At 61.9% G+C, this 57,671-nt stretch carries 38 protein-coding genes and 1 pseudogene (1 of these 39 only partly in view); 17 read left to right on the forward strand and 22 right to left on the reverse strand.

The window, feature by feature from the left end; genetic code table 11:
- On the reverse strand, positions 1-631 hold the 5' portion of the coding sequence (locus NHH73_16345) for a sugar ABC transporter substrate-binding protein (GenBank protein USX24199.1). Its footprint begins 347 nt before the window's first position; the window shows 631 of its 978 coding nt (coding positions 1-631); its start codon is at positions 629-631; its stop codon lies off the left edge, out of view.
- A gap of 209 nt (positions 632-840) precedes the next feature.
- On the opposite strand from NHH73_16345, the gene NHH73_16350 reads away from it, so the two are divergent.
- Together NHH73_16350 and NHH73_16355 are read left to right on the forward strand one after the other, a co-directional pair.
- Entirely contained in the window at positions 841-1,737 is an 897-nt protein-coding gene (locus tag NHH73_16350) for a PfkB family carbohydrate kinase (GenBank protein USX24200.1), read from the forward strand.
- 236 nt (positions 1,738-1,973) lie between these two features.
- The gene (locus NHH73_16355) at positions 1,974-3,317 is read left to right on the forward strand and encodes a carbohydrate porin (protein USX24201.1); all 1,344 of its coding nucleotides are present in this window, start codon (positions 1,974-1,976) and stop codon (positions 3,315-3,317) included.
- A 29-nt stretch (positions 3,318-3,346) separates the two neighbouring features.
- Here NHH73_16355 and NHH73_16360 read toward each other — a convergent pair whose 3' ends face one another.
- Positions 3,347-4,744 (reverse strand): ATP-binding protein, encoded by a 1,398-nt coding sequence (locus NHH73_16360; GenBank protein USX24202.1) that lies wholly within the window; start codon positions 4,742-4,744, stop codon positions 3,347-3,349.
- Positions 4,737-5,429, reverse strand: a complete 693-nt coding sequence (locus NHH73_16365; protein ID USX24203.1) for a response regulator transcription factor — start codon at positions 5,427-5,429, stop codon at positions 4,737-4,739. Before NHH73_16365 ends, NHH73_16360 begins: the two co-directional genes overlap by 8 nt.
- Before the next feature lie 116 nt (positions 5,430-5,545).
- Between NHH73_16365 and NHH73_16370 the strand changes: the two genes are divergently transcribed.
- Genes NHH73_16370 through NHH73_16380 form a run of 3 tightly spaced genes read left to right on the forward strand, consistent with a single transcriptional unit; the run spans position 5,546 to position 11,230 of the window.
- Positions 5,546-6,679 (forward strand): efflux RND transporter periplasmic adaptor subunit, encoded by a 1,134-nt coding sequence (locus NHH73_16370; protein ID USX24204.1) that lies wholly within the window; start codon positions 5,546-5,548, stop codon positions 6,677-6,679.
- The gene (locus tag NHH73_16375) at positions 6,672-9,791 is read left to right on the forward strand and encodes a CusA/CzcA family heavy metal efflux RND transporter (protein USX24205.1); all 3,120 of its coding nucleotides are present in this window, start codon (positions 6,672-6,674) and stop codon (positions 9,789-9,791) included. The genes NHH73_16370 and NHH73_16375 overlap by 8 nt, the downstream gene beginning before the upstream one ends.
- Positions 9,788-11,230 carry an efflux transporter outer membrane subunit gene (locus tag NHH73_16380; GenBank protein ID USX24206.1) on the forward strand — a complete coding sequence of 481 codons (1,443 nt, stop codon included), beginning with the start codon at positions 9,788-9,790 and terminating at the stop codon, positions 11,228-11,230. The genes NHH73_16375 and NHH73_16380 overlap by 4 nt, the downstream gene beginning before the upstream one ends.
- Before the next feature lie 2 nt (positions 11,231-11,232).
- Here the strand turns inward: NHH73_16380 and NHH73_16385 are convergent, their stop codons facing one another.
- Positions 11,233-12,765 (reverse strand): CitMHS family transporter, encoded by a 1,533-nt coding sequence (locus NHH73_16385; GenBank protein USX24207.1) that lies wholly within the window; start codon positions 12,763-12,765, stop codon positions 11,233-11,235.
- A gap of 206 nt (positions 12,766-12,971) precedes the next feature.
- On the opposite strand from NHH73_16385, the gene NHH73_16390 reads away from it, so the two are divergent.
- Positions 12,972-15,254, forward strand: coding sequence for an EAL domain-containing protein (locus NHH73_16390; GenBank protein USX24208.1), 2,283 nt, complete (start codon positions 12,972-12,974; stop codon positions 15,252-15,254).
- A 104-nt stretch (positions 15,255-15,358) separates the two neighbouring features.
- Here the strand turns inward: NHH73_16390 and kefC are convergent, their stop codons facing one another.
- Positions 15,359-17,200 (reverse strand): glutathione-regulated potassium-efflux system protein KefC, encoded by a 1,842-nt coding sequence (gene kefC, locus NHH73_16395; protein ID USX24209.1) that lies wholly within the window; start codon positions 17,198-17,200, stop codon positions 15,359-15,361.
- Positions 17,201-17,420: 220 nt separating this feature from the next.
- Between kefC and NHH73_16400 the strand changes: the two genes are divergently transcribed.
- Entirely contained in the window at positions 17,421-18,050 is a 630-nt protein-coding gene (locus tag NHH73_16400) for an FxDxF family PEP-CTERM protein (protein ID USX24210.1), read from the forward strand.
- 232 nt (positions 18,051-18,282) lie between these two features.
- Positions 18,283-19,191 carry a DNA-binding protein gene (locus tag NHH73_16405; GenBank protein ID USX24211.1) on the forward strand — a complete coding sequence of 303 codons (909 nt, stop codon included), beginning with the start codon at positions 18,283-18,285 and terminating at the stop codon, positions 19,189-19,191.
- A 43-nt stretch (positions 19,192-19,234) separates the two neighbouring features.
- Here NHH73_16405 and NHH73_16410 read toward each other — a convergent pair whose 3' ends face one another.
- The 9 genes from NHH73_16410 to NHH73_16450 form a co-directional block, all read right to left on the reverse strand.
- Entirely contained in the window at positions 19,235-20,893 is a 1,659-nt protein-coding gene (locus NHH73_16410; GenBank protein USX24212.1) for a glycoside hydrolase family 43 protein, read from the reverse strand.
- 32 nt (positions 20,894-20,925) lie between these two features.
- On the reverse strand, positions 20,926-24,012 hold the full coding sequence (locus tag NHH73_16415; GenBank protein ID USX24213.1) for a TonB-dependent receptor: 3,087 nt from the start codon (positions 24,010-24,012) through the stop codon (positions 20,926-20,928).
- A 325-nt stretch (positions 24,013-24,337) separates the two neighbouring features.
- The gene (locus NHH73_16420) at positions 24,338-26,317 is read right to left on the reverse strand and encodes a U32 family peptidase (protein USX24214.1); all 1,980 of its coding nucleotides are present in this window, start codon (positions 26,315-26,317) and stop codon (positions 24,338-24,340) included.
- Between the two features lie 131 nt (positions 26,318-26,448).
- Positions 26,449-28,062, reverse strand: a complete 1,614-nt coding sequence (locus tag NHH73_16425) for a cellulase family glycosylhydrolase (protein USX24215.1) — start codon at positions 28,060-28,062, stop codon at positions 26,449-26,451.
- A gap of 74 nt (positions 28,063-28,136) precedes the next feature.
- Positions 28,137-29,663 carry an alpha-N-arabinofuranosidase gene (locus tag NHH73_16430; GenBank protein ID USX24216.1) on the reverse strand — a complete coding sequence of 509 codons (1,527 nt, stop codon included), beginning with the start codon at positions 29,661-29,663 and terminating at the stop codon, positions 28,137-28,139.
- Positions 29,664-29,721: 58 nt separating this feature from the next.
- Positions 29,722-30,603, reverse strand: a complete 882-nt coding sequence (locus NHH73_16435) for a PA14 domain-containing protein (protein USX24217.1) — start codon at positions 30,601-30,603, stop codon at positions 29,722-29,724.
- Positions 30,600-33,671 carry a family 43 glycosylhydrolase gene (locus tag NHH73_16440; protein USX24218.1) on the reverse strand — a complete coding sequence of 1,024 codons (3,072 nt, stop codon included), beginning with the start codon at positions 33,669-33,671 and terminating at the stop codon, positions 30,600-30,602. The genes NHH73_16435 and NHH73_16440 overlap by 4 nt, the downstream gene beginning before the upstream one ends.
- An 81-nt stretch (positions 33,672-33,752) precedes the next feature.
- A complete protein-coding gene (locus tag NHH73_16445) occupies positions 33,753-36,911 on the reverse strand; it encodes a TonB-dependent receptor (protein USX24219.1) in 3,159 nt (1,052 codons plus the stop codon).
- Between the two features lie 50 nt (positions 36,912-36,961).
- The gene (locus NHH73_16450; protein USX24220.1) at positions 36,962-38,233 is read right to left on the reverse strand and encodes a hypothetical protein; all 1,272 of its coding nucleotides are present in this window, start codon (positions 38,231-38,233) and stop codon (positions 36,962-36,964) included.
- Between the two features lie 259 nt (positions 38,234-38,492).
- Here NHH73_16450 and NHH73_16455 point away from each other — a divergent pair, with 259 nt between their 5' ends.
- The 5 genes from NHH73_16455 (at position 38,493) to NHH73_16475 (ending at position 45,727) form a co-directional block, all read left to right on the forward strand.
- Positions 38,493-40,001 carry a tryptophan 7-halogenase gene (locus NHH73_16455; GenBank protein ID USX24221.1) on the forward strand — a complete coding sequence of 503 codons (1,509 nt, stop codon included), beginning with the start codon at positions 38,493-38,495 and terminating at the stop codon, positions 39,999-40,001.
- Positions 40,002-40,048: 47 nt separating this feature from the next.
- Positions 40,049-41,491 carry a DUF1593 domain-containing protein gene (locus NHH73_16460; GenBank protein USX24222.1) on the forward strand — a complete coding sequence of 481 codons (1,443 nt, stop codon included), beginning with the start codon at positions 40,049-40,051 and terminating at the stop codon, positions 41,489-41,491.
- A gap of 349 nt (positions 41,492-41,840) precedes the next feature.
- Positions 41,841-42,317, forward strand: a complete 477-nt coding sequence (locus NHH73_16465; protein ID USX24223.1) for a helix-turn-helix domain-containing protein — start codon at positions 41,841-41,843, stop codon at positions 42,315-42,317.
- A 508-nt stretch (positions 42,318-42,825) separates the two neighbouring features.
- On the forward strand, positions 42,826-43,158 hold the full coding sequence (locus tag NHH73_16470; GenBank protein ID USX24224.1) for a hypothetical protein: 333 nt from the start codon (positions 42,826-42,828) through the stop codon (positions 43,156-43,158).
- Between the two features lie 307 nt (positions 43,159-43,465).
- A complete protein-coding gene (locus tag NHH73_16475; GenBank protein ID USX24225.1) occupies positions 43,466-45,727 on the forward strand; it encodes a hypothetical protein in 2,262 nt (753 codons plus the stop codon).
- Positions 45,728-46,083: 356 nt separating this feature from the next.
- Here NHH73_16475 and NHH73_16480 read toward each other — a convergent pair.
- Positions 46,084-46,275 (reverse strand): annotated as a pseudogene (locus NHH73_16480) (hypothetical protein).
- Positions 46,276-46,586: 311 nt separating this feature from the next.
- Here NHH73_16480 and NHH73_16485 point away from each other — a divergent pair.
- Both NHH73_16485 and NHH73_16490 read left to right on the forward strand, forming a co-directional pair.
- A complete protein-coding gene (locus tag NHH73_16485; protein USX24226.1) occupies positions 46,587-46,967 on the forward strand; it encodes a hypothetical protein in 381 nt (126 codons plus the stop codon).
- Positions 46,964-47,266 carry a hypothetical protein gene (locus tag NHH73_16490; GenBank protein ID USX24227.1) on the forward strand — a complete coding sequence of 101 codons (303 nt, stop codon included), beginning with the start codon at positions 46,964-46,966 and terminating at the stop codon, positions 47,264-47,266. Before NHH73_16485 ends, NHH73_16490 begins: the two co-directional genes overlap by 4 nt.
- 600 nt (positions 47,267-47,866) lie before the next feature.
- On the opposite strand, the gene NHH73_16495 is transcribed toward NHH73_16490, so the two are convergent.
- From NHH73_16495 to NHH73_16515, 5 genes are all read right to left on the reverse strand, one after another.
- Positions 47,867-50,080 carry an OsmC domain/YcaO domain-containing protein gene (locus tag NHH73_16495; protein ID USX24228.1) on the reverse strand — a complete coding sequence of 738 codons (2,214 nt, stop codon included), beginning with the start codon at positions 50,078-50,080 and terminating at the stop codon, positions 47,867-47,869.
- 154 nt (positions 50,081-50,234) lie between these two features.
- Positions 50,235-50,894 carry an arsenical resistance protein ArsH gene (arsH, locus tag NHH73_16500; GenBank protein ID USX29638.1) on the reverse strand — a complete coding sequence of 220 codons (660 nt, stop codon included), beginning with the start codon at positions 50,892-50,894 and terminating at the stop codon, positions 50,235-50,237.
- Positions 50,895-50,976: 82 nt separating this feature from the next.
- Entirely contained in the window at positions 50,977-52,257 is a 1,281-nt protein-coding gene (locus NHH73_16505; protein USX24229.1) for an arsenic transporter, read from the reverse strand.
- Between the two features lie 25 nt (positions 52,258-52,282).
- Positions 52,283-52,762 (reverse strand): arsenate reductase ArsC, encoded by a 480-nt coding sequence (locus NHH73_16510; GenBank protein ID USX24230.1) that lies wholly within the window; start codon positions 52,760-52,762, stop codon positions 52,283-52,285.
- Positions 52,763-52,827: 65 nt separating this feature from the next.
- Complete coding sequence (locus NHH73_16515; GenBank protein USX24231.1) at positions 52,828-53,145, reverse strand: metalloregulator ArsR/SmtB family transcription factor; 318 nt, start codon at positions 53,143-53,145, stop codon at positions 52,828-52,830.
- Positions 53,146-53,617: 472 nt separating this feature from the next.
- Between NHH73_16515 and NHH73_16520 the strand changes: the two genes are divergently transcribed.
- Entirely contained in the window at positions 53,618-55,060 is a 1,443-nt protein-coding gene (locus tag NHH73_16520; protein ID USX24232.1) for a polysaccharide lyase, read from the forward strand.
- Positions 55,061-55,176: 116 nt separating this feature from the next.
- On the opposite strand, the gene NHH73_16525 is transcribed toward NHH73_16520, so the two are convergent.
- The gene (locus NHH73_16525; GenBank protein USX24233.1) at positions 55,177-55,869 is read right to left on the reverse strand and encodes a cation transporter; all 693 of its coding nucleotides are present in this window, start codon (positions 55,867-55,869) and stop codon (positions 55,177-55,179) included.
- 77 nt (positions 55,870-55,946) lie between these two features.
- Here NHH73_16525 and cadR point away from each other — a divergent pair, with 77 nt between their 5' ends.
- Positions 55,947-56,339 (forward strand): Cd(II)/Pb(II)-responsive transcriptional regulator, encoded by a 393-nt coding sequence (gene cadR, locus NHH73_16530; protein ID USX29639.1) that lies wholly within the window; start codon positions 55,947-55,949, stop codon positions 56,337-56,339.
- A gap of 12 nt (positions 56,340-56,351) precedes the next feature.
- Here the strand turns inward: cadR and NHH73_16535 are convergent, their stop codons facing one another.
- Positions 56,352-57,671 carry an ATP-binding protein gene (locus NHH73_16535; GenBank protein USX24234.1) on the reverse strand — a complete coding sequence of 440 codons (1,320 nt, stop codon included), beginning with the start codon at positions 57,669-57,671 and terminating at the stop codon, positions 56,352-56,354.

Genomic DNA, 57,671 nt, shown 5'->3' on the forward strand with positions numbered 1-57,671 from the left:
TCTTCTGCAGGCAGTTTTCCATCGCGGTCTGGCCCTTGGCCTGGTCACCGTAGCTGTCCTGCATACAGACGATGCTGGCGTCGCCTTTCTTGATGCCGAAGCCTTCCAGGAAGCCGGCCAGGCGCTGGATGCCGACCGGGTGGCCTGGGAACAGGTCGAGCGCGGCGATCTTGACCGGCTTGCCGGCGAACGAGGCCTTGGCGTAGCGTCCGATCAGCACGCCGGCCTTGTGGTTGTCGGTGCTGAAGAGGGCGTCGGCGGCTTCCATCGGCTCGGTCGGGCTGTCCATGGCGATAACCATCACGCCTTTGTCGCGTGCTTTTTTGATCGACGGCACGATGGCCTTGGCGTCGCTCGGGGTGATGAGGATGGTCTTGGCGCCGGCCGCGATCATGTTCTCGATGGCGGTAACCTGGCCGGCGTTGTCGCCGTCGGATTTGCCGGCGCCGGTCAGCAGCTTGGCGCCGCCGGCTTGGGCCGCCTGCTGCGCGCCTTCCTTCATCTTGACGAAGAAGGGGTTGATCTCGGTCTTGGTGATCAAGCCGATCACCGGCTGCTCTGCGGTTGCGGCTGCGGCCATGGCCGTGACGGTGCCGAGCGCACTCAGCGCCAGGAATGATTTCAATGTCATGCGATGTCTCCTCTGATTTTCTGGGTCGCCGCGCCTGTCGGCGGGGCACGGTCCGGTAGAAGTGATAACGCTTTACTACCGAACCGATTAGGAATATATTCGCAACAAATTAATAAATCAAGTTGTTTTATTAATTAAACCGCCGACCCAACACACGCTTCTGGCGTGCCGGCTAGAGTAGTTTTTCTAATGCAACTTACGAGGACATGATGATCGCAACCTTAGGCGAGGCCTTGGTGGACATGATCGAACAGCCCGACGGACGCTTCCAGGCATGCCTGGGCGGTTCGGTTTTTAACTCCGCCATTGGGCTTGCGCGGCAGGGCGTGCCCACCGCTTATCTCAACCCCCTGTCCACGGACAAATTCGGCGGCAGGTTCGCAGCGCTGCTGCGCGCCAGCGACGTGCTGCCGGCCGCGCGCGCACCCAGCCCACGGCCGACTTCGCTCGCCATTGTCAGCATCGACGCCAACGGCGCGCCGACCTACGCCTTCCACCGGGAGCGGGTGGCCGACCGCGACGTCAGCGCCGCGTCGCTGATCGCCAGCTTTCCCCCGCAACTGGCGCTGCTGCACACAGGCGGGCTGGCGCTGGTGCCGGAGGACGGCGAGACGCTGCTGCCGGCGCTGCGTGCCGCCGCCGAACGTGGCGCGCTGATCTCCATCGACGCCAACCTGCGGCCGCTGGTGGCCGACGATTTGCCGCGCTACCTGGACGCCGTCAGGCGAGCGCTGAAGCAAGCGCATATCGTCAAGGTCAGCGACGAGGACCTGGCGCATCTGGGGCTGGATGCCGCCAATGTGCAGGAAGTCGCCGACGCGCTGTTCCATGAATCGCCGGTGCAATTGATTGCCGTCACGCGCGGCGGCCTGGCGGCAGCGCTGATGTCGCGCAACCGCCGGATCGAGCTGCCGACACCGGCCAACCTGGCGCTGGTCGACACTGTCGGCGCAGGCGACTGCTTCCAGGCCGGCCTGATCGCGTATCTGTACCGTGAAAGAGCGTTGTCCAGCGCCGCCGCGCTGCAAGAGCTCAACGAGGAAATGCTGCACGGCGCACTCAAACACGCCATTTGCGCAGCCAGCATCAACGTCACGCGCGCCTGATGCGATCCGGCCACGTGGGAGGAAACCGTGCAATTCGAAACCTGCTGACGGAGACACGTAGGGCGGATTAGGCGGAACGCCGTAATCCGCCAATTCATGAGTCGCCGAGACGCAGGCATGGCGGATTACGCTGCGCTAATCCGCCCTACTAGCAAAGCCGTACCCGGCCTGGACGCGCCAAACACCACCAGAACAAATAACAACAGACAAGACAACAAACACTGGAGACCAGACAAATGAAAAATATCATGCAACGCTTCACACCCAAATTCCCCCTGATGCAAACGGCGCTGGCCGCCAGCGCCATGGCATGCTGCCTGCCGGCGGTCGCGCTTGACTATCAAGGCTACTTCCGCGCGTTGGCCGGTTCCAATTCATCCCACGGCGGCGCCAGCTGCTTCCAACTGGCGGGCGCGCTGGCCAAGTACCGCCTCGGCAACGAATGCGAGGTCTACGGCGAGTTCTGGCTGGGCCAGCAAGTCGGGAAGGTCGCCGACGATGGCGCCGTCTTCAACGCCAACATCATGCTGTCCTATTACAGCCCGAACGCGTCATCGAAGTCCGACGCCGACCTGCCGCAGATCTACGTGCAAGGCGATAAAATTCCCGAACTGAACGGCGGCAGCGTATGGCTGGGCCGCAAATACTACAAGCGCGAAGGCTTGGGCGCCAACGACTTTATCTACTGGAGCGGCCGCGGCTTCGGCGGCGGCGTGGAGGACGTGCCGGTGGTGGGCGACTTGAAGTTCAGCTACGCTTTGCTGCGCAAGGATAATCTGGTCACCACCACCAGCGGCCTGCTGCCGGCGACCGGCGCGCTGGCCGACAACGGCAGCAACTCGGCCACCCGTCATGACTTTCAACTGCGCGGCATTCCCGTCAACAACGGCGGCGCGCTGGAGCTGGGCATGAGCTTCATCGTCAAGGATGCCAAGGGCAACGCCGAAGAATCGGCCGATCGCCTCCACTCCGGCTATGGCGTGACGATCCAGCACCGGCAGTCCGGCATCAACGGCGATGGCGAGAACAAGTTCGCGCTTCAATACGGCAAAGGACCGGGCACCGGCGGCGCCGACCAGGCCATCGGCGCAATCGGCAACCTGCGCGACGACACGAACGTCAGCCGCCTGAGGGTGGTCGAAGGCTTGTACACTCAGTTCACCCCGCGTTGGGGCGCCGAACTGGTGGCAATCTACCAGAAGGACAAGGGCTTCACCGCCGACCGCACCGTGTTGGGCGTGGCCGAGAACAAGGTGTGGACCAGCGTGGGCGGACATCTGGTCTACGGCATCTCGCGGCGCTTCAAGATCGGCATGGATCTGGGTGTCGACACCATCCGGCCGGACGACGGCCCCACGCGCAGGATGACCAAGTTCACCATCGCCCCGACCATCTCGTCGGGTCCCGGCCTGACCGCGCGGCCCGATTTGCGCCTGTTCTACACCTACGCCAAATGGAACGACGCGGCACGGATGGCCGCCGACAGCGCCGCTCCGGGCAGCGCATTGTCCTCGACGGGCGCGTTCGGCGTGGCCAAATCCGGTTCGATGATCGGCGTGCAGGCCGACGTCTGCTTCTAACCGGAGGGCGTCACTGGCCGTAAGTCGGGCTATTTCCTTCGCGGTAGCCAAACGCTGAAGAGCGCTCCGCCTTGCGGCTGGTTCGCCACCTCGATTCTTCCGCCGGTGGCGCGCAGGATGGCCTGGCACAGGGCCAGCCCCAAGCCGACACCGTCGATGCCGTCGGCGCGCGCACCATCGCCACGGAAAAACCGATCGAACAGGAACGGCAGTTCGTCATCGCCGATGCCCGGTCCCTGGTCGGCCACCGTCAGCACCGTTCCGGTCGCGCCACCGTCGATGCGCACGTCGATGCGGCCGCCCGGCGGCGAGAACTTGATGGCGTTGTCGAGGATGTTGCGCAATACCAGTCCGAGTGGCGCGCCGTCGACCTCCACGGCCTCCGGCAACTCGTCGATCAGCACGATGTCGATGCCGCGCTCGCGAGTGTGCGGCGCCAACCGCTCGATGGTGTCGCGCGCCAGCCCGGCCAGCGACACCGGCTCGGCCGATCCGCGTTCCTGGCCGGCGTCGATCCGGGCCAGCATCAGCAACTCCTCCACCAGTGTGGTCAGACGTTCGACTTCCTCCAGGCACGAACGCAGCGCGGTGACATAGTCGCCACTGTCGCGCGGACGCCGCAGCGTGATTTCGATCTCGGCGCGCAGCCGTGACAAAGGCGATCGCAATTCATGCGAGGCGTCGGCCGTGAAGCGGCGTTGGGTATCGAACGCGTGCTCGATCCGTTCCAGCATCGCGTTCAGGGTCTGGACCAAGTGGCCGATCTCGTCGTCGTCGCCGGGATGCGGCAAGCGCCGATGCAGGTTGCCGTCCTCGATCTCGCGGGCCTGGTCGACGATGTTCTCGATGGCGACGAACAGTTTGCTGGAGAGGCGGGCGCCGGCCCAGCCCAGGGCTGCGAGCAAAGCCGCCGCCATCAAGGCGAACAGCATGGCGGCCGAGCGCAGGATCTGGTTCACGTCGTCCAGCGAGCCGGCCACCTGCACGGCGAAACGCTGGCCGCCCACCCGCGTGGGCAGCGACACCATGCGCAGCGGTTCCTCGCTGGTGTCGGGCAGCGTTTCAAACACGGTCCTGCCGGCGGAGAGCTGTTCCAGCAGATGGGGAAGGGCGGGCAGGTTCTCCGAGCCCAGATTGGCGCTGCGGGCCACCACGCGGCCCTGGCCATCGATGATCTGGACCAGGCGGTCGAGCCGCGTCAACGAGGGCGGCGCGCTGCCGACCGGCGCCTCATGAACGTGGATGGCCACACCGTCGCTGTCCGCCAGCATGGCCGCTTCGGCTTCGGCCAGGGCCAGCAGCGCGCCGTCCAGTTGACGGTTGACGGAACGCGACATCATCCACCAGCCCGCGCCCGCCGTGGCGCCAACGGCGACCAGGATCGCCAGCATGTGCAGCAGCACCAGCCGCCGGCGCATGCTAAGCATCGCCGGCCTGCGGCGCGTCGGGCGCGGCGAGGCGGAAGCCACGGCCGCGCATCGTTTCGATCAGCGCCGGCAGTTCGGGCGGGTCGACCTTGCGGCGCAGGTTCTTCATATGCACGTCGATGAGATTGTCGATGGCGATCAAGTCCGCATGCCAGACATGCTCCGCCAGTTGCAGCCGGCTGACGACGGCGCCGGGACGCCGCATCAGCAGTTCGAGGATGGCATACTCCTTGGGCGTGAGGTCGAAACCGGCGGCGGCGCGGCCGGCGGCCCGCGTGCCCGGATCGAGCCACAAATCGGCCACCCGCAGCGTGGCCGGCTGCGCGCGTTCGGTGCGCCGCAGCAGCGCCCGCACGCGCGCCAGCAGCTCGTCGAAGACGAAAGGCTTGGTCAGGTAGTCGTCGGCGCCCGTATTGAGGCCGGTGATGCGGTCGGCCACGGCGTCGCGCGCGGTCAGCATCAATACCGGCAGCAGGTGTCCGGCCTGGCGCCATTCGGCGCACAGCGCGACGCCGTCTTTACCCGGCATCATCCAGTCTAGGATGGCCATGTCGAACCGCGCCAGCGCGTGGGTGGCGGCTTCCTGCGCCGAGTGCGCGACCACGACCTGGAAACCTTCCTCCTCCAGACCGCGCGCCAGCAGCCGCGCCGCTTTGTGATCGTCTTCCACCAACAGAATATGCATAAAACGTCCTCGGCAAGAGCCGGAGTATAGCAGCGTCGGCACGGCCCTTTCCTGAAGAAGAATTCAGGATGCAGTGCAGCAAAATTTCGTAACATCCCGGCCCAAGGGAGAACCACATGAAAAAACCATCACTGCACAAAGCAATCTTGCCCGGCTTCTTGGGTCTGGCCGCATTCGGACTGACCGGCTGGGGGCTGCTTGGCCTGCACGCCAAGGAGGCGCCGCCGGAAGCCGTCGCGCCGGTCCTCGTTCACGACGGGGATGCGCTGCTGATACCGGAAAAATCCCCGCTCAGAAAATCGCTGTTGGTGGCCCCGGTGTCGCAGCAAAGCGTCGCGGTGCCGTTCACCTTGCCCGCCGTGGTGGAAGCCGATCCGGCGCGCCTGGTCAAGGTGGTGCCGCCGCTGGCGGGCCGCATCGTTAAGCTCAACAAACAGCTGGGCGACCAGGTCAAGGCCGGCGACGTCTTGTTTACGATGGATTCCCCGGATTTCGCCCAGGCCACCGCCGACGCGGCCAAGGCGCGCGCCGCGTTGACCCTGGCCGCGCATGGACTGGAGCGCCAGCGAGAACTCGACAAGTCGGACCTCGCCGTCCGCCGCGATCTGGAACAGGCGCAGAGCGACTTCGCGCAAGCCACCAGCGAGGCGGCGCGGGCCGAGGCCCGGCTGCGCCAGACCGGCGCCCGCGCCGCCGCCGATGGCAAGCTGGCGGTACGCTCGCCGATCGCCGGCCGCGTGGTGGACCTGGCGGCCGCTGAAGGCGCCTACTGGAACGACGCCACAGCGCCGCTGATGATGGTGGCCGACCTGTCCCGCGTCTTCGTCAGCGCCAACGCGCAGGAAAAGGACTTGGCGCGGCTGTTCGTTGGCCAGCAGGCCAGCGTCAAGCTGGATGCCTATGCTGCGCCACTGACCGGCCAGGTGCGCTACGTCGGCGACCTGCTGGATGCGGAGACCCGCACGGTCAAGGTCCGTCTGCCGTTCGACAACCGCGATGGCCGCCTCAAACCAGGCATGTTCGCCGAGGCCACGTTGTCGTCGCAGCCGCACCAAGGCATCCTGGTGCCGATGGCGGCGGTGGTCGAGGGCGGATTTTCCAGCCACGCTTTCGTTGAGGTCTCGCCATGGCGCTTCGCCCCGCGCGAGGTCAAACTGGGCGCCCAGATCGGCCAGCAGGTCGAGGTGTTGGACGGGTTAAAGGCGGGCGAGCGCATCGTCGTCAAGGATGGAGTGCTGCTCAATGATTGATCGCATCGTCACCCTGTGTTTCAAGCGGCGCGGCATCGTCGCGCTGATCTTCCTGCTGGTAACGCTGTATGGCGGCTATTGCTGGAGCCAGTTGCCGCTGGAAGCCTACCCGGACATCGCCGACACCACCTCGCAGGTGGTCACCCAGGTCAACGGCCTGGCCGCCGAGGAAGTCGAGCAGCAGATCACCATTCCGCTCGAACGCGAGATCATGGGCACGCCCGGCATGCATGTGATGCGCTCGAAGTCCACCTTCGGCCTGTCGCTGATCACGGTGGTGTTCGAGGACGGCGCTGAAGATTATTGGTCGCGCCAGCGCCTGCAGGAGCGCATCGCCGCCGTCAGCCTGCCTTACGGCGCGCAGCCGGGGCTCGACGCCCTGACGTCGCCGATCGGCGAAATCTACCGCTACACGCTGGAATCGAAGACGCGCAGCCTGCGCGAACTGTCCGAGCTTCAGCGCTGGAAGGTGATACCGCGCCTGAAACAGGCGGCCGGCGTGGTCGATGTCACCAACTTCGGTGGCCTGAGCACGCAATTCCTGCTGGAGTTCGATCCGCTCAAGCTGTCCAAATACCACTTGTCGCTGACGCAGATCACGCAGGCCATCGCCGCCAACAACGCCAACGCCGGCGGCAGCGTGATGACGCGCGGCGAACAAGGCCTGGTGGTGCGCGGCGTGGGCCTGATCCACAGCCTGGACGACCTGGGTAACATCGTCGTCGCGCAGAAGAACGGCGTGCCGGTGCTGGTCAAGGACCTGGGCAACGTCAGCTTGGGTCACCAGGAGCGGCACGGAGTGCTGGGCAAGGACCATGTGTCGGATACCGTGTCCGGCATCGTGCTGCTGCTGAAGAACGAGAATCCTTCGCGCGTGATCGCCGGCGTGCACGAAGCGGTGCGCGAGTTGAACGAGCACCTGCTGCCCAAGGACGTCAGAGTGGTGCCGTACATGGACCGCAGCACCCTGGTGCAAGCCACCGTGCACACAGTCGGCAAGACCCTGATCGAAGGCGTGGTGCTGGTGACGCTGGTGCTGGCGCTGTTCCTGGGCAGCGTGCGCGCGGCGCTGATCGCGGCGGCCGCCATCCCGGTGTCGCTGATGGTTGCTTTCGTCCTGATGCACCACTTTAAGATCCCGGCCAACCTGCTGTCGCTGGGCGCGATCGACTTCGGCATCATCGTCGACGGCGCCATCTTCGTGCTCGAAGCGGTGCTGCGCCGCCGCGAGGAACAGCCCGAGGGCATCATGAGCGCGGAGGACGCGACCGGCGCCGCCTTGCAGGTGATGAAACCGACGTGCTTCGGCATGCTGGTCATCATGGTCGCCTACCTGCCGCTGTTCGCCTTCCAGCGCATCGAGTACAAGCTGTTTTCTCCGATGGCGTTCGCGGTGGGCTTCGCCCTGCTGGGCGCCTTGCTGATGACGATGATGCTGATACCCGGGATGGCCTACCAGGCCTTCCGCAAGCCGCGCAAGATCTTCCACAATCCGGTGCTGGCATGGCTGTTGCCGCGCTACGAAGGGCTGCTGCGCCGGCTGGTCGGCAAGACGCGGCTGGTGTTGGCCATGGCTGCGGCGACGCTGGTGGCGGTGATCGTGCTGGGTGGCGCCATCGGCCGCGACTTCCTGCCGACCCTCGACGAGGGTTCGATCTGGCTGCAGGTGACGCTGCCGCCGGGGATTTCGCTGGCTAAGGCCACGCAAATGGCGGACGCGCTGCGCGAAGCGACGCTCAAGGAGCCGCAGGTCGCGCACGTGGTCACGCAATTGGGCCGTAACGACGAGGGCACCGATCCGTTCACGCCGTCGCACATCGAATGCGCGGTGACCCTGCATCCCTACAGCGAGTGGCCGTCCGGCATGGTCAAGCAGGACCTGGTCGACAAGCTGTCGGCGCGCTTCCGCGAGCTGCCGCGCACCGAGGTGGGATTCTCCCAGCCGATGATCGACGGTGTGCTCGATAAACTGGCCGGCGCCCACAGCGATCTGGTGGTCAAGGTCTACGGCGAGGATTTCCGCGAGACGCGCAAGCTGGCCGGCGCCGTCGAGCATCTGCTGCGCGGCGTGCCGGGCGCCCAGGACGTGATCATCGACCAGGAACCGCCGCTGCCGCAGGTGCGCATCGACGTCGACCGCGCCGCCGCCGCGCGGCTGGGCATCAACGTGGCCGACATCATGGCGCTGATCCAGACCGGCATCGGCGGCAGCCCGGTGACGCAGGTCTATGTGGACGACCGCAGCTACGACGTCGCCGCGCGCTTCAGCGGCGCCACGCGCAACGACCCGCAGGCCATCGGCGATCTGGTGCTGAGCGCCGCCAACGGCGCGCAGGTGGCGCTGTCGCAGGTGGCGCATATCGGCCTGGCCGAAGGCGAAACCACCATCACGCGCGAGATGAACCGCCGCCACCTGACCGTGCGCACCAACTTGCGGGGCCGCGACCTGTCCACTTTCCTGGCCGAGGCCCAGGGCCGGATCGAGCGCGAGATCCCTTACGATCACGCGCACTACCAGATCACCTGGGGCGGCCAGTTCGAAAACCAGCAGCGCGCCCAGGCCCGCCTGGCGGTGATTGTGCCGGCGGTGCTGGCGCTGATGTTCGTAATGCTGTTTTCGGCGTTCGGCAATCTGCGCCAGCCGGGGTTGATCCTTTTGGCGGTGCCGCTGTCGCTGCTGGGCGGGCTGGTGGCGCTGCAATTGCGCGGCATGACCTTGAACGTGTCGTCCGCGGTCGGGTTCATCGCGTTGTTCGGCGTCTCGGTGCTGAACGCGGTGGTGATGCTGTCGAACCTCAACCGCTGGCGCGTGCTGCTGCCGAACGATCTGCGCTCCGCCGTCATCAACGGCGCGCGCGAGCGGGTGCGCCCGGTGCTGACCACCGCCACCGTGGCGGCGCTTGGCCTGGTGCCGGCGGCGCTGGCCCATGGCCTGGGCAGCGACGTCCAGCGCCCGTTGGCGACGGTGGTCGTGGGCGGGCTGCTGACGGCGACGGTGCTGACGCTGGTCCTGCTGCCGGCGCTGTACTACCTGATAGAGGAATACGTCTCGCGGCGCCAGCGCCGGGCAGGCAATGCGACCATGGAAGCGGTCGAAGGAGAAGGCGCATGAGGAAAACTTTACCAGTAAAACTGGTCGCCATGTTGTCGGCGGCCCTAGTGACCGGCTGCGCGGCCGGTCCCGATTTCGTAAAACCGGCCGCCCCGGTGGCGCAGCGCTACACCGCCGAGCCGCTGGCGCCGGAAACCGCCGCCGCAGCGGTAGGCGGCGGTGCGGCCCAGCGCTTCGTCGAGGGGCAGGAGTTGCCGGCGCATTGGTGGACGGCGTTCGGCTCCGACGATTTGAACCGATTGGTCGACGCGGCGCTGGCGGCCAATCCGGACCTGGCGGCAGCGGAAGCGGGCCTGCGCGCGGCGCAGGAAACCGCCGCCGCGCAACGCGGCGCATTCTTCCCCGGGGGCGACCTGCATCTGACGCCGACCCGCCAGCGGATTGCCGATCCGCTCTCCAGCCCGACCGCGTCGGGCGCCAATCTGTACACGCTGCATACCGCGCAACTCAGCGTCGGCTACGCGCCGGACGTCTTCGGCGGCGTGCGGCGCCAGGTCGAGGCGGCCGATGCGCAGACCGACGTAACGCGCTTCCAGCGCGACGCGGCCCGCTCGACGCTGATTTCAAACCTGGTCGCAGCCGTCATCGGCGAGGCGGCGCTGCGCGCCCAACTCGAGGCCACGCGCGAACTGGTGGACATGGCGCGCGCGCAGCTCGACGCCGTGCGCAAGCAGCAGCACGCCGGCCAGTTGGGCGCGGCCGACGTGGCGGCGCAGGAGGCGCTGGTGGCCCAGATGGAAGGCGGTCTGCCGCCGCTGGAAAAGCAGTTGGCCCAGCAAGGCGACCTGCTGGCCGTGCTGGCCGGGCGCCTGCCCAGCGAGGGTGATTCGCCGCGCGTTGCCTTCGACAGCCTTATGTTGACGGAGACCCTGCCACTGAGCCTGCCGGCGCGGCTGGTGGAGCGGCGGCCGGACATTCGCGCCGCCGAAGCCCAGCTGCACGCGGCCAGCGCGCAGATCGGCATCGCACAAGCGGCCCGGCTGCCGAATATTTCGTTGACGGCCACCGTGGGCAGCTCGGCGCTGAGCGCCGGCACGCTGTTCAAGGCCGGCACCGGCTTCTGGAGCATCGGCGCCGATCTGCTGCAGCCGCTATTTAAGGGTGGGACGCTGATGCATCAGCAGCGTGCCGCCGAGGCGACCTACGAACAAGCCGCCGCCCAGTATCGCTCGGTGGTGCTGCTGGCGTTCCAGAACGTCGCCGGCGCGCTGCACGCGATCGAAGCGGACGCCAAAACCTTGCAGGCGGCGTCGGCCACCGAGCGCGCCGCCCGCAGGAGCCTGACGATCGCCCAGCGGCAGTGGCGGTTGGGCGCGATCGGCTATCCGGCCGTCCTCCAGGCCCAGCAGGCATATCAACAGGCGGCGATCGCCTTGATACCGGCCCGCGCCGCGCGCTACGCCGACACCGTCGCCTTGTTCCAGGCGCTGGGCGGTTGAGCTCAACGGCCCATGAACGGAATCACACCACACACCAGCGCGGCGGTGAGCATGACCAGCGAGGCGGAGATGGCCCACATCAAGGTGTAGCGCTGATGGTCGCCGAACTCGATTTTCGCCATCCCCACCAGCAGGTAGGTCGACGCGACCAGAGGGCTGAGCAGGTGGACCGGCTGGCCGATGATGGAAGCGCGGCCGATTTCGGCGCCGGTGATGCCATACACGGCGGCCGCCTTGGCCAGGATCGGCACCACGCCGAAGTAGAACGCGTCGTTCGAGATGAAGAAGGTGAACGGGATGCTCAGGATGCCGGTGACGATGGCCAGGTACGGTCCCATCCAGGTCGGAATGGCGGTGATCACGCTGGCGGCGATGGCGTCGACCATCTTGGTGCCCTGCAAGATGCCGACGAAGATACCGGCGGCAAAGATCAGCGACACGACCGGCAGCACGTTGGCCGCGTGGGCCGTCAGGCGTTCCTTCTGGTCTTCCAGCTTCGGGTAGTTAATCATGATGGCGATCGCGAAGGCGATCATGAACAGCACCGGCAGCGGCAGCACGCCCTTGATCAGCATCCCCATCAGCAGCAAGGTCAGCGCGAGGTTAATCCAGATCAGTTTAGGCCGCGCGGTTTGCGGGTCGGTCAGGTTGATCTCGTCGCCGGAGCCGCCGCTGTCGGCGCCCGTGGTTGGCGCGCCGTGCAGGTGCACCACCTTGCCGAACGCCGGGGCCTGATCGGCGGCGGCGTTGCGCGGACGGCCGGCGATGCCGATTTGGCCCGAGCCGCCCATCGTCCCGTGCATGCCCATGGCAGCGTTCACTTGCTGCAGCTGGGCGACGCCGGTGTAGGCCGGCTGCACGCCGACGGCGTCGACTTCCGCCGCCACGGCCTTGGTCGCCTTCGATGGCAGCATCTCGACCACGCCGAGACGGTTGCGCTCTTTGCGGCCCAGCACATAGGCGACGAACAGCACCCAGCAGACGCCGGCGATCATGGCCGGAATCATCGGCACGAAGATGTCGCTGACCTCGACGCCCAGCGCGCTGGCGGCGCGGGCGGTCGGGCCGCCCCAAGGAAGGATGTTGAACACGCCGCCGGCCAGCATGATCACGCACGCCATGACCAGGCGGCTGATGCCCAGGCGCTGGTACAGCGGCAGCATGGCCGAGACGGTGATCATATAGGTGGTGGCGCCGTCGCCGTCGAGCGAGACGATCATCGTCAGCACGGCGGTGCCGACCACGATCTTCATCGGGTCGCCCTTGACCAGTTTGAGGATGAGCCGCACGACCGGGTCGAACAGGCCGGCGTCGATCATGACGCCGAAGTAAAGGATGGCGAACATCAGCATGACGCCGGTGGGCGCCAGCTGTTTGATGCCCGCGAGCATCATCGGGCCCAGCTCGCCGCCGAAGCCGCCGATCAGGCCGAAACCGATCGGCACCAGGATCAGCGCGACCATCGCCGGCAGGCGCTTGGTCATGATCAAAAACATAAAGACTACGACCATCGAGTAGGCGAGTAGGGTCAACATTTAATTCTCCTCAGTATCATCCACCGGCGTGATGGCTTGCCGGCGTTATAGTTTTTATGCATAAGCTGCATAAGTTATGCGAATACTATAATTGGCCCAAGCTTTCAATTGACTTTCAGTGCGGGCAATCGTGCGAAGAAGACCATGCCGAATTGAAAGTTCAGCGGCATTGCTTAAACCTTCCCACTGAGGCATATTGCTTATTTATGAATGTATCGCCCCACACATATATCCTGTTTTCGCTCGGCGCCGACCTTATTTTGTGCGCGGTGCTGGTGTTCCTGTGGTGGCGTCATAGCGACGAAAAGCATGCGATCGCCTGGGCGGCGGGCCAACTGGCGATGACCGCGGGCAGCCTTTTTTGGTACATGGGGCCGCCGGACTGGCCGCGGCACGCGCTCGCGGCCGTCACGCTCACCGTCGCCGTGGCCGGATACTGGGCCGGCACCGAGTTTTTCCTTGGTAACCTCAAACGCCGCCATGTGCGTGTCGCCGCGTTGTCGTTCGTGCTGTTCGGCTGCGCCGTCTATGCGGCGTGGACCACGCTTGAGCGTTCGGTCGAGACCATCACCGCCTACACCTACGGCCTGACCTTCCTCTGGGTCGGCTGGCGTCTGGCGGGAAAGCGCAACCAATACCGGTTGCTGGGCCTGATCATGGTGGCGCGCGGCGTGTTCAACCTTGCAAACGGCATGGACCTGGTGCCGGCGGTGTTCGAATTCTGGTTCCTCTGGTCCTTCCTGGTCAAGGCAAGCTCGATGTTGTGCCTGATCCACGCGGTGCAGGAAAAGGTGCAGCAGCGCTATACCCACGCGATCGACAGCCTGAGCAAGGGTTTCCTGGTGCTCGACAGCGACGGCCGCATCCGCTCCGCCAACGAAAGCAGCGCCCGCCTGCTCGGCGCCCCAGGCGTCAAGCAACTGCTCGGCACCCGTGTCGCCGATTGGCTGCCGTCCGTTAGCCGCCAGGACGTGGCCGCCCACTTCCAACGTTTCGCCGCCGCCACGCGCTATCCGCACGTCGAAACGGCGCTCATCATCGACGGCGCCGGGCGCGAGCTGCCGCTCGAGATCATCGCCTCGCCGCACTACGAAGCCGGCCAGCTCCATTGCCTGATGCTGGTGATGGACATCACCGAGCGCAAGAAGAACGACGACCTGCTGCAGCGCGCCGCCAACTATGACGGCGTCACCGGCCTGCTGAACCGGCATGGCCTGTCGGTGCGGCTGGCCGCCGCGCTGTCGCAGGCGGGCGCCAGCGGCAACGCCTGCGCGGTGCTGTTCATCGACATCGACAAGTTCAAGCGCGTCAACGATTGCTTCGGCCATGCGGCCGGCGACCAGTTGCTGACCCAGATGGCGCAGTTGCTGCGCGGGCAGGCGCGCGATGGCGACCTGCTGGGCCGCTTCGGCGGCGACGAGTTCGTCGTGGTGCTGCAGGGACTGGCGAAGGCCGACGTCGCCGGCGCCGCGTCGGCGCGCGGGCAAGACATCCTGCGCGCCCTGGGCGCCGGCTTCCAGCTGTCGCCGCAACTGATCACCGTCTCGGCCAGCATCGGCGTGGCGTGCTTCCCCGCCGACGGTGACGACGCCGACACGCTGACCCGCAACGCCGACATCGCCATGCACGACGTCAAGCAGTCCGGCCGGGGCGAGCTGCGCTTCTTCGATGCGGCCATGAGCGCGTACACGCGCGACGCGCTGGTGATCGACGGCGCGCTGCGCGGCGCCATCCTGGCCGGTGAGCTCAGCCTTGCGTACCAGCCGATCACCAACGCCGTCAGCGGCCGCATGGACAAGGTCGAGGCGCTGCTGCGCTGGCACAGCGCCTCGCTGGGCACGGTCGCGCCGGACCGCTTCATCCCGGTGGCCGAGGACAGCGGCCTGATCATCGAACTGGGCGCCTGGGTGCTCGACGAGGCCTGCCGCCAGCTGGCGTGCTGGCGCGACAGCCTGCCGGAACTAGTGGTCAGCATCAACGTGTCCGCGCGGCAGTTGCTGGACCCGGCGTTTTTCGGCATGGTCGAGCGCGCCTTGGCGGCCAACGGCTTGGCGCCCGGGCGGCTGGAGCTCGAGCTGACCGAGCGCGTGCTCATCAGCGATGGCGCGCAGGTGCGGGTTGCGCTGGGCAGGTTGCGCGAGCTGGGTGTCAGCCTGTCGCTCGACGATTTCGGCACCGGTTACTCGTCGCTCAGCTACCTGACGCAATTTCAGATCAACACGCTCAAGATCGACCGCGCCTTCGTCACCGACATGGTCGACAGTCCGCGCAGCAACGCGCTGGTGGCCACCATCATCGCCATGGGCCACAGCCTGGGCCTGCAACTGGTGGCCGAGGGCGTGGAGACGGCGGGCCAGGCGCGCGCGCTCGAAGCCATGGGCTGTCATTACTTGCAGGGATACCATATCTCGCGGCCGGTCGGCGCGGCGGCGCTGCCGCTGTTCGCCGTCCCGTCCGAGGCCGAGCCGCCGCCCACCGTTCTGCTTTGAGTAACCGTGCCGGTCTTTAATCTGGTCGAGCACGCGATAGCCAGCGCAGCCGTCAACTAAAGCAACTCCGGGGTCAGGTCCGCCATTTCTACACGAGCTCGGCCCTAGGGCTTGCCAGCGTCGGGCTCGTGTAGAATTGGTGGACCTGACCCCGGATGGTTTTCGGCGTTTTTGAAGGCGGCGGCGTCGCCGGCGAACATCTCCTCCAGCTCGAGCCGTCCCTTGCGCGTGAGCGAGACCATTTCGTCTTGGTCTTGCTGGTGCGGATACACTTCCATCAGCATCTTGAGGTTGTGCGTGCGGAAGGTGCGGGCGGCGTGCTCGGCGCGCTCGGCGGCGAAGCCGAGCTGCTGCAACACCTTGGCGCCCAGCTGCAGCGACGCTTCGAAGGTTTCGCGCTCGATCAACGTGACGCCACGGTCGAGCAGTTCGTAGTAGTGGCTGACGTTGCGCGCCCGGGCCAGGATCGTCAGCGCGGGGTAGCGCTCGCGCACGGCGTCGACCAGCGCCAGGCTGTCTTCGACGTTGTCGATCGCGATCACCAGGGTGGTGGCCTTGCCGATGCCGGCCGCCTCCAGCAAGTCGATGCGGGTGGCGTCGCCGTAAAATACCTCGTAGCCGAATTTGCGCAGCAACTCGATCTGGTCGGGATCGTGATCGAGCACCGTGACGCCGATGCGATTGGCCGAGAGCAAACGGCCGATGATCTGGCCGAAACGCCCGAAACCGGCGATGATGACCGGATGCTCGACCGTGATCTTGTCGGCCTCGCGTTTCTTTTTCGCCGTGCGCAGGCGCGGCGCCGCCAGCTTGTCGTACAGCAGCAGCAACAGCGGCGTGGCTACCATCGACAAGGTCACCACCATCACCAGCATGGCCGAGGTCTCCGGCGCCAGCACCCTGGCCTCGACGGCCGTGCCGAACACCACGAACGCGAATTCGCCGCCCTGCGACATCAGCAGCGCGAAGAACAGGCGCTGGCCGCGCGGAATGTCGAACCAGAACGACATGCCGTACAGCAGGCCGCCCTTGAGCAATAACAGCCCGCAGGTCAGCCCCACCACAAGCAACGGATGGGCCAGCAGCACGCCGAAGTCGGCCGACATGCCGACCGCCATGAAGAACAGGCCCAGCAGCAGCCCCTTGAACGGTTCCAGATCGCTGACCAGTTGATGGCGGTATTCCGAGTCGGCCAGCAGCACGCCGGCGGTAAAGGTGCCCAGCGCCAGCGACAGCCCGACCGATTCCATCAGCAGGCAGATGCCGATCACCAGCAGCAGCGCAAAGGCCGTAAACAGCTCGCGCAGGCCGGTGCGCGCCAGGAAACGCATCACCGGATTGACCAGGCAGCGGCCGAAGGCGACCAGGGTCAGCAGCACCGCCACCAGCTTGACGGCGCGCATCCAGCCGCCGCTGGCATGTTCGGCGGCCACGCCGGCCAGCAACGGCACCAGCGCGATCATCGGGATCGCCGCGATGTCCTGGAACAGCAAGATGGAAAAGCTGGCCGAGCCGGCCGGGCTGGGCATCAGCTTGCGCTCGCCCAGGGTGGCCAGCACGATGGCGGTCGACGATAGCGACATGCCGAGGCCGGCGACCAGCGCGATTTTCCAGTCGACGCCGAACGCCATGGCCGCCGCCGTGAGCGCGGCGCTGACGATGAGCACCTGCACGCCACCCCAGCCGAAGATGGGCCGGCGCAGCGACCACAGCTTTTTCGGCTCCAGCTCGAGGCCGATCAGGAACAGCATCAGCACCACGCCGAACTCGGAGACGCTCAGCACGTCCTCGACGTTACCGATCAGCGACAGGCCCCACGGGCCGATGAGGGCGCCGGCGGCCAGATAGCCGAGCACCGCGCCCATGCCGGCCCGCTTGGCCAGCGGCACCAGCACGACGGCCGCCACCAGATAAAACACCATGTGTAAGAGAAAGCCGTGTGCCATAGGGGTCCATTGATGCGCGCCGCTGCCGGCGCTGATTGTCGAGCTTGCAACGAGCTTGCCAGTATCTCATCTGGCGGACCGTGGCGTCCACCACCTGAAATGGGGAGGGAAGGGCGGTATCCGTAAAAAAGTGACAAGTTTATTGAACTATTCCCAAGTTCTCGGGAATGTACGGTACGGCAGCCGACCGGCGCCTCACACAACGATAAGGATGACAACAATGAACAAGCTGTTACGCAAGACTTTGGCCGTGGCCGCCGTGGCCGCCCTGGCCCTTTCCGCCAACGCCCACGCGGTGACCGATGTGTCCGGCGATTTCCTGGCAGGCTACACCGGCAGCCGCGATGCCGCCTTCGACGTCCTGTCGGCCGACGTCAGCTTCAACGCCGCCACCAATGAGTTCGTGTTCAGCACCACGGCGGCGGGCGCGATCGCCGGCGTCAACGGTGCCGCTTACGTCTTCGGCCTGGACGCCGGCGGCACCACCGTTGCGCCGTTCACGTCGGTCGGCCTGCCGGGCGCGGTGTTCAACCGCACGGTGACCTTGCGCGCCAACGGCACGGCCGGCGTCGGTGCGACGCCGATCACCGAGCAAATCGTCGGTAACCGGATTTTCGCCACCGTATCGGCATCGTTGTTGCCATCGAACGGCCTGGCGTTCAAGGACTACACCTGGACCGTGTGGTCGATCGACACCAACGTCGCCGGACTCGGCCGACTGGCGGACTTCGCGCCGAACGCCAACATCAACGTCACGGCCGTGCCGGAACCGGCGACCTATGGGATGTTGCTCGCCGGACTGGGCATGCTGGGCATGGTGGCCCGCCGCCGCGCGCGCGCCGAGGGCTAAATTTTTAACGGTGCCTGATTAAAATCGACCAGGCGGTGGCCGGCGGCGACCAACAGCGGCACGGCCCGTTCGAGGTCGCCGCGCTGCACCAGCAAGTGATCGCCGTCGACGGTACCCTACGCCAAGCATGGGTTGTTGACTTCAGCCACCTCTCAAAATAATCCCCTCATCAGCCAGAGATAGTACATAATACGTGGTATGTAACACGTTACACTATCAATTGGGGGAGAGCATGGCGAGAGCGGGACTGGAAAAATCGGACGTGAAAAGGGCGCGGGACGGCTTAATCGCGCAGTCACAGTACCCATCGGTGGACGCGGTTCGAATTGCGCTCGGCAATACAGGCTCCAAGACCACCATCCACAAGTACCTCAAGGAGCTTGACGAGGAAGAGGGCGACCGCAGCGGCCACAAGGCCTCAATCAGCGAAGCGCTGCAGGACCTTGTCGAACGCCTGGCCGCACGGCTTACCGAAGAAGCCGAGGTGCGGATCGAGCAGTTGAACGATGAGTTCCGCGCCAAGGAGCAAGTCCATGCGCAAGCCATCCAGCAGCTGGAGAAGGACCTGCAGGCCGCGCGACAGGCCAATGACAGTCTTGAGACACGCCTGCAGAGCGAAATGACCGGCCACGCCAAGACGCGTGCCGCTTTGCAGGCCGAAACCGTCGCGCGCCATACGGCCGGACAGCAGGTCACCGACTTAAAGGACCGTCTGGAGCAAACCAAGATAGAGGTGCGCCAGCAGCAACTGGCTGTGCGGGGCAAGCAGGACGAAATCAGCAAACTTAATCAGGAGGGCGCGCGCCTGGTGCTGGAGCTCTCCCACACTAAGCAGTCGCTTTACGAGCAGCTGACAAACGGCCGCAAGCTGGAACAGAAAATCGAACAGCTTCAGGCAGCCCATGTGCAAACCGGCGATCTCGAGCGCCAGCTTGTCAGCAAGATGGCGGAAGCCGAGGTGCTGAGCGAGCAATTGAAGGCCGCCGAGGCGCAACTGGAACCTGCCAAGGCGAAGGCACGCGAATTTGAGCTGTTACTCGCGCAGGCGAATGCCAAGGCTGAGGCTCAGGACCAGATCGGCGAGCAGATGCAAGCCTATCTCGACAAAATGACGGCGGGTTCAAAGACTAAAGCTAAGTAACCTTCCGAGTAGCTGCCGGCAAGAAGCGGTTACCCCCAAAAGCTTATTCAGCCGCTTGAACATAGGGGCCGATGATGACGCCGACAAAGCCCTTGGCTTTTTGCGTGGACAGGAATGTCACATCGACGTCCTTCGTGAGCGCCTTGACCTGGCCGCCGCTGCGGTAGCTGTAAGCCGAACGGCCACCGCGCATCTCCATGATCAGCTCGACACGCTTGTCCGTGACCGGTGCGGATTCCAGCAAGGTTTCCTTGCCATCCTCGTATTTGTACAGCGCAACCATGCGGCGGCCGGCCGTCTGCGTCACGCCCATGAACAGATAGTTGGCGTCGTTCTGGATGGCGACCAGGCCGGCGCGGTCGCCGTCGCGCCGTGGCGCATAGTCGACCACGGTGGAAACGGTGGCGTCGTGGTGTTGCTGGCGCCGGCCGATAAAGCCTGGCACGCCGTCCAGCTTGCCCAGCGGCTGGCCGGATTGCAGCACCAGGTCGCCCTTGTCAATCTTGTAGAGCTGGCTGCGCGGCGTGCGCATGCCGATCCAGGCGGCGGAAAGCGGCTTGTCGAATTCATCGACGTAGCTGAAATCACCATTCATCGGCAGCGCGGGCGCCGGCTGGGCCGGCAGCTTCGGCTTGGCCAGCGTGTACGGCACCGACTTGCCTTGTTCGAGTATCATCGGCCAACCGTCTTTCCACGTCACCGGCAGCAGGAAGGTTTCTCGGCCGATATTGTAGAAATTGCCGGGATAGGGGCGGGTGGCCAGGAAAACGGCCCACCAGTCGCCTTGCTGGGTCTGCACCAGCTTGGCGTGGCCGGTGGTAGTGACCGGATTGGCCCGCGCCGGATCCAGGTCGCGCTGGGTCAGGATGGGGTTGGCAGGGCCGGGCACATACGGCCCAATGACGTCCATGGAACGCAGTATCACTTCGGAGTGGTTGTCCCCGGTCCCGCCTTCGGCGCACATCAAATAATAGTAGCCGTCCTTCTTCAGCAAATGCGGGCCTTCGATCCAGATCGGATTCTTGGCCGGCACCACGCCGCCGTCGATCAGCACCTTCGGCGTGCCGATGCGCTGGAAGCTGGCCGGGTCGATCTCGGTGATCCAGATGGCGCGGTGGCCGTCGTAGCGCGGCGTTCCCACGGGCGCGTCGTTATGGACGACGTAGGCCTTGTCGCCGTCCCAGAAGATCGACGGGTCGATGCCGTTCAAACCTTTGATGGTGACCGGTTTGGACCACGGCCCGGACGGCTTGTCCGCCGTGATGACGAAGTTGCCCATGCCGCCTGGGCAGCTGGAACAGGTGGTGATGATGTGGTAGCGGCCGTTGTGGAACGAGATGTCCGGCGCATAAATACCCTGCGAACCGCGCACGCCGGTGAAATCGACCTGCTCGGGGCGGTCCAGCGCGTTGCCGATTTGCGTCCACGTGACCAGATCCCTGGAATGCATGATCGGCAAACCGGGGAAATTGGTGAACGAGGAGTTGACAATGTAGTAGTCGTCGCCCACGCGGGCGATCGACGGGTCGGGGAAATAGCCCGACAGGATGGGGTTGAGGAATTCGCCGGCGCGCGGCTTGGCCTGCTCCTGCGACTTGCCCGCGTAGCTGAAGCGCTCGAAGCGCGCGCTCGCGGCGGTGTCGGCGGCCTGAGCCCCCGACACCGCGCACAGTGCCGCGACAAGTAAGATTTTCTGATTCATGTATTAACCCTAAAAGTGCGGCACTGGCTGCGTTAGAACTTCATGCGCAGACCGACGGCGAAGGTACGGCCCGGATCATACTGGGACATCGTGGCGTTCGGGAACTGGAAGTAACCGCGACGCTTGGCCTTGTTCAGGTTGACGATGTCGAAGGTGATCATCGGCAGGCCCTCGCGGTCGAACACCTGGTCGAGCTCGATGCTCGACGAGAAGTCCCACTGCTTGTAGGTGTCGCTGAACAGCGCCGCCTGGGTGATGCCGCTCTGGTTCGCCGTCGCCACCTGGCTGCCCTGCGAGTAGGTGTGCATGAAGCGCGCCATGTAGCCGTGGTTCTCGTAGTAGACGCCGAAGTTGTTGGTCTTCTTCGGCACGCCCAGTGCGATGAAACCGTTCGAGCCTTCGCCGCTGGCCTTCTGGTTGATCAGGGTCAGCGTTTCGTTGAAACCGAAGCCCTTGATCGGCAGCAGCTTGTCGAGCGGCTGGACCCAGCCCACTTCCAGGCCGCGGATGCGCAGGATGCCTTCGGCGTTGCGTGGACGGGTCATGACGACGGTGGCGACGTCCGGGCCGCCGCGCGAATCGATCGCCAGCTGCTGGGTCGGAATCAGGGTGCCGTAGTTGATGCCGTACTGCGCCAGCGCGGAGAACGGCAACGTGACGTTCTCGTCGATGGTGAAGCCATTGACGCGCTTCTGGAAGCCGGTGACCGAGACATAACCCTCGCGGCCGGTGTACCAGTCGATGCCCAGGTCGATGTTATCCGACAGGTAAGGCTTCAGGTTCGGATTGCCCTGGGTGCCGGTGTCCGCCGACACGCCGGAGAAGTTAACGCCCGGACGCAGCGAATTCGGATTCACGCGCGTCATGCTGCGCGAGAGCGCGGCGCGCACCACCACATCCTTCATTACGTCAACGGCGATGGTGCCCGACGGCAGCGTGTTGCTGTACTCGGAATCCTGGTAGACCCACGAATCGATGTTCGGATACTTGCTGCCGTTCAGCGGCAAGGTGGCGTTGCGCGGATCGCTGAACGAATTGCGCGAACCGACCTGCTGCTGGGTACGCACGTAGCGCACGCCCACGTTCCAGCGGGTGTTGAAGCCGGCTGGCGCCAATTCGCCGCTCGCCTCCAGGTAGACCGCCTTCGACTTCTCCCGGATGTAGCCGGCGCTGGCGCCGGTCGACGACGCGCCCGTGTCCGGCGCGGTGCTGTTGAAGTAGTCGTACTTGGAATCCTGGCGGAAGCGATCCCAGTCCAGCGCCAGGTTGCCGTACTGGCCGGGCGTCAGATAGCCCGGCAGCGCCGCGTTGGTGATCAGCGAACCCTGGTAGGTGAGGGGCGCGGTCTGGCCGGCCGTGTAGCCGGTGCCGTAGCCTGGATACAGGCCGGCGGCGCTGGCGCCCGGGGTGCTGGCGCCGTTGCATGGCGGCGCGCCGTTCGGGCCTTGGAGGAACACCGACGGATTGTTGCCGCAGACGGCAGCCTGCCAGGCGGCGGAGTTGTCCTGTCCACGGATGGTGCGGTCGATGTCATCCCAGGCGAAACCGCCTTTGACAGTCAGCTTCTTGTCGCCCCAGGCCAGGTTGGTGTGGAAGCCCTTGGTTTCGGTCTCGCGCAACTCGTTCTGCACGTTGACGCGGCCGCCGACCCACTGGTAGTTGGCCGGATTGTTGAGGTCCATGTTCGAGACGATGGACGGCACGCCGCCACCGTTCGAGTAGGTGATCGTGTTGCCGCTGTTGGGCGCGGTGATCGGCATGACCGTCGGCGCCTCGTGCGTGAAGCGGCTGCGGTTCCAGTTACCGGCGACGTCGAGCGACAGCTTCGGCGTGATCTTCCATTCCATGCCCGGGTTGATGCCCAGCAGGTCGACCTTGTCTTTGCGCGGGCCGAATTCGATAAAGTTGAGCGAGTTGGCGAAGGTACCGGAGGTGACCGTGCAGCCGTTGGTGCAATCGGTCTTGTCGACCTGCATGTTCAGCGGAATGGCGCCGTTGTTACGCACCGCCCACGTGTAGCCGTTGCGCGTCATGTCGTCGTCCTTCTTGCTGTACATGGTGTCCAGATAGAAGTGCAGGTCTTGCGTCGGACGGTATTCGGCCGCGAGCACGCCCGAGATCTTGTCCTTGGTGCCGTAGTACTCCATGGTGCGGCCGAGGCGCGGAATGATGGCGTTATCAATTTGGCCGATGGTCAGGCCCGGATTGTGCGCCAGCAGGAACGCCTGGTCGATCGGCGTGCCCGCCACCAGGCCGTTGCCGGCGCCGGCCGGTACGGTCGCCGGGATGGTCCAGTTGCCGCCGCCGGTGTTGTTGCGGGACGGCGAGCTGCTCTGCGACGCGGTCAGGTTGGGATTGGTCCAGCCCACGGTCTCGAAGCCGGTGGTGCGGGCCTGCTGGCGCGAGAACGAGATACCGCCCAGGAGACCGAACTTGCCGTCCCAGGTGTTGCTGCCGATGATATTGCCGCGCATGCCGGCCTTGTCGGCGATCTGCTGCTTGGTGCCCGTCAGGCCCATGGAAAGCTGTTTGCCTTCCTTGTCGAACGGCCGCGCGCTGCGCAGGTTGACGACACCGGCGGCGCCGCCCTCGATCTGGCCGGCGGTCGGGCTCTTGCTGACGGTGAGCTTGGTGAACAGGTCGGTCGGCAGCAGGTCCAGATCGACTTCGCGGTTCGTGTTAGCGCCATCAATCGGGCCGGAGGAGGCCACGGCGATCGGGGAATTATTCAGCAGAATCTTGGTGAACGACGAACCCAGGCCACGGATCTGGATGGTCATGCCCTCGCCGGTGACGTCGCGCGACACGCCGACGCCAGGAACGCGGCTGAGCGACTCGGCCAGGTTTTTGTCCGGGAATTTACCAAAATCTTCGGCGTTGATCGAATCCTGGAAGCCGACGGATTCCTTCTTGTCGCGGGCCGAGGACAGCAAGCTGTTGCGGTAACCGGTGACCTGGACGCTGGTGATCGGCGCCTCCGCGGTGGCAGCGGGCGTGGTGGCGGTGGTTTCCGCGGCGGGGGCTGGGGCGGTTTGCTGGGCGTAGGCCTGGGCGATCATGCTGGCCATGACGGTCAGCCCAAGCGCGGCGCGCCGGCTGGCGGTCGTTCGTTGATTCATTGCTGGTCTCCTGTTTTATCGGTACTGGCGTGCTTTTCCTGTATTTTTTTAGCACGACAGCGCCAAGTCTAGGAGGCGGCTTGAGCAAAGTCAACAACTTCAAACAAAATTTGATAAGCGCAACCATTTTGAACAACACAAGGCGTGGCGGGGTATGGGTCTGTGTTATGCGGTGCGGAAACGAAGTGTGAAGCGCGGTTTGATATGCGTAACCATTTGGCCCCATAAACACCGGGGTCAAGTCTGTCATTCAGACAGGAGCTGGACAGTAAAGCGTTCTACGGTCGAACCCGTGTCCGAATGACAGACTTGACCCCGGAGGTTTTCAGGTCGTGGCGCGCGGGCGTTGGCGGTGGAAGACCAGAGGGCTGTACGGGATGTTAGACGGCGGAGGGGACTTCAGGATGTTCGGCTTCATGGCGCCAACCACGTGCATCTCGCACGGTTTGCAGTCGAAACGCAAGGTGTAGGTGTGGTCGCCGCTGACCAGGGTCATCGGCTCTGCACGCACCTGGCCCTGCACGCCTTGCACGCCCTTGGCCTGCTTCGGGCACAGGTTGAACGAGAACCGCAGGCAGTGCTTGGTGATCATCAGCGGCACTTCGCCCGGTTCCTCGTGCGATTCGTAAGCCGCGGCGACCAGTTTCACGCCGTGCTTGTGGTAGAACGCGCGCGCCTTCTCGTTGTAGACGTTGGCGAGGTAGCTAAGCTGGGTATCGGGATAGACCGCCGGCGGTTCGGCAGCAGGCTTGCGCGTCGGACGGTCCCATGCGGCCAGGCGCGCGGCTTCGTGCGCTTCGATGGCGTCGCGGCGCAGCGCGTTGATGGCGGCCGCCGGCACGAACCACGGCTTGGACAGGTCCAGTTGCACGCTCGCGGCCGAGAACATCGTGCCACCGAGCTTCCCCAGGCTGGCGCGCAGCGAGCTCTCGGCCTGCTCGGCTTGCTGCGCGGGCTGGAAGGCGATGGCGGCGTCGGTGGCGCTGACGATGCCATCTTCGTCGCGTAACGACAGACGCAGGCCGTGCTCGTGTTCGCTCAAAGCCAGGTGGAGGTCGACCTTGCGGTCGGCGGATTTCTTGCTCAGCGCGCCTTCCCAGTGATGGTCGCGGTTGCGCAGGATGGCGGCGCCGACCTTGAAGCCGGTCAGCAGGCCGATCGTCTCGTTCGGGAACACGCGCCACTGCTCGCCATCGGCGCTGGCGCCGATTTTCTTCACCGTGTTGGCCTGGATGCCGAACGACTCGCGCTTGTACATGTAATTCAAGCCGTCGCCGTTGGCCATCGGCGCGTTGGTGGTGATGTCGAAGTGGTCGGTGGCGATGCGGGTGACCGTACCCAGTTCCACGCCAACATATTTAGGGCTGTCGAAGGCGCCGATGTCTCCCTCCTCGCGGCCGTGGGCGAAGTAATCCGTATGGCCCCGGTGGAAGGTTTTGTCCACATCGGGCGTGAACATGATCTCGGTGCGGCCGCTGGCGGCGCGCGTGAATTCCGTGCGGCGCTCCAGAATTTCGTCGAGCAGCAGGCGGTAGTGGGCCGTGATGTTTTTCACGTAGCCCATGTCCTTGTAGCGGCCCTCGATCTTGAACGAGCGGATGCCGGCGTCGACCAGCGCCTCCAGATTGCGGCTCTGGTCGTTATCCTTCATCGACAGCAGGTGTTTTTCGTATGCCACGACGCGGCCTTTGGTGTCGCTCAGCGTGTACGGCAGGCGGCAGGCCTGCGAGCAGTCGCCGCGATTGGCGCTGCGGCCGGTGTCGGCGTGCGAAATGTAGCATTGGCCGGAATAGGCCACGCACAGCGCACCATGGATGAAGTATTCGAGCGGGGTGTCGACCTCGGCGCGGATCTTGCGGATTTGTTCGATGGTCAGCTCGCGCGCCAGCACCAGCTGCGAGAAGCCGACGTCGCCCAGGAACTTGGCCTTTTCCATCGTGCGGATGTCGCACTGGGTACTGGCGTGCAGCTGGATCGGCGGCAGGTCCATCTCCAGCAGGCCCATGTCCTGCACGATCAGCGCGTCCACGCCGGCTTCGTACAGCTGCCAGATCTGCGCGCGGGCGGCGTCCAGCTCGGCGTCATGCAGGATGGTGTTGAGCGTGACAAAGATGCGCGATCGGTAGCGGTGCGCGAACGCCACCAGTTTGGAGATTTCCTCGATCGAATTACTGGCGTTATGGCGCGCGCCGAAGGCGGGGCCGCCGATATAGACAGCGTCGGCGCCGTGCAAAATGGCTTCGCGGCCGATTTCAGCGGTTTTGGCGGGCGACAGCAGTTCGAGCTGATGGGCTAGCAAAGTCATGGCGTGATCCGTTGCGATGAAAGCAGCAATTATAGCGAGATCACCCCCTTCAACAAACGCCTTTCTGGTGAGAACCGCGCCATCGGCTAAAAGCCGGCTTCCTGCACGAAGCCGGCTGCCAGGCGTAAACTTTATTGAGCCAGCTTGATGGTCGCTCTTTTGATGGCCACGGAACCCGCCGTTCCGGGGAATTGGATACCTACGCCGACCGCATTCTGGACGCTAAAACCCGAACATGTGAATGCCGTATCCTGCCCAGCCACCAGCACTTTATTGGCCGTCCAGCACTTAAATTCGTAAGCCGCCCAATTGGCGGAATAAGTAAAGAACTGCAAGAAGCCATCGGCTCCGCCATTTCGATTCGAGATAAACGCTTGATCGAAATTCAGCACCATGTTCAAAGTCGCGCCGCTCCAATTCACCGGATGGGTAAAATTATAGGTCGCACCGGCCCCCGCCTGGCTAAGGGTAAGTTGCATATTGGTGGCTGTACTGCTATTTGTGGCGCCACCACCCAAGGTCCAGCTATTTGGACCCGTGGGCAGGATGACGGATTTCCCGGCTCCGACTAACAGCCCGTCCAATATTTGCTGGTCGCCCACGGCCGGAATGGTGCGATTAAACAGCAGGCCCGGATCCATCCCGATCTCCCAGTAGAACGGCAGCATGCCATTCGCCAACGCCGCCTTGGTCACATATTGAGAGTAATACGCTCGCGACGCGCGGTGCAAGGCGAGGTCGGCGCCAGTCAGTTGGGTGCGCAATGTTGCCGCAAATTCCCCCAGCACGACCGGAATCCCCTGGTCCACAAACTTCGTCTTCATTTTGGCGAATTGCGCATCGACATATGGCTCTTCCTCCCGCGTGGAGTTGCGATAAGGATCGGTGCTCGAATGGTAGCCATTTCCCCAGTAATAGAACACCTGCGAGTAATCCGCGTCTTCAGCCTGGTTGGTGAAACTCCACGGGTAAAAATGGACTTCGGCCATTTGGCGGCCGGCCACAGTATCCGACGGCATCGCATGCCAATCATTGGCGGCACGATCGATATCGGTCAACGGGGCTTGAATCACCAGCACGCGATAAGCGTTTTTACCGCCCGTCGAACGAACCGCGTTGACAAATGTTTGGTGAAAGCCGTCGAGGATGGCTATTTGCTCAGGGGTTTTCGCTTCGGGTTCGTTGGCGCTGGCAAATAGGACATGCTCGTCAAAGTCACGCAGCTTCGTCGCAATTTGCTCCCAGTAGGCTTTTTGTTTGGCGTTGACGGCAACTTTCTTTTCTTCGGTGATGTTCCGCTCCAGCCAACCGCCGTCCCAATGAATGTTGACGATCACGTAAAGCCCGTTATCCACCGCGTACTGCACCACTTGCTTCACGCGGTTGAGCCAGGCATCGCTAATTTTTCCGGTGGTCTGATCGGCATACTGATCCCAGGAGACGGGAATCCGGATCGCGTCGAAACCGCTGTCTTTCACCAATTTGACATAGGCGGCGGAAACGGCAGGATTGCCCCAGCAAGTCTCGCCCGGAGTGCTGCAACCGTAAGCGTCCAGCGTGTTGCCAATGTTCGTTCCCAGCTTCACCTTGGCGGCCAACTGTACGGCGTTACTGCTCATGCCGGTCGCGTTGGGGGCGGCAGGACTGGTGTTGTAATTCGGATAGGACGTCTGGGCGTGCACGCTCACGACGCTTCCTAACAACGCGACAAGCATGGTCCGAACGACTAAATTTGGTTTCTTCATTTCAATGTCTCCGATTTATTAATATTGTTGAACTGAAATCCCAGCGCGCGGGTGGTGCATGCGCCAAGCGCTTACTACTCCAAAGCGACCACCATCACAGACTTGGAAGGCACCTTGATCGAGAGCTTGCCACCCGCCGCGCGCGTGCTGAACGCCGCCGGCTTGATGACCTGCGGATGCTGGAACGAGTTGTGCGCATCCATCGCGGCCGAGGTCAGCACCTTGCCGGCCGCGCCTTTTGCTTTTGTGCCGGCGACATCGACTGCGACATCCACCGCCTTATGCGGATCGGTGTTGACCAGCGCCAGGTAGACCTTGCCGTCCTTGGCGCGCGCCGCCGTCGCGCTCACGCCGGGAATGGTCGTCGCGCCCAGGGTGTAGCTGGTGTTGTCCTTGATCGCCAGCGGCAGCGATTTGGCATCCTGGAACGGCACATACATCTGGAAGGCGTAGTAGGTCGGCGTCAGGACCATCTTGTCCTTGTCGGTCAGGATCATCGATTGCAGGACGTTGACCATCTGGGCGATGGTGGTCATGGTGACCCGCTCCGCGTGCTCATGGAAGATGTTGAAGGTGAGCGCCGCCACCAGCGCGTCGCGCAGGGAGTTCTGCTGGAACAGGGCGCTGCTGCTGGTGTCCGCATCCGCATACCAGGTCCCCCATTCGTCGACCATCAGCCCGATCTTCTTCTCGGGATCGTTCTTGTCCAGCACGGCCAGGTGGTCTTTGACCATCCGATCCATTTTCGAGGCATTGGCAAGCGTCGATATCCATTCGCCCTCGTCGAAGCCGACGGCCTTGCCCTTGACATCCCAGTTGCCGGTCGGGACCGTATATTGGTGGATGGTGATGCCCGTCGTGCGCCCCTTCAGTTCCTTGCTCAGGATCTCGGTCCACGACAAGTCGCCGCCCGCAGCGATCATTTTCGGCTTGTTTGGCTCCGGCGCCCTGAGGAAGTTCTCGTAATTCCGGTACAGGCCGGCGTAGTACTCGGGCTTGACGTTGCCGCCGCAACCCCACATCTCGTTGCCGATACCGAAGAAGGCGACTTTCCACGGCTTGGCGCGGCCGTTCTGGGCACGCAGCCTGGCCAGGGGTGAGCCGCCGTCCGACGTCATGTACTCGACCCAATCGGACATCTCCTGCACGGTGCCTGTGCCGACGTTGCCGTTGATGTAAGCATCGGCGCCCAGCATGTCGATCAGGTCGAAGAATTCGTGGGTGCCGACGGCGTTGAACTGGTCCACGCGGTCACCGTGGATGTTGCTCGGGCGCTTGTCCTGCGGGCCGACGCCGTCGCGCCAATGGTAGGTGTCGGCGAAGCAGCCGCCCGGCCAGCGCACCAGCGGCACATGCAACTCCTTGAGGGCGCCGACGACGTCGTTGCGCCAGCCGTTGGTGTTCGGGATGGTCGACTTCGCGCCGACCCACATGCCTTCGTAGACGCCGGTGCCGAGCTGTTCGGCGAATTGGCCGTACACGTACTTGTTGATGACCGGACCGGGTTTGCCGGCGTCGATGCTGACGCTGACCTGGCCGGCGGCGAATGCCGGCGCCACGATCATGCCCAGAACGGCGAGGCTGTGTTTGATGCTATTCATGCAGGTGTCTCCAGACAGTTGGTATTGAGGATTGCTATGAAGCCGACTGCTACAAGGCTCATTCTTTGGGTAGGAGCGCGGCCAGCGTGCCTGCCGGCGGTCGGCCGATCAGCTTGCGCGGCAGGTAGTCGAAATCGGCCGCGCCGGGCTTGCGCCACCCCAGGATCAACGCGAGGTTGAATCCCGGCCCCTGGAAGTAGCGCACGCGGAAGTTGCGCAAGCCCTTCTCCAGCTTGACCTTTGCCGTCTCCGGCAATGCTCCATGGATGCCGTCGTTGTTAATGACGTCCTGATCGTCGATGCTGAGGATGGCGCCGTCGTCGGACAACAGCATCAGCTCCCATGTGCCGGCTTCGGCGACATTGACGGTGAAGCGGATATCCAGGCCAAACCATTCGTTGGTCGTGCCCAGGCCCGGAAAGCCTTCGCGAAAATCGCGTGGGGCGATATTGAGCTGGGCCAGGCAAACGCGCTTGACCGGCTTGCGGTGGCGCATTTCCGTCACCGACTGGGTCCCGGTGCGAAGGTTGTAGACATCGGCAACCATGTTCCGGTCCGGCGAGTCCGCGCATTCTTCGAACACCTTGGGCGGCGTGGCCGCCGCTTTGACTTCGGGCGGCGGCGGGGGAGGCGGGGGCGGGGGCGCGACCACGACCGGCGCCGGGATGGCCTGGGCCACAGACGGCGGGGCCACCGGGATGTCGGCGACCTTGACGGGAGGCAGTTCCGGCAGGGCGGGGACCTGTACCGGAGGAGGATCGACCTTGCGTGGCTCGGGCACAGCTTCGGGAATCTTCTTCTCGGGCACTTTCACCTCGAATAGCACGACCTCGACGGTGCGCGGCTCCGGTTTAAGCGCGGGCCGCAATCTAGACAGCATCAGGAACGCCCCCAGCGCCAAGTGGAGCAGAATTACAAGGACGATGGCGTAGCGCTTCACCGGGCACCGCCGCTTTGTCCGACCCGGTAGTAATCGAAGTCGACGCGGCCGCCGGCGGTCTTAGTCGAATAGAAGAACAGCGCGTAGCGGTACCCCATGAAGTGCGGGAAGGTGTAGACCAGGTGTGAAGGACGCCCGATGGGCCTCCAGGATTTGCCGTCGAGGCTGTAGGAGAAGCGGGCCACCTCAGGCGCGCCTGGTAAGCCGTAGGTCTTGCCGCGACCCTCGTCGGCGCTGAAGCGGGCGTCTTCCGGCGCGGACTGGAATGTGCTGTCGACCTTGAGGTGAACGGTGTTGCCGGAAAGCGGAATGGCGGCGATCTCCTCGGGCTGGCCGGAGTCGGCGCTGACCATGACGAGCGATTTGGCGCCGCCGCTCATCTTCACGCCGACGAAACCATAGTTTTTCTGAAAAGCGGACAGGCCGGCCCAGTCGCCGTCTTTCATGCCGCGCACGTCGATGCTGGTGGTGGCGGAACTGTCGGGGCCGAAGGTGCGCTGGGTGAGGGTATTCCTGGCCTCGGGCAGGGTGGCATCGACCCGGCTGGTGACGAAGCTCAGGTAGCCCGGGCGCTTGGTGAGCGACCAGTTGCGCGGCTCGGGATTGTGATTCCATTGCCAGGCCAGCGGCAGGGCGGGGGCGCCCGGCCGGCGGTCGAACTCGTCGGAGGCGACGATGCCGGAGGCGCCGGACGCGCCCTGTGCGCCGGCGGCGATGTCGAGCGTCATGGGCACCTCGCCGTCCTGGCCGAGCACGGGCCAGCCATCCTTCCAGGTCACGGGTATCAGGTAGGGGATGCGGCCGACGGCGCCGTTGTCCTTGAACAGATAGGCATACCATTTGCCGTCCGGCGTGTCGATCAGGCCGCCCTGGGCGATGCCGCGATCGTCGAGCGCGATGCGTCCCTCGTACGGACCGGTGATGGTGTCGGCGCGATGGACGATGGCGGTACGCGCCCAGCGGCTGCCGGGCGAGGCGATGTTGAAGAGGTAGTAGCGGCCGTTGATCTTGGAGAGCTGCGAGCCCTCGCCTTTAAGTCCGCCCTGGTCGGGGCCGAACAGGGCGTTGACGTTTTCGACGATGACCTGGTTCACGCCGCCGGGCTTGATGCCGGAAAGATCGGGGAGCAGCTCGATCAGCGAGATGCGGCCGCCCCCTTGCACCATGTACACGCGGCCGTCGTCGTCGAAAAACAGGCTGTGGTCGCCCAGCGACGGCTTGAAACTGCTCTCTTTCCACGGGCCGCGATCCGGATCACGCGTGGTGTAGATGTGGGTGCGTTCCGTGTTGGCGGAAAAAGTCGAGGCATGGAACACGCCGTCGTGGTAACGCAGGCTGCTGGCCCAGGAACCCGCACCGTAGGCATTTTTGCCGTTTTCGAGGCGGAAGGCTTCGTCGTCGACCAGGGTCTCATACGCGTAGGAGGCCATGCTCCAGTTGACCAGGTCGGTCGATTTCATGATCGGCAGGCCCGGGCTCATGTGCATCGTCGTACTGCTCATGTAGTAGGTCTTACCGACACGGATGACCGCGATGTCCGGGACGTCGGCCCAGATCAGCGGATTGTGGGCAAGGTTGGCGCTTGCCGCCGTACGGGGCCGGGAGGCGACTGCGGGATCGTGCCGGGAAAACTGCCAGTAATCGAACTTGAACAATTCTTCGCCCGCCGCGCCGCGGAACACGAAGTAGAGATCGTGGACGCCGGCGGCTGCGGAGATCCTGGCGGACAGTCGCTTCCACTCGCCGCCGGTGCCCCGGACCGGCAACGTACCGATCAACTGTCCGTCGAGCTTGTCCAACCGGATCTCGATCCTCGCGCCGGTGGTGTCGATCGCCTTGGCTTTGCTGGAGAGGATGGCCATGAAGGCGCGCGCGCCGTCGTTACCGAAATCGACATTCCGCACCTGGATGTGGTCGCCGTCGTGGATGTCGCGCACATTCTGGCCGCCGGCGCTGTTGGGCTCGATTTTGACACCGGACGACCAGGCGATGGTCTCCGCTTCCACGCGCTTGTAGGGATCGAGCGTGGCAACCGGCGCCGGCCCCTCCCTGGTCGGCTGCACCGTCTGAACCGAGCCATCCGGATTGAACTTCAACTCATCGACAGCCACGGAACGCTTGAAGCCGTCGCCTCCCGGCAGCGCGGCGTTGTGGTAGAAGAGGTAGGTCTTGCCCTTGTAATCGACCACGCCTGCATGGTTGGTGAAGGCGCTTTGCGGCGGCATGACAACGCCGCCGTAAGTCCACGGGCCTTCCGGCGTGGGGCCGGTCGAGTAGGCGAGATGCTCGGGTATAGGGCCGCCGGCAAAAAACAGGTAGTTGAGATTCTTGCGCTTGTACAGCCAGGGACCTTCCTCGTAGGAGGTGCCGCGCAAGGCGGGCTTCGGCAGCGTCACGCCTGCTTTGTCCGGAGGGTTGCGCTCGCCCAGGGCCTTGACGGTCATCGGATAGCGAATGATGCCGTTCTCCCCGACGCTGGTGTCGTAGGAAATCATGTCCTTGTTGAGCTTTACCGACCACAGGTTGGGATTGCCCCAGGCGAGATAGGCCTGGCCCTTGTCGTCGATGGTGACGGTCGGATCGATGCTGTCGTACAGGCCGCCGGCCTGACCGGCGATCAGCGGTTTCTTGATCGGGTCCGTGTAGGGGCCGAGGGGACTGTCGGCCACCAGCACGCCGATGCCCCGGCCGTGCACCGGGGCATAGAGATACCATTTGCCTTCCCGCTCGATCGCCTGGGGTGCCCAGGCGCCGTTGTCGACACCGTCCCAGCCGGAGATTTCCTTGGCCGCCCAGGGGAAATCCCTGAGCGAGGCGATCACGCCATGCTGGGTCCAGTTCACCATGTCCGTGGTCGTGGCGAGCACCCAGTTCTTCATGTTGAAATTGTTCTTTTCGCCGACCTCTTCGTCGTGGCTGGAAAACAGGTAGAGCGTGCCGTTATGGACCATCGGGGCCGGATCGGCGGTATACATCGTTTGAATGACCGGGTTGAGCGCGAACGACGCCAAGGGCAGCGACGTCAACGCGGACAGGAGAACAGCAGCGGAGCGGGTGGATTTTTTCATGGGGAAGCGAAAAGGGAGCGTTTGGCCGGTAGCGAAGCGGCCCCCCGCGAGAAAAAAGGGGGGGGGCCGCCTCGCCACGTCCTAGTACGTGTAGCGCAACGACAGGCGATAACTGCGGCCTGGCTCGAACCAGGCGCGGTTCATGTTGCCGATGGTTTGCTGTTGGGTCTGCCTGACAACGTCGTCCAACAGGTTGCTTGCCGAAAAACTGGCCTGGATGTGGTCGTTGAAGCGGTAGTCGAAGCCGAAGTCCAGCTGTCCGGCCGCTTCCTGCCAGGTCGGCAAGCCCCAGCCGACGTCGCGCGGATAGACCGTCTTGCCGTCGACCACCGTGGCGCGGGTCGGATCTGCGCTGGTGCCGGTGTCGCCCTGCGTGCCGTTGACGGAGACGCCCTGCAGGAAACGGCTGCGCCAGCTGTAGGCCAGGCGCATCGACATCGGCCCCTGGTCGTACATCAGCATGAAGTTGTAGGCGTTTTTCGACAGGTACTGCAATGGCATGTCGGTGAACGGCAGGCCGTTGGTGTCGCAGCCCAGCACGTTCAGGGAACTGTTGTTAAACGAACCGGCGGCCGGGCAGTACTTCAGATCGAACGGATGGTGCAGCGTCTGCTTGCTCTTGATATACGTGTAGTTCGCCGAGACGCCAAAGCCCTTGGCCCAATCCGGCAGCACGCGCGACAACCCCGGCACGTTGTTGAAGTAGGTTTGGCCGGCGAGTTCCAAACCGGTCACCGAACCGTCGGACGCATTGTCCGGCGCGGTGATCGTGAAGGTTTGCGCATTGCCGGCCAGATCGTTGTAATCGCGGGTATAGGCCGAGCGCATGATGATGTCGGTCACCTTTTTGTAGAAGGCGGTGGCCGTCAGCGAACTGCCGTTGCCAGGATACCACTCAAGCGCCAGGTCGAAACTGTTGGCCTTGGTGGGCTTCAAATGGACGTTGCCCTTGTTCTCGCCCCGGTAATTGACGTTCTGCAGCGGGCCGCCGTCGGGCGCATAGATCACATTCTGCTTCAGCTCGATGTACTCGTTCAGGTCGGCAAAACTCGGCCGATACATCGACTTGCCGAAGGCGAAGCGCGCTTGCACCTGCGGGGTGAATTCCACCTTCAGGTTCACGCTCGGCAGCACGTCGACGGCGCTTTTGCCGTCGTTGATCGGCTGGTTGATCGGTCCGAACTTCGGCACCGACGGCGGCGCGTTGGTGCTGTAGACCGGCAGGAACACGGTGTAGCCGTGGGCCACCGTCTTGGTATGGACCACGCGCACGCCGGCGCTGCCCTCAACCGGGAAGCGCAGATCGTCGAAGCCGAAGCGCGTCGACAGGTAGCCGGCTTCGGTCCGCTCCGCCTGGCGGCTGGTTTTGGACGGCGCGCCGTCGTAGACCAGCGGTTTCCAGGGGTCGTCCATGGCCGAGCAGTCGCGGTTGGTGCCGAACGCCACGTTGGCGTCCTGGCATTGCATCTTCTTCAGGTCGTTCACACCCGCGTAGGCGTTGGGATAGTCCTTGACCGAGGCCAGCGTCGGCACCACCAGCGCGCCCGGCGTCGGGATCTTGCCGTTGAAGAAGTTCTTAAAGTCGTAGGTGGTGGTTGGCGTCAGGGCCGCGTAGCGCGGGTCGCTCAGGTAACTGAAATTGGCGCGACTGCCGCCGCCCGGGTCCGTCGCCATGGCAGGCTGCCCCGGCGTGGACGTCGGCTTGACTTCCCATGGCAGCGAGGCGCTGTACCAGGTCGATCCGCTTGCCTCGACGCGCTCCGCCTTGCGCCGGGTGGCGCGCACGCCGAAGCGCAGGTCGCGCAGGATCGGATGGTCGAACTTGAAGCGCACGTCGGTTTTCCACGCATACAGGTCGGCCTCGGCCTTGTTCTTGCCCGGCATGAAGTTCTCCAGGTAGTAGTTGCCCGGATCCTTCAGGAAGGCCTTGGCCTTGTCGTCGAAGGTGATCTGGCCGGGATTGCCGGTCAGGTCGATATTCATGCTCGGCACGAAGGTGGCCAAGGTGATGTTGCCGTTCCAACTCTTGTTGGTCGAGTGAACCCATTGCAGGTCGTTCTGCAACGACCAGCGCTCGTCGATATTCCACTTGGCGTTCCAGGCGACTTCCCGCGTCTGCGAGCGCCGGTCGCTGTAAGTCTGATTGGAGTTGAAACCCAGCCCGCCCTCGACGAAATTGTTCGAGCCCCGGCCGCCGGTCGGATAGGTGTACCTGGCCGATTGCAGCACGCCCCGGCTATCGAACACCGGATCGATCAGCTTGGTCTTGTACGGGTCCTCGACACCCGTGTACAGCGCGTTCTCGGTGCCGGTTTCGTTGTAGGCGGAGTGGAAGTAGGTGAGGGCGGACTGAAGGCCGCCCTTTTTCCACTGCAGCGCGCCATATGCGCCGACGCGGTCGTTCTTGCTGGTATTGGTGCGCCACGAGGCCGATTTGGGCACCCACATGGTTTGTCCGGGGGCGAAGTCGGTGCGGGGGAAGTAGGCGTCGACTTGCACCGTGTCGTTGTGGGAATTGGTCCGGTTGCCCGACAGGTTGAGCAGCGCGCCCCATTGGCCGAAATCGTTTTCCCAGCGTTTCGACACCAGGCCGGACAGGGCGGGCGAGGTCTTCGCGCCAAGCTCGTTGTAGTTGACGTAGGTCGAGGCGGCGAATTTATCGCCCTTGTAGTCGAACGGCAGCGCGGTGCGCAAGTCGACCTGGCCGCTGACGCCGCCTTCGATCAAGTCCGCCGGCGGGTTCTTGTGCACCACCACGGCCGACATCAGTTCGGCCGGAATGTCGCCCCAGCTCAACTCGCGCCCCGGATAGCCGGCCGAGAACGATTCGCGGCCGTTCAGGGTGGACGAACCCCAGGTCAGGCCGCGCACCGAGATGCCAGAGCCCTCGACCGAGAAATGCTCCGGGTCGCCGCGCGAGCGGTTGCGGTCCATCGTCACGCCGACGATGCGCTGCAGCACCTCGGTGATCGACTTGTCGGGCAGCTTGCCGGCCTCTTCGGCGACGACGCCGTCGACGATCTCCTCGGCATTCTGTTTGAGCTTGGTGGCCGACTGCATCGCCGCGCGCTGGCCGCTCACGACCACGCTGACGACTTCCTCGTCCTTGGCCGGCGGTGCGGCGGGCGCCGTCTGCGCCTGCGCCGCGCCGCTGTAGAGCGCCGCGACCTGCGCCGCCGCGAGCGCCAGCGCGGTCATCCGCAAGGGTTCCCGCTTGATCTTGGTTCCGATTGTCTTCATTGTCTCCGTCCTGTTGAAATCTTGTAGTTGTTTTGTCTGGCCGCGCGCCATCACTGGATCGTGATCGGTCCGGTCAGCGTGATCGTGGTCGGGTAATTCGGCGCCGGCAAAGTCCTGCTCGGCACTTTGGCGTTGCCGTTCGCGGAGGCGAACCGTATCGCGACGACCGGATAATCCTGCATCTCGAACCAGGGGTTCAGATCGGTCAATTCGCACGACTCCGAGACGGTGAAGTCCTTGAGGTTGAGGCTGTAGCTGGCCGGCGCCGGGGAGTTCGGCTTGAAACTCGCGCGTACCCGCACGTTGCAGTTGCCGTTGTCCTTCTTACGGTTGTAGTGGCCGAGGATCAAATCGACTTCGACCACGTTGTCGCCCGTATCGAACCATTCCTGGTTCTGCGAGAGGTTAAACTTGACCGCCGCTTGCGCATCGATGCGCACGCCGTCCGGCGTGTCCCCCGTGGTCGAGATCTGCGTGACCTTGGGCGCAAAGACGTCCAGTTCCGCGAACACCTTCCACCAGCGTCCGTCGGTGTAGGGCTCCTGCTTCCACGTGTAGGTATCGCTGATGCTGGCGCCGTCCGCCGACACGCTGGCATCGCACCAGCCGTTACACCACCAATCCCTGGTGCTGCTGCCGCCGTGCGGATCGACTTTGCCATCCTCGTTGGTGGTGGTCGTGTTCTTGTAGCCGCTCAAGAACTTGATCTCGGGCGCCAGCGCGCTTCCGACCGGTATGGTCTTGACCACTTTCGCCGTCTCGTAGATATCGGCGCCGTCCGCCGTGGCGGTGACGACGCACAACCCGTTGGCAAGCTTTTGCATCGTGTTGCCGCTGACCGAGCACACCTCCGGCGTGCTGGTGGTAAAAACGACCGGGAGGGCAGCATTGGAACTTGCCACCAGCGGCACGGGCACCGTGTCCAGCGGCAGCCCGCCCGGGTTACGGAAGGAGACCGACGCCGGCCGCTTGGGAATGACGAACAGCTGGCGCGCCGTGGCCGGGGCGTAGCCATCGCCACCGGCTTGGTTGGCGTTCAACGAACACTCGCCCGCCTTGAGCAGCGACACCGTGGCGCCGCTGATGGAACAGGTGCCCGGCGTGTTCGACACGTAGGTGACCGGGCCGCCGGAACTGGCCGTCGCCTTCAGGGTGATGGTCGCGACGGTCGGCGGCACACCGATCACTTCCCCGCCCGGGAACGGGAAGGAAACCGATTGCGCCATCCCGCCTTCGCCGCCGCCACCTCCGCCGCCACCGCCTCCGCAGGCCGCCAGCAGCGTGGCGCAGGCCAGCCCGATGGCCGTGAACTGGAATTTCATTTGTTGTCCCCTCATGATTTTATCGTTCCTCTCTGTTGCGTTTACTACGAGCCGCTCGTCATCGGCGACGCCGCCGCCGAGTAAAAATTTGCCGACGCCGCGCTGCCTGACTGGATATTATGTGGAGTGAAAATCGTTGCCGCAATTACAAAAAAACTCAATACAACAGATGAAATTCGGTAATGCGCCCCGGTCATTGACAGCGCGCTTGCGGACGCGCAGCATGCCTTCCCAGTACGTCTAAACAGGACCGCAAGCCATGCAAACCAACCACGTCGGCCACGCCTTGAAGCCTCCCTTCAACCGCATCGTGGTGGTGGGCGGCGGCGCGGCCGGGTGGATGACGGCCACCGCGCTGGCCACCGCGCTCGAAGGCGGGACCGTCGTCGAGCTGGTCGAGTCGGAGGAGATCGGCATCGTCGGCGTGGGGGAGGCGACCTTTCCTTCGATCCGCAATTTCCACCGGCTGCTCGGCATCGACGAGGCCGAGTTTCTGCGCGCCACCAACGGCACTTACAAGCTGGGCATCCAGTTTTGCGGCTGGCGCGCGGAAGGCGAACGCTATTTCCACACCTTCGGCGATTTCGGCGAACTGAGCGGATCGCACGCGGTGTGGGGCCAGTACCGCCGGCTGGGCGAGGCCGGCCTGGGGTCGCTGGGCGAGCAATGCCTGTCGAGCGTGATGGCCGAGCAGGGGCGCTTCGCGCTGCCGGGTGAAGCCGACCGCTACGATTACGCCTACCACTTCGACGCCGCGTTGTACGCCGCCTTCCTGCGCAAGCTGGCGGAGCGGCGCGGCGTACGCCGCACCGAAGGACGCATCGTCGACGTGGCGCGGCGCGCCGACGGCGGCGTCGACCGGCTCACCCTGGCCGACGGGCGCGTGGTGGCCGGCGACCTGTACATCGACTGCTCCGGCTTCGCGTCGCTGCTGCTGGGGCGTACCCTGGCCGAGCCGTTCGTCGACTTCAGCCACTGGCTGCCGGTGGACCGGGCCTGGGCCTGTCCGACCGAACGGATCGTTACCGAACTGACGCCGTACACGCGCGCCACAGCGCTGGAGGCGGGCTGGGCGTGGCGGATTCCGCTGCAAAGCCGCACCGGCAACGGCCACGTGTTCGCCAGCCGCTACATCGACGAGGAGCGCGCGCGCGAACAGTTGCTGGGGCGACTGGACGGCCCGGCGCTAGCCGAACCGCGCCTGCTGCGCTTCCAGACCGGCCACCGCGCGCGCGCCTGGGTGCACAATGTGGTCGCGCTGGGCCTGGCCGGAGGCTTCCTCGAGCCGCTCGAATCGACCAGCATCTTCCTGGTCCAGCGCGCCATGGGGCGGCTGATCGATTTGCTGTTGTCGGGCGCGCCGCTCACCGAGCGGGTAATGGCCGACTACAACGGTGAAGTCGCACGCCAGTTCGCGCGCGTGCGCGATTTCATCATCCTGCATTACTGCCTGAGCGCGCGCCGCGACAGCGCGCTGTGGCGGGCGATGACTACCATGGAGCTGCCCGAGACGCTGGCGTTCAAGCTGCACGCATGGCGCCAGGCCGGCGCGCTGCACCAGTACGACCTGGAGGGCTTCGACGCGACCAGCTGGCTGGCCATCCATGCCGGCATGGGGCATTGGCCCGAGCGCGCCGATCCTTCGCTGGGCGATGTCGAGCGCGCGGTGGCGCTGCAGGGATTGCTGTGGCGCCGCGAATGCATCGCCACAGCAGTGGCGGCCATGCCGCACCACGACGCCTATTTGCGCGGCATGCTTGGCCGCTGAACTAAACTCTTGCCCACGAGCCAATCCTCTAATTTATGAAAGACATGATGCGACTACTGCCAATCACTGCCACGCTGGCGGCGTTTTTGACCTGCGCGCCTGCCATCGGCCTGGCCGAACCAAAACAACGCCTGATAGTGCTCAGCGATATCGAGGCCGATCCCGACGACAGCCAATCACTGGTGCGCTTGCTTCTGTACGCGAACCAGATCGATATCGAGGGCCTCGTGGCCACCACCTCGACCCATCAAAAGTCGCGTATCGCACCGGCATCCATGCAGGCAATTATCGACGCCTACGGCCGGGTACAGCCCAATCTGTTGAAGCACGAACCGGGTTTCCCGAAAGCGGCAGCGCTGAAAGCGCTGGTGCGCGCCGGCTCGCAGCTCTACGGCATGCAAGGTGTGGGCGATGGCAAGGACTCGCCGGGATCGGACGCCATCATCAAGGCGCTGGAGAAAAACGATGCGCGGCCGTTATGGGTGGCGGTCTGGGGCGGCGCCAACACGCTTGCCCAAGCGTTGTATCGGATCGGCCACGACCGGACGCCCGAGCAGGCCGCCCGCCTGGTGAACAAGCTGCGCGTCTACACGATTTCCGATCAGGACGATTCTGGTATCTGGATGCGCACCAGGTTTCCCGAGCTGTTTTACATCGTCAGCCCCGGCGGCTATGGCAATGGCACCTGGACGGGCATGCACTCGACCGAGCCGGGTTTCGACAGCACGGAGATCAGCAACCACTGGATCGCCGAGCATATCCAACAGGGGCATGGACCGCTGGGCGCGGTGTATCCGGACGTCTCGTTTGGCGTGGAGGGCGACACGCCATCGTTCATGTCCTTGATACCGAACGGCCTGAACGCACCGGAGCATCCGGACTGGGGCGGCTGGGGAGGGCGCTACGAGTTGTACACGCCGGCGCTGGAGACCACCGATCCGAAGGGCTTTACCGGCAACGTGCCTGTTTTGCAGGAGCCGCGCGCCATCTGGACCAATGCGGTGGATAGTTACAGGCCGTGGGTGCATCAGGATTATGGCCGCAACGTCAAGCCGCACGACAAGGTCTCCACCGGATACCGGACCACCATCTGGCGCTGGCGCAAAGACTTCCAGAACGATTTCGCGGCGCGCATGGATTGGACCACCAAGCCGTACAAAGAGGCGAATCATCCGCCGGTCGTCAAGCTCAACCAGGGCGACCGCCTGACCGTCAAATCCGGCGAAAACTTCACGATGAGCGCCGCCGGCAGCTCGGACCCGGATGGAGACAGCTTGACCTACCTGTGGTTTCAGTATCCCGAAGCCGGCAGCTACAAACAGGAGATCAAGCTGGGGTACGCGGAGAATTATCATACCGTTTCGGGGCAGGCGCCGGTGGTCAGCAAGGCGGAGACCGCGCACTTTATCGTGAAGGTGAGCGATAGGGGTAGTCCGGCGCTGACGCGTTATCGGCGGGTGATCGTCACTATAGTGCCGGCTACGCCCTGAGAGGCCTGCAACTTGCGCCTACGCCATCCCCCTGTGCGGCGCCGGGTCGCAGAACGTCAAGAATTTCGTTCCACTCACTCCATCAGGAGGAACAGAAAATTTCCAATTGGAATCTAATTGGGATTTTTCTATTCGTCCTACTTGGCATGTCGATAATCTCCTTGGCGCTCTATCTGGGTTCGGTAAAACTTAGCGAAAAAGGCACTTCGCAGTTTGGCCGCGCGGAGCAGTAGCGCTGCTCCGACCGGCCACTGAGCGACAGTTAACGGCTGCGGACATAAAATAGGCTGGGAATTGGGTCATTGGGGACTATAATGTTAAATATACTTAACATGAATGGATAGATCAAATGAACCTGGCACAGATCGGCGGCGAAATCCATAGCAAGCGTATTCAGGCGGGCCTGCTGCAGGAGCACGTGGCCAAGTTCGCCGGTCTGTCCCGGGTGACGATCAACCAGTTGGAGAATGGAACGCTTAAGGACCTTGGTTACACCAAGCTAAAGGCCGTGATGGATGTTCTGGGTCTCGACATGGAGACCGTGCAACCGTCTGGCCTGAAAAGCGCGCTGGCGGTCGCTGCGCGTAGCATCAGTACCAGTTACCGGGAGGTGATGACGCCGGACATGCTGTCGATGATGCTGCGTTCCGGCGAGGCGCCTGAACAGTTCCAGCCCCATTTGATGGCTCTGCTCGATGAAACGCCGCTTCCCGTCGTGGTGAAAGCCGTGGGCGAGGCGGCGACGCCTGATGTGCCAGCCAAAAAAATCATGAAACACCTCAGTATGTGGGCGAAGCAATGGAAAGTATGCAGAACGGTTTGGTGATGGCCGGCGAGCCCGGAATTCCCCGCAGCTGGGAGACGCTGTTCGCGCACGCGCTGACGGTTATCGGCGAGATCGCCAGGCACGGCCGCGACGATCCTTGCTTGACCAGAAACGCTACTTTAGGTCCAAGGGGATTGTGGTGCCTGAGGTGGAGTATTGGCGTCTGCCAAACTGTAAGAACATGCTGGATGTGGTCCACGCAGCCTTTAGGGCGGTAGAGGGGCACACCATGGAATGTCTGATAACGTGGTGTAACGACGCGCTTGGCGTCGTCTATCTAGGCACCGCGCCCGGTCGTCCTGAACCGGTGCAGTGTCCGTTTTGAATCTCATTCGGAGTACACCGTCACTTCGCTTAGTACTATCTCGTTTTGTCTTTTATACAGCGCGAGCCATAGGTTTGCTAAGCGCAGTCTACGTAGTTGTGATCCTTTGCCTGTTTCGAATCGTTGTCTTGCGTTGTCTTCGCGTTCGCAGAGCGCTAGAAAATTGTTGCTTTGGGTGCTTTAATGCCAGTGGGTGGCAAGTCATCGATTCCATTTGTGCATGCGATCCTCACTGCAATTGGTATTCCCGTTTACACTCTTTTTGATGGTGATAGTGGCTTTGAGGCTCTTGCAAAAGCGCAAGGCAAATCCGCAGAGAATATCGAGAAGGAACGGGCTAGTCACATCAAGGCAAATCGCACAACGTTGAGGTACTTTGGTCACACTGAGGAAGACTTCCCGAAAGTAGTTGTTTCTGACTGCGTAGCGATCTTCGATGATCATCTTGAATCATTCCTGTTGTCCACTTGGCCAGAATGGGATATCGCTTGTAATTGGAGGCAGCGGCAGGAATAAACTTATCCAAAAATCAGTTGGCTTATCGTACTGCCACTTTAGAGGCTGCCGGCATTGTACCTAGTATGTTGCTCGCGATTCTTGACAAGGTTAAAGGAAGTTAACCGTATCGGGATAACGATAATTTTCACTTAGATTGGGAGACCAGCACTCTTGTGATGGTGGAAGATAGATCCCGCAAGTATTTCGCTTGGATTGTCTGCTTTTTTCCAAAGGACGCAAATAAAAAAATGTATGACAATTAAGTGATATCCTAACTAGAATTTCATCTATGGTCTTTGTTCAATCAATATAATGGGAGAAGAACTTGTCGGATTATGATTTTAAAGCGCTTAACGACAAAGAATTCGAAGTGCTTTCTGCAGAACTTTTGAGTATTGCTTTTAACAAAAAATTCGAGCGATTTAAACCCGGCAAGGATGCTGGTGTGGATGGGCGTTTTTTCTCTGCGGATGGCAAGGAGGTTATTCTTCAGTGTAAGCACTGGGCATCGACTCCCTTTAAGCAGCTACTAAGCAGTCTGAAGAAAACTGAGCTACCAAAAATTAAGAAATTGAATGCGGGGAGATACATTCTTGCTGTTTCCCTTCCTTTATCTAGAAAAGATAAAAAGGAGATCGCCGTAGTACTTGGTTCACATCTTGTATCGCAATCTGATATATACGGCAAAGAAGATTTGAACGATATTTTGAGAGTGAGTCCTGAGGTCGAGCAAAACCACTACAAGCTTTGGCTTCACAGTGCGAGCGTTCTGGCACATATATTTCACAATGCCATCCTGGGCCGTAGCTCATATTCCCTCGAGGAAATCCGTGACGCGTCTTGTAGGTATGTAATAACCTCCAATCATGAAAAAGCGTTGACAATGTTAAATGAGACGGGTGTTGTGATCATTACCGGGGAACCTGGTATAGGGAAGTCGACTTTGGCCGAACATTTATGTATTCACTACGTTGCGGAAGACTATAGTTATTTAAAAATCGGCAAAGAAATATCTGAGGCCGAGGCCGTATTTACTCAAGACACGAAGCAAATATTCTATTTTGACGATTTTCTCGGGCGAAATTACTTGGAAGCGTTGTCGGGTCACGAGGGAAGTGAGATAACTCAGTTTATAAGGCGAGTTGGGAAAAATCCCAAAAAGCGCTTTGTGTTGACCTCTCGAAGTACCATTATTAATCAGGGTAAGATGCTGATAGATCAGCTTCAACATAGCAATATTGAAAAAAAAGAGTACGAAATCAAGATTGATTCACTTACGGAGTTGGATCGAGCAAAGATACTTTATAATCATATTTGGCACTCACAGTTAAATGCTGACCATATCAACGAACTCTATAAAGATCGTAGATATCGTAGAATTATATCTCATAGAAATTTCAATCCTCGGCTAATTAGCTACGTTACTGATTCGACCCGTTTGGAAGGTGATGCGGCTGCAACCTATTGGCCGTTTGTAGAGCGCTCACTTAATAACCCAGCCCAAGTTTGGGAAAATCCTTTTGTTGCACAACAGGATGATTTTGGTCGTCTCTTAATTGTCCTAGTTGTTTTGCATGGGCGTAAAATAATTGAAACAGAACTTTCTTCTGCTTACAATGAATTCCTTTCGCTGCCATCCAGTCAATCATTAAAGGGAAGATCAGACTTTCAGACGAACATCCGAACCTTAACGGGCTCATTTTTTAATCGTTATATTAGTGTGGGCGATCCAAATTCCATTGATCTGTTTAATCCGTCCATAGGTGATTTTGTTTTATCTAGGTATTCGCAAGATACAGTGACCTTAACAAACGCGTTCGTAAGTTTGCGAACGATGAGTTCGCTGCTCACTCTAACCAGCTTAATGCGAACAAATATAATTTCTAATGTTGTATTTATATCTACCATCAGGGCTTTGATAAGGCGGATGGTGGAAAATGATTTCGAGAGAATGACTAGCGTTTACGCCGCTGAGCTTTTTACTCTTTATATTTCTAACGAACTCTACAATCACTCTGATTTCGACCATCTAAAGACCATTGCTCGTTACATTCTGAAGTTCAGCTTAACAACAACTTACGCACAATCGTTTCTTGTTGCGAAATGGGCTTTAAGTCACTCTGTTATTTCAGCGGAGGAAGGAATTTTATTTGGGCGACAAACACTTGAAAATGTAAATGACGATGAAGAGATTACAAATTTTTGGAAATTTTTAGAGTCAATTCCAAAAAATGCAGCCGGACATTCCGAGCTGGAAATTGATTTCACGACAACGTTAATAAGTAACATATCTGGAAATTTGTCAGAATTCATTGACCCTGCTGATGCATTTTCGAAATGCGAGTACGGGGATTACGATGAGGCAAGGGAAAATCTTTTACGGCTTGTTGAATCAAAGCTCGATGATCTGGGAATCCCGACAAGGGATCTCGAGATCGACGACACTTTGGAAGATTTTGAGTTGGAAGAAAAAATGAATGAATACTTTGAAAACCAAATGGATTACGACAACGATGATGGTGGCCGTAGTGTGCCGTCCGTCGATTATTCGATTTCTGAGATAGATGATTTATTCGAGCGGGAGTAATAAACTGATGTATGCAAAAATGAGCTGGCGCTGTTCAGGCGTCAACTGTTCCATTACATCAGACAGCGCGATCACCGCGTTCTAAACCCGGGATTGATTTTCTCCTATCAGACTGGAAGCGCTGACACCAAGGGCTGTGGCTAGTTTAAGGAGATGGTCGACGGTTGGCTGCCTGACGCCATTCTCCAACCTGGAAATCGTCATATTATCAACCGACGACAATTCCGCGAGTTGTGTCTAAGTCAGGTTTTTTGCCTTCCTGCACGGCCGAATCGGTGGACGAGTTTTCGTCGCCGACACCAGCCCCCCACATCGGACGTAAGGTAAGCGTCGGCCCTGCGCCGTCTGTTCATAGCTACGCCGTGACGTACGGCGTCTTGAACCAGTTGCGATGGGCTGTAAAACCCCATCGGCTGGCTGTTGAGCAATGCGGCCAGGAAAGCGGCCGGTTCATGGCATTTCATCCAGCTCGACGCGTAGGCGAGCAGGGCGAAGCTCGCCGCGTGCGATTCGGGGAAACCGTATTCGGCGAATCCGCGAATCTGTCTGATGATGCGCGTGCGGGATGTAGGGCGGTTGCACCAGCGCGATGCGTTGCTTCTTCGCGAGGTTGGCCAGCAACGGCTTTAGTAGGTGCAGTTCGCCGATGCCGGATTGTTGCAGCATGAGCTCCACCTAGGCTGGACGGGGCGTTAGGTGAAAGCTACTGATTGGCTTATTTTTCGCTTGCAATTGTCCCCAAGCCGGATTAGGAAATGTTGCTTACTGGAAGAAGAACGGGAAGGTTCCGGTGTATCATGTTGCCGGGGACGAACGCACGATTTTCTTAATAATCTGCAACAACTACAACCAATCGTATATGCCAATCACCGAAACAATAGCAAGAAAGGCAATGGAGACAGGGGGGCGACTCCGAGTTAAGAGCGCGCTCAATCCTTCACTTTGGCTTTGCGCCATCGTTACAATGCCCGGGTTGTGTATATCCGGCATGATCGAAAGGGAGGTGCCGCTCGTTTTTCAGGTAGTCATAGCCCTTCCTGTCGTTGGGGCCTGTCTAAGCAATTTATTTTTGACTATTTTTGATAGAGATAAACTACAGTCTGAAGATTACCAAATTAGAAAGAGAAGTTTGGAGTTGGTTCGGGAAAAAGGTGATAGATTTCCAACAATGGCCCGAACGATTGAGGCGATTACGAACCCAAAAATGAAACAACTTGAGCATCAGGAGGGCGAGGAGTGAAAAAGACCTACTTTCTCTCTTACCAAAGTAGCTTAGGAACGCATGAAGAGGTCTCCGGATTCGTGGATTCGTGCGAGCTAATCATTACCTGGCGCAAGGAGCTACCTTCGTTGATCTTCTTAGTTTCTGAGGCAAGTGCAGTAGACATCTGTATGAAGATCGACGATCACTTTGGAGAAGATAAAGGCATCTACCTAGTTGCACATATTGGTGACGATTCGGAAGGGCGTCTAAGCCCTCGGTCGTGGTCGATTATCAATCATCAAAAGTTACCTCCTAAAGAAAATGCGTCACCCTGACGTGAGCTGTACAGGGTCTTCGAGACCCTTGTATAGTCAAACTAGGAGCTAGCCAACTCTACGAACACGCTAAATTCTGATAACGCGGCGTTTGGGCAGTTGGGGGACACACGATCTAGGGGCTGATAGTTGGTGTAACAATGCGATGGGCGTCGTGACGTGGAAGTTTGCCTGGCGTTGTTCTAGCGGCTATATTGTTGGTATGCAACTAGAACTATTTCCGTTTGTACCCGTGACTGCGGGGGAGCTTGAACTGATTTATCGGTCCATTAGACATAGCTACTGGCATCTTAGTAATTTGCGCGCTGCCAGGTGGGGGAGCGAGGGCCAGAAAGCAGTATCGGTTAGTGGCCGCTCAAAAAAAACGCCTACTCATGGTAGGCGTATCAAAGCGTGAAATTTTAGACCTGTTAGCTTGTTGTCGGTCGAAGTGCAGTAGGCATCGCCATCCGTTTGAACCCTGTCAATTTTGTCCTTGGGCAGCGGCCAAAGTTACGCAATCAATTTGACATAATATAAATTATGCGAAATTGGAGTTAAAGACATTCCACGATCCCATCCTCCTCAATAGCCGCTTCGGGCTGCCAAAAAGTAGCGAAATCAGGCATCGGTCTTGCCGGTAACCGCCGCCTTCGCCCGCGCCGCATGCAATTTCTTGTAGCTGTCGATCAGACGCGCGTGCCGGTCGAGGCCCTCCAGCTTCATGCTGGTCGGGGTCAAGCCGTAGAACCGCACGCTGCCGTCCATCGATCCCAGCACCGCGTCCATCCTTTCGTCGCCGAACATGCGGCGGAAATTGACCACGTAATCGTCCAACTCCAGGTCGTCGTCCAGCTCCACCTCCAGCGCCACATTCAAGGCTTGATAGAACAGGCCACGTTCGAGCGAGTTGTCGTTGTATTGCAAGAAGGCTTCCACCAGCTCTTTTGCCTCCTCAAACTGCTGCAAGGCCAGGTTGATCAACAGCTTCAACTCCAGCGTCGTCAGCTGGCCCCAAGGCGTGTTTTCGTCGAATTCGACGCCGATCAAGGTGGCGATGTCGCCGTATTCGTCCAGTTCGTTATCGTCCAGACGTTCGAGCAGCGCCTCGAGCGCGGCATCGTCCAGGCTATGCAAGTTCAACACATCCGAACGGAACAACAGCGATTTGTTGGTGTTATCCCAAATCAGATCCTCAACCGGATACACTTCCGAATAACCCGGCACCAGAATCCGGCACGCGGTCGAGCCTAATTGGTCGTAGACGGCCATGTAGACCTCTTTGCCCATCTCTTCCAAAATGCCGAACAAGGTCTCGGCTTCCTGGACGTTGGAGTTTTCCCCCTGGCCGGAGAAATCCCATTCGACGAAATCGTAATCGGATTTGGCGCTGAAGAAGCGCCACGAAACGATGCCGCTCGAATCGATAAAGTGTTCGACGAAGTTATTCGGCTCGGTCACGGCGTTACTGACAAACGTCGGCCGTGGCAAATCGTTCAAGCCTTCAAAGCTGCGGCCTTGCAGCAGTTCGGTCAGGCTGCGCTCCAGCGCCACTTCCAGGCTCGGGTGCGCGCCGAACGAGGCGAATACGCCGCCCGTGCGTGGATTCATCAGGGTCACGCACATCACCGGGTAAATTCCTCCCAGCGACGCATCCTTGACCAGCACCGGGAAGCCCTGCTCTTCCAGCCCTTGAATACCGGCCACGATGCCCGGGTATTTCGCCAGCACTTCCTGCGGCACATCCGGCAAGGCGATCTCGCCTTCCAGGATTTCGCGTTTAACCGCCCTCTCGAAGATCTCCGACAGGCATTGCACCTGCGCCTCGGCCAACGTATTACCGGCGCTCATGCCGTTGCTGACATACAGGTTTTCGACCAGATTCGACGGGAAATACACGACCGCGCCGTCCGTCTGCCGCACAAACGGCAGCGAACAGATGCCGCGTTCCTTGTTGCCGGAGTTGGTGTCGTACAGATGCGAGGCGCGTAATTCGCGATCGGCATTGTAGATTTCCAGGCAGTACTCATCCAGGATCTCGGTCGGCAGCGCATCCTTGCGGCCGGGTTTGAACCAGCGTTCGTTCGGGTAGTGGACGAAGGCGGCGTTGGCGATGTCTTCGCCCCAATACGCGCCGGCGTAGAAGTGATTGCAGTTCAGACGCTCGATATACTCGCCCAACGCCGACGCCAACGCGCTTTCCTTGGTCGATCCCTTGCCGTTGGTGAAGCACATCGGCGAATGCGCATCGCGGATATGCAGCGACCAGACGTTGGGAACGATATTGCGCCACGACGCGATTTCGATTTTGATGCCCAGGCCCGCGAGAACGCCGGACATGTTGGCGATGGTTTGCTCCAGCGGCAGGTCTTTGCCGGCGATATAGGTGTTGGCCTCCCCTGCCGGTTTCATTGTCAGTAACGCCTGGGCGTCGGCATCCAGGTTTTCGACCTCTTCGATCACGAACTCGGGGCCTGCCTGCACCACCTTTTTCACCGTGCACCGGTCGATGGAACGCAGGATACCTTGGCGGTCCTTTTCCGAGATATCCGCCGGCAGTTCGACCTGAATTTTGAAAATCTGCTGGTAGCGGTTTTCTGGATCGACAATATTGTTCTGCGACAGACGGATGTTTTCGGTCGGAATATTGCGCGTTACGCAATATAATTTGACGAAGTAAGCGGCGCACAACGCCGACGAGGCAAGGAAATAGTCGAACGGACCAGGCGCCGAACCGTCGCCCTTGTAGCGGATGGGCTGGTCGGCGATGACCGTGAAATCGTCGAACTTAGCTTCAAGACGTAGCTTATCGAGAAAATTGACCTTGATTTCCATGGGGATTTCCAATCTGGTGCGCAAAAATGAGTTGGCCGCCATTATCCGTTGTTTTGGCCGTCAGGCAAAGGACGGTTGGCGGCTGCGGCCGGCAGAGTCCTGACCCGGGGGCGGTTCACTCCGTTGCCGCGCGGGCGCTGACATTACTGCGCGCTTATATTTTTCTGACAGCCGCGTCGATCAACTTCATTTGCCGCTCGTTGCGCTCGCTGTAGCGGTCCGTCAGGTAATCCGACCGGCCGCGCAGCAACAACGTCATTTTGATCAGTTCTTCCATCACATCCACCACCCGGTCGTAGTAGGCGGAAGGCCGCATGCGCCCCGCGTCGTCGAACTCCTTGTACGCCATCGGCACCGACGACTGGTTGGGAATGGTGAACATACGCATCCAGCGCCCGAGCAGGCGCAGCGTATTGACCACGTTAAACGATTGCGATCCGCCGCATACTTGCATCACGGCCAGGGTGCGTCCCTGGCTCGGGCGGACCGCGCCCATCTCCAGCGGAATCCAGTCGATCTGGTTCTTCATCACGGCGGTGACGGCGCCATGGCGTTCCGGGCTGCACCACACCTGGCCCTCGGACCACAGACACAGTTCGCGCAGCTCGACCACTTTCGGATGGTCTTCCGCCACGCTGCCCGCCATCGGCAACGCCATTGGATCGAAGATCTTCACTTCGGCGCCGAAGTGTTCCAGGATGCGTGCGGCCTCCTCGGTCAGGAAGCGGCTGAACGAGCGTTCCCGCAGCGAACCGTACAACATCAGGATGCGTGGCGGGTGGCTCAGCTCGCCGGCTTGGGCCAGCTTGTCCATCGTTGGCAAGTCGAGCTGGTCTGGATTGATGTTGGGCAGGTTGGTGATCTTTTCCATGTTTGATCCGGGTTGTTCAGGTTTCTCAAGCGAGTCTCAAGGCCAGCGCGGCCAGGGTGATCGACAGCACCGGCAAGGTCAACACGATGCCGACGCGGAAATAGTAGCCCCACGATATCTCGATGTCCTTGCTCGACAGCACGTGCAGCCACAACAAGGTGGCAAGGCTGCCGATCGGCGTGATTTTCGGGCCAAGGTCGCTACCGATGACATTGGCATAGATCATCGCCTCGCGCGCCGCGCCTTGTGCAGTGGTCGCGTCGATCGACAGCGCTCCGATCAGCACGGTCGGCATATTGTTCATGATCGAGGAAAGCAACGCCGTGATCAGGCCGGTCCCCAGCGCCGCGCCCCACACACCGTAGCTGGCGCATTGATTCAGCACGCCGGTCAGATAATCGGTCAGGCCGGCGTTGCGCAAGCCATAAACCACCAGATACATGCCAAGCGAGAAGACCACGATCTGCCAGGGCGCGTTGCGGACTACGTCGCGCGTCGAAATCTTGTGGCCCCGCGCCGCGACCACCAGCAGCAAGGCCGCGCCGGCCGCAGCGACAGCGCTGATCGGCACGCCCAATTGGTCCAGCCAGAAGAAGCCGGCCAACAGCAGCGCGAGCACCCACCAGCCGGTGATGAAGGTGGCGCGGTCATGGATCGCCTCATGCGGCGCCTTCAAGTGGGCCAGCTCGTAGTTGGCCGGAATGTCCTTGCGGAAGAACCACATGAGCGCGGCCAGCGTGGCGGCCACGGAGACCAGGTTGACCGGCACCATGACGGCGGCGTAGCGGGCGAAACCGATATCAAAGTAATCGGCCGACACGATATTGACCAGGTTGGACACCACCAGCGGCAGGCTGGCCGTGTCGGCGATGAAGCCGGCCGCCATCACGAAGGCCAGTGTGGCCTTGGCGGAGAAACGCAGCGCGCGCAACATGGCGATGACGATCGGCGTCAGGATCAGCGCCGCGCCGTCGTTGGCGAACAGCGCGGCGACGGCGGCGCCCAGCAGGACCAGCAGCACGAACAAGCGCGTGCCGCTGCCGCCGCCCCAGCGCGCCACGTGCAGCGCGGCCCACTCGAAGAAGCCGGCCTTATCCAGCAACAAGCTAATGATAATCACGGCCACAAAAGTGCCGGTCGCGTTCCAAACAATGTGCCACACCACCGGAATATCGGCGACATGAATCACACCCGCCAGCAGCGCCACGCCAGCCCCGGCGGCCGCGCTCCAGCCGATGCCCAGCCCGCGCGGCTGCCAGATAACGAGGATCAATGTAAAAAGGAAAATCAAAAACGCAGCACACACGGCGAGTCCTTGGAACGGATTTGGATTAGCCGGTGATGTGACCGATTTTTTCGAGCTCGGCCTTCAGTGCGGTCTTGTCTATCATAAGCTCCGCCAGCGGCAACGCGAGGAAGGCTTCGATGCGGGCGCGGATGATGCCGTAAGTGTGCTCGAACGCAATGTCGATCTCCTCTTCCGTGCCCACCACGTGGCCGGGGTCGTCGACACCCCAATGCGTGCGCGTCACCGGTCCCAGGTAGGCCGGGCAGGTTTCTCCGGCGGCGCTGCCGCAAACGGTGACGACGATGTCGGGTGTCACCGGCAGATCGTTCCAGGACTTGCTGAAATAGCCCTCGGTCGAGATGCCCTTGCTGGCCAGTAGCGATACCGCGCGCGGATGCAGTTTGCCGGCCGGTTGGCTGCCGGCGCTGATCGCCTTCAGTTCGGCGGGCGCCAGATGATTGAAAGTGGCTTCGGAGATCACGGAACGGCAGGAATTGCCGGTGCAAAGGAAAAGGATGTTCATCGTGGGTCAGTTGTTGGTGTTAAACAGAGGTGGAACCGATGGCCTGGACTCCCGTTAAAGTATGTTCAGTCGGTGACGCATCCTGCCGGGCCGCAAGGAATGCCACCGCAGCAGTTCTCAGTCAGGTAGCCGATCAGGCCGTTCATGACGGCGACGTCAGCCGAGTAGATAACGAATCGCCCCTCGCTGCGAGATGTGATCAGCTTAGCGTGGGTCAGCTCCTTCAGGTGAAACGACAGCGATGAAGGAGCAATGTCCAAGTGCTCGGCGATCTTGGTGGCCGCCATGCCGCCAGGACCGATCTGCACCAGCAGCCTGAAAATCGCCAGCCTGCTCTCCTGTGCGATCGCCGCCAGCGCCGCTAATACTTCCTTGGTTTCCATAAAGGGCACTTCCATAATTCGACAATGATTGAAATCATACCTGATAGTCTACGATACTTCAAATATTATCGAAGTGTCGTTGGAAAGTCCCTAAGCCGATCAGATTGTGAGCGGCGAACTGGCTTGCAACTTGGTATGCGGCATGACATAAATCCAATATTGCATATTTCTTTCTTCAGGATTAGTATTCATTCATCGACGCCGATACGCGCCCATCAGGGTTCGCCGGCGCCGGTTCCTTGACCTGCGCGAACTCGGCCCACCGCCCTCCTCGCAACGGCGACAGGTACGCAAGGTGCCTGTTTCAGCCATCGCCGTCCGGATGCTGAATGTTTGTCCGTACCCCCCAGTTTCGATTTCGCATTGCCTCAGGCAAGGCGTCCCCACGCGGGTACGGATCGTAGCGCGAGCAGAAAACGAAGCGTTCACCAAAGAACGCACGCCGCACGTTACTTCCACATTGGAGACACGCATGAAACTCACCGTCCTCGCCGCCAGCGTCCTGCTGGCCACTTCCGCGCAAGCCGCTATCGACGCCGCCACCCTGGTCGGCGCCAGCACGCCGCTGCAAACCGCCCAGTACGGCGTCCGCAATTATTCGGCTCCGGTGCTGGTGAACGGCCAGCACGATCCCGCCAGCTACATGGCCGCGCCCAAGCTGCCAACATGGCAGTTCGCGTCGGCCGACCCGACCGGCGGCGTACTCACCTTCGAACGCCAGAGCGCGCCGGCCGCCGGCTGGCACGCCTGGTCGCGCAAGGGCAATGTGGTGGTGACCGGCGGCGGTTCGGCCAGCGCCAACCGCGTCTATACCGTCTACAACGGCCAGCAACTGATCGCCGCCATCCAGCAGGCCGGCAACGAGCCCAAGATCATCCGCGTGATCGGCCATATCGATCTGCGCTGGAGCCAGAACAATACCGTCTTCCGTGAGTACACCAGCTATTCGGACCAGAAGTTCGGCGGCTCGATCAGCCTGCCGTCGAATACCACCCTGGTGGGCATCAACGATGCGCAGGGCCGTCCGGCGCGCATCACCGGCACCGCGCTGCTGATCGGCGGCGAGCTGGCGCTGGCGCCGGGCGGCGATCCGGAATCGGACTTCAAGAAATGGATCGCCGACGGCAAGGACGGCGAGGACTATCCGACCTGGACTCGCAACGTCATCGTCCGCAACCTGGCGCTGGACACGCCGTGGGACGTCAACCCCGAGGACTCGGCCAACGCCTACGCCGACGGCATCACGCTGGGGCGCGCGCAGAATGTGTACATCGATCACCTGACCGTCAGCGACGGCGACACGCCCGATTCGATGGCCACCGGCACCTACAAAACCCGCCACGACGGCGCGCTCGACGTGGTGCGCGGCAGCGATTACGTCACCATCGCCAACAGCCTGTTCAGCAAACACCACAAGACCACGCTGGTGGGCAATGGCGATTCCGGCCGCGCCTGGAGCGACTCGGGCCGCCTGCACGTGACGTTCTCGGGCAACTGGTGGAATGGCGCGACCACGCGGTTGCCGTTGAACCGGTTCGGCCAGGTACACATGTTCAACAACGTCGTTACCGGCAGCACCACGACCAAGAACCCGGACATTAAGTTCGAGGGCGGCAGCGATGCGCGCTACCAGTCGAACATGCTGCTGCAGAATAACTACTACACCGTCGAGGGATTGAAGGTGGAGGATTTCTGCGGCAAGGTCATCAAGGGAAAGAGCTTCCTTGGTTTCCGCTCGTCGGGACATATTTTCAACAGCGACCGCTCGGGCACCAGTGCGATTGACGGGCAGTGCGGGTTTGCGCAGCCAAGCGCCGCCAACCTGTGGACGCCGCCGTATGCGTACACGTTGCAGACGGCGGCGACGGCGCAGACTGCGGTGCCGGCAAAGGCCGGCGCGGGCAAGTTGAACTGAGCGCTTGGCCACACCAGCCTGAACCAATCTAAACCACGTAGGGCGGATTAGCGAAGCGTAATCCGCCAACGCAGGCGTCTCGACGGCTCATGCATTGGCGGATTACGGCGTTCCGCCTAATCCGCCCTACGTATTTCAGATATTTTCATCGTTTCCGGGCGTTGTGCCGTTTCCGCCGGTGCTTTTGTTTCCCGGCTTTTGGACATCTCCGCCCTCGCCTGCTTGATGACCTGGCGCGCGGCGCTCAGCGCAAGGCAGCCCATGATGAGCGCGACGCCGATATCAGGCCAGCCGCTTTGCGTGCCGAACACGCCCAGCGCCGCCAGCATGACGGCGACGTTGCCGATCGCGTCGTTGCGCGTGCACAGCCACACCGAGCGCATATTTGCATCACCGTCGCGGTAGGCGTACAGCAGCAAGGCGACCGTGCCGTTGGCGATCAGCGCGGCGAAGCCTATGCTCCCCATCATCACCGGCTCTGGCACCGGGCCCGACACCATATGCCAGGCCGCCTTGCCCAGCACGAAGACCCCGTACGCCCCCATCGTCGCGCCCTTGAACAGCGCCGTGCGCGAGCGCCACATCACCGTCGATCCCAGCACCAGCAAGGACAGCGCGTAGTTGCCGGCGTCGCCGAGAAAATCGACGGCGTCGGCCAGCAGCGCGACGGAATTGCCGGCCAGCCCCCCGGCCAGCTCCACGCCGAACATCAGCGTATTGACCACCAGCGCGATCCACAAGATGCGACGATAACGCGGATCGACTACCGGCTTCCCCGGCGCGCAACCTCCCGAACAACAATCAGACATGAGCATTCCTTTCCCTGTATAGTCGCCATTAGAAACCCTGAAGTCACTACAAGGTCAAGCGTATGCAACGGGACGAACTGAAAATCGGTGAACTGGCCGCCCAAACCGGCTATACGGTCGAGGCGATCCGCTATTACGAGCGCCAGGGGCTGCTTCCCGCGCCGGCGCGCTCCGGCGCAAACTACCGTCTTTATCGCGGCGCGCATCTGGAGCGGTTGCGATTCATCCGGCATTGCCGCTCGCTGGACATGGCATTGGACGAGATTCGCAACCTGCTTACCTTTCGCGACCATCCGGAACAGCGTTGTGGCGAGGTCAATGCGCTGCTCGACAGGCATATCGTCGAGGTGGCGGAGCGCATCGCGCAGTTGATGGATCTCGAGCGCCAGTTGGTGGCGCTGCGCGGGCGTTGCACCGAGGAGCAGACGGCCAAGGATTGCGCGATCTTGCAGTGCCTGGGCAAGCACTAGGACAAGCAGCGCTTACACCACCCTGCCTTCCTTGACATATTCGCGCATGATGGCCGCTTCCAGGGTGGCGGAATCGAGTTCGCGCGCGCCGCAGGCCAATACCTGCAATGCGCAATGATGGCAAATATTGAGGATATTGGCGCCGCTGACTTCGTGATTGGCCGCCACCGCCGGCCATAGCACGTCCTCGGCCAGCGTCATTTGCGGCGGCATGGTCTTGCGCCAGATCGCCTCCCGTTCGGCCGCCCCGGGCATCGGGAAATGGATAATCGATTGAAACCGCCGCACGAAGGCGTCGTCGATATTGCCGCGCTGATTCGTGGCGAGGATCACCAGCCCGCTATAGCTTTCGATACGCTGTAGCAAATACGCCACTTCCTGGTTGGCATACTTGTCGTGCGCGTCCCGGATATCGGTGCGCTTGCCGAACAGCGCGTCGGCTTCGTCGAAGAACAGAATCCACTGCTTGTTCTCGGCCTTGTCGAACAGGTTGGCGAGATTTTTCTCCGTTTCGCCGATGAATTTGGATACCACCCTCGACAGGTCGATGCGGTACACGTCCAACCCGGTCTGCTTGCCCAGCAACGTCGCCGTGAGCGTCTTGCCGGTGCCCGGCGGACCGTAGAACAACGCGCGGTAGCCGGGCTTCATCTTGCGGCCCATGCCCCAGTCGCGCAGCAAGGTATCCTTGTGCACGGTCCAATGCTCGATCTCGCGGATCTGCCGCCGGGTGTCGGGATTGAGCACCAGGTCGTCCCAATCCATCTCCGTCGCCTGCAACTCGGCCGGAAATTCGCTGCTGAAGCGCGGCTTGCTGACCTCGCCGATGGTCAGCAATTCCAGCACCTCAGGCGCCAGGATCAGGCGGCCGCTCATGGCCGGCTCGCCCGGCCCCACCGGCTCCAGCGCGAGGATGTGTTTGCGGGAGAACCAGTGCTCCCCGCCCAGCATCCGCTGCACTTGCAGGCGACTGACCAGATCGTCGCCGGCCAGGATGAACTGTGCGGTTTCTCCGGTCGGGATCACGCCGCGGTGGCCGCCCGCCCGCACACCGCCGAACGCGGGCAAATCCCCGCCCTCGGGCAGGCAGGCGGCCACCGTGTCGTTGAGAAAGGTTGGATGCACATTCGGGGCCAGCGACAGCAGCAGCACGATGTATTCCTCGAAACCGGGCTTGTGCTGTTCGATGAATAGCGCAAACGGCGAGCCGTCGTCGAGCCACGCCGTGTCGTTGACCGTGCGCTCCAGTTCCGCCGGCGGCGCGTCTCTCAAGCGGGCGACGATGATGGCGCGCAGGTAGCGCAGTGACGTTTGAAGATTGACCGCCGACAT

The organism is Oxalobacteraceae bacterium OTU3CINTB1, assembly GCA_024123955.1.
Taxonomy (GTDB): Bacteria; Pseudomonadota; Gammaproteobacteria; order Burkholderiales; family Burkholderiaceae_D; genus Rugamonas.

What these genes read in the sequence shown, in the direction of transcription:
- NHH73_16350 (USX24200.1), top strand. Translation starts at nt 841, where the DNA reads ATGATCGCAACCTTAGGCGAGGCCTTGGTGGACATGATCGAACAGCCC.
- NHH73_16355 (USX24201.1), top strand. Translation starts at nt 1,974, where the DNA reads ATGAAAAATATCATGCAACGCTTCACACCCAAATTCCCCCTGATGCAA.
- NHH73_16360 (USX24202.1), bottom strand. Translation starts at nt 4,744, where the DNA reads ATGCTTAGCATGCGCCGGCGGCTGGTGCTGCTGCACATGCTGGCGATC.
- NHH73_16365 (USX24203.1), bottom strand. Translation starts at nt 5,429, where the DNA reads ATGCATATTCTGTTGGTGGAAGACGATCACAAAGCGGCGCGGCTGCTG.
- NHH73_16370 (USX24204.1), top strand. Translation starts at nt 5,546, where the DNA reads ATGAAAAAACCATCACTGCACAAAGCAATCTTGCCCGGCTTCTTGGGT.
- NHH73_16375 (USX24205.1), top strand. Translation starts at nt 6,672, where the DNA reads ATGATTGATCGCATCGTCACCCTGTGTTTCAAGCGGCGCGGCATCGTC.
- NHH73_16380 (USX24206.1), top strand. Translation starts at nt 9,788, where the DNA reads ATGAGGAAAACTTTACCAGTAAAACTGGTCGCCATGTTGTCGGCGGCC.
- NHH73_16385 (USX24207.1), bottom strand. Translation starts at nt 12,765, where the DNA reads ATGTTGACCCTACTCGCCTACTCGATGGTCGTAGTCTTTATGTTTTTG.
- NHH73_16390 (USX24208.1), top strand. Translation starts at nt 12,972, where the DNA reads ATGAATGTATCGCCCCACACATATATCCTGTTTTCGCTCGGCGCCGAC.
- kefC (USX24209.1), bottom strand. Translation starts at nt 17,200, where the DNA reads ATGGCACACGGCTTTCTCTTACACATGGTGTTTTATCTGGTGGCGGCC.
- NHH73_16400 (USX24210.1), top strand. Translation starts at nt 17,421, where the DNA reads ATGAACAAGCTGTTACGCAAGACTTTGGCCGTGGCCGCCGTGGCCGCC.
- NHH73_16405 (USX24211.1), top strand. Translation starts at nt 18,283, where the DNA reads ATGGCGAGAGCGGGACTGGAAAAATCGGACGTGAAAAGGGCGCGGGAC.
- NHH73_16410 (USX24212.1), bottom strand. Translation starts at nt 20,893, where the DNA reads ATGAATCAGAAAATCTTACTTGTCGCGGCACTGTGCGCGGTGTCGGGG.
- NHH73_16415 (USX24213.1), bottom strand. Translation starts at nt 24,012, where the DNA reads ATGAATCAACGAACGACCGCCAGCCGGCGCGCCGCGCTTGGGCTGACC.
- NHH73_16420 (USX24214.1), bottom strand. Translation starts at nt 26,317, where the DNA reads ATGACTTTGCTAGCCCATCAGCTCGAACTGCTGTCGCCCGCCAAAACC.
- NHH73_16425 (USX24215.1), bottom strand. Translation starts at nt 28,062, where the DNA reads ATGAAGAAACCAAATTTAGTCGTTCGGACCATGCTTGTCGCGTTGTTA.
- NHH73_16430 (USX24216.1), bottom strand. Translation starts at nt 29,663, where the DNA reads ATGAATAGCATCAAACACAGCCTCGCCGTTCTGGGCATGATCGTGGCG.
- NHH73_16440 (USX24218.1), bottom strand. Translation starts at nt 33,671, where the DNA reads ATGAAAAAATCCACCCGCTCCGCTGCTGTTCTCCTGTCCGCGTTGACG.
- NHH73_16445 (USX24219.1), bottom strand. Translation starts at nt 36,911, where the DNA reads ATGAAGACAATCGGAACCAAGATCAAGCGGGAACCCTTGCGGATGACC.
- NHH73_16450 (USX24220.1), bottom strand. Translation starts at nt 38,233, where the DNA reads ATGAAATTCCAGTTCACGGCCATCGGGCTGGCCTGCGCCACGCTGCTG.
- NHH73_16455 (USX24221.1), top strand. Translation starts at nt 38,493, where the DNA reads ATGCAAACCAACCACGTCGGCCACGCCTTGAAGCCTCCCTTCAACCGC.
- NHH73_16460 (USX24222.1), top strand. Translation starts at nt 40,049, where the DNA reads ATGCGACTACTGCCAATCACTGCCACGCTGGCGGCGTTTTTGACCTGC.
- NHH73_16465 (USX24223.1), top strand. Translation starts at nt 41,841, where the DNA reads ATGAACCTGGCACAGATCGGCGGCGAAATCCATAGCAAGCGTATTCAG.
- NHH73_16470 (USX24224.1), top strand. Translation starts at nt 42,826, where the DNA reads ATGCCAGTGGGTGGCAAGTCATCGATTCCATTTGTGCATGCGATCCTC.
- NHH73_16485 (USX24226.1), top strand. Translation starts at nt 46,587, where the DNA reads ATGCCAATCACCGAAACAATAGCAAGAAAGGCAATGGAGACAGGGGGG.
- NHH73_16495 (USX24228.1), bottom strand. Translation starts at nt 50,080, where the DNA reads ATGGAAATCAAGGTCAATTTTCTCGATAAGCTACGTCTTGAAGCTAAG.
- arsH (USX29638.1), bottom strand. Translation starts at nt 50,894, where the DNA reads ATGGACAAGCTGGCCCAAGCCGGCGAGCTGAGCCACCCGCCACGCATC.
- NHH73_16510 (USX24230.1), bottom strand. Translation starts at nt 52,762, where the DNA reads ATGAACATCCTTTTCCTTTGCACCGGCAATTCCTGCCGTTCCGTGATC.
- NHH73_16515 (USX24231.1), bottom strand. Translation starts at nt 53,145, where the DNA reads ATGGAAACCAAGGAAGTATTAGCGGCGCTGGCGGCGATCGCACAGGAG.
- NHH73_16520 (USX24232.1), top strand. Translation starts at nt 53,618, where the DNA reads ATGAAACTCACCGTCCTCGCCGCCAGCGTCCTGCTGGCCACTTCCGCG.
- NHH73_16525 (USX24233.1), bottom strand. Translation starts at nt 55,869, where the DNA reads ATGTCTGATTGTTGTTCGGGAGGTTGCGCGCCGGGGAAGCCGGTAGTC.
- NHH73_16535 (USX24234.1), bottom strand. Translation starts at nt 57,671, where the DNA reads ATGTCGGCGGTCAATCTTCAAACGTCACTGCGCTACCTGCGCGCCATC.